Raw genomic sequence first — 57671 nt, 5'->3', positions numbered from 1 at the left:
GAAGGCCAGCCAGGAGCGTCCTCGCGCCTGGCGGTTTCCGGGTCGCGGAACTGCTTGCCCAGTCGTCGGTAATGCGCCCTTGCGATGAGTGCCTTTGGAAAAAAATGTGGGGCGCTCTCCAGAGCATCCCTTGGCACAGACCATAAAAACGCTACCAGCGCCGCTTCGAATGCCCAGTAGCCCAGGTGGTCACCCCGTGCCCGGGCATGGCGATCGTGCCAATAGCAGCCATGCGCCTTGGCATACCACTGTTCGAGATAGCGCAAGAGCGCTTCATGCTGCGCTTGGCCACGCAGGTCGAGGCTCTCCAGCAAGGCGGCGTAGGTCTCGGGGTGAAGCAGCGAGGTCCCCGGGTATGCCTTGCCCAGCCGCAGGAACAGGCGATGCAGCAGCAGGTCGGGGCTGCGCTCGTCGTCCTGGTTCAGCCAGCCCAGCACCTGGCCGACACGATCGGGGTAACCGCACAGCACGGCCAACGACAGCAGCCACAAAGCAACCCGGTATTCGTCCGCCACCCAGGGGCGCAGTTGCTCGCAGGTTGTCGGGTACGCCGTAAAATGCCGGGTGAACTGGGCGAACGCGTAATCAACATAGGCCTCCACCAGTTCCATCGGCTCGCCACCCGAGTAGCGCTGGATGGCCAGCTCCAGTGCCATGTGCGCCCAGTCGCGACTGAGGCCACGGTAATGATGCTTGCGCTCGGCGGACTCGGCCAGCAATGCCTGGGTATCAGGGTCGGCAAACTCCTGCTCTTTTTCACGGGTCGAGGCGTGGTAATGCTGCTCGACCATCCACGGGTCGCGCTTGATGCTGTCGAACGGGTCCATAGGCCCTCCCGCACGCTATAAGCCTTTCACCAAGCGCCAAACCACGGAGCGCCCATTTTCGCTCGGCATTTCTACGCCTTGCATGAATGTCTGAGGCCCTACAGCCCATTCATCACACACCCACACTCCCGTGCGCGGGCAAATTTCACCCGACTTGGCAAGTGCATCCGAATACGGCGCACTTTGCAGGTGTTCTGGGAAGCTTTTGATCACTTGAAGCTTGCGAGCATCGTCTACCAAATCCTTCGGGTAAAAAGGAAGGTCTCTGTAGGGTGCATCGTCGACGCCCCACAGCACAGTGACCAATCCTGCCTCAAATGCCCAGTAGCCAAAGAAACCCGCATCGCTTCGTGCTTTGTGCCGATCATGCCAATAACAGTTGCGCATGCCTCGATACCACTGCTTCAGGTAACTACGCATTGACTGTTGCTGCTCATCCTTCTCAGTATTTAAAGCATTGAGCAATTCATGATAAGGGCGCTCATGAATCAATGTGCTCCCAGGGATAGTCACCCCAACACGAGAAAACAGTTGTCGCAACAAGATGTCTTCACCGTCATCAGCGTCTTTACTTAAATAGCCTACAATTTGCGTGATGCGCCCGGGCATATTCAACAGCACTGCCAAAGACAAAAGCCAAAGAGCAAACTGGTATGCGTCGGGCTCCCATAGTTTCAGCGAGAAGCTCGGATAGGCCTGTTTATGACGCTGAAACTGAGAAAACACGTGCTCAGCATAGGGCCGGAGGGTCTCTAATGGCTCGCCTCCTGAATACAACTCAATCAATAGCTCAAGTGATTGATAGCACCACCCCCAACTTAACCCCTCCACATTAACATAATCTGGCCAAGACTTAGCCAAAAACTCTTCAGCGCTCCGCTCAAAATATTTCTCCTTCAGATAAGACACATCATCCACATAAAACTTCTCTTGCAGGAGCGGCTCTCTTTTAACCCGATCAAAATGCACCTGACACCTCCTATCGAACAGTATCAACAATGGCTCTAGCATTACCGTCGAGCTTAGTCACACTCGATACGACCCCGTTTTCGTTTACAACTATTAGCCACCGCTCGTACCCCGCCTCTCGAATCGCATCTCCCTCCTTACGCCCCAACGCGCTTTGTAATCTGGGGCCAATCCACGCATCACTCATCTGCCGGGCACTCGGATACCCCTCACTCCCCTTCGTAACCGGCAAACTACCCGGCGAAAACACGCCCCCCGTTCGATACTTGGTCTCGGTAATAATGAACGGCGGTGGCGGATGGGCATTACGATAGACGCCATCCAGCCCACGCCCGGTGGGTTTCATTTCCAGGCTGCGAGGCCCACGCGCGGCGGACAACAGGTTTTCATGGCCCTTGCCGAGCATGTACTGATCACTAACCACCTCCCCATAAATGCCCTTCTGCGCCCGCGTCGCCGTCGCGTGATCGAACACGTGCACATTGGCACCCTGCGCAGCGACTGTCGGCGACGTGGGCACGGGCGGGCCGAGCACACCTTCGGGGCGCTCAAGGTAACGCGGGCGCATGCCGATGCCAGAGGTCACCCGCCCACCACTCATGGCCATGGGCACCGGCTTTTGCGCATGCACCCCGGCTTGCGCAACCTGCGCGGGCAGGTCGCTGGCCTGCTCCAGAACCTTGGCCAGCCTGGCATCGAGCTGCATCAGCGCATGCGGGATTTCCCGCAAGGCATGCACCTGCACGGCGTAGAACTGCGCTTCCATGGCCTGCAACCGCACCAACAGGTGCGAGGCCGCCTGGTTGAACGGCCAGTTGCCAAGGTAGCTGCGAAGCTTTGCCGTTGCCGCGAGAACCTTGGTCAAAAACAGGTTCAGGTAGGCCAGCAAGTCCTTTTCATAGCTCGCGAACCTGACCTGGTGCAGCCAGAACTCCACGCTGCCGCGGGTGAACTTGCCGAGAAACGCAACCACTGTCTGCAGGATGACCTGACTTTCACGTATCAACAGCAAGCACAAACCACGCAAGAACGCTGCTGCTTCCTGCCCAACCAGTGCTCCTGCCACCGAGCCCACGGGCGTGCCCACAGCCCCCGCCACAGCACCGATGATCGGCGCGATCAAGGTCATCAGGCAGGCCACCAGCAACACCCACTCTTGCCATTCTGGCGGCTGCGGCGTTGCCTGGCTGCCGTCCGCCGCGTAGCGCTTGCCCAGGCGCAGGCACACCGCAGCCAGGTCGCGGGCACTGAGCACGATCACCACCCCCGGCACCAACGACAGCAGCATGTCGGCGATGACCACACTCAGTGGCCGCTCCTCGGCAAACTCGCCAAGCACCAGGTCACGCAGCCAGCCAAAGCCGTCGGCCACTTTTTCCACTGCTTCATCCAGCCAGTCAGCTGTCGAACTCATGGCTGGCCACCTGCCGAGGTGCAGCCGGCAAGCAATGCCTGCAAGGCAGTATCCAGCTCGGTAGCGGTCGTCAGCTGCAGCGGGCCAGGGCCAACTTCGTAGCGCACCTGGGCGCTGCAACCGGGGGTAACGCCAGCCAGGCGGGCATAGCCGTTCTGGTCGACCACGCCCTGGCGCTGGGTGCCATCGGACAACGTTGCCACGTAGGCCGTGCCCGCAATCGGCGTACCGTCGGCATGCACCAGGCGAAACTCGATTTCGTCCTGCTCGGGTGCAGGCGGCACTCCGTAACGTGCAGGCGCCTTGACCTGGGCGATGGCGTATAAAAGCAGTGGTTCGGGGCAACCGATTTCGATGCGGCCATCGCTCAGCTTGATAAAGGCCCCGCCGCAGCTCAGGGTCAGCGACGTTCGGCTGTCGATATGCACGTGGCCGTGATGACTGGTGATCGACACATCCTCATCGGCGTCGACCCGCAGTTGCCCGCCGACCTGCACGCGCTTGTCCAGCGCGACCTGCTCGGTGGCCTCAAGGCCGACCATTACACTTAGCCCCCCGCCAACGGCCAGCGACTTGCCCAGGCCAATGCTTTCGACTTTGCCAAGGGCGACCGTTTCGCGCTTGCTGGCGCCAACCGTGACGCTGCGGTTGCCACCTATGTCCACCACTTCGTCATGCTCGACGCGTTCGCTACGGTCATTGCCAATGAGCGTGGTTTCGTTGTGTTTCACAACATTGTTCTGGTCGCGCTCGGCATGAATGAACACTTCCTGCCGCCCCAGCTCGTCCTCGAAGCGCAACTCGTTGAAGCCATCGCCTTTATGGGTCTGGCTCTTGATGGTCATGCGGGTCTTGTGATCCGGAAGGTCGTACGGCGGCAGCTGGTCACCGCAATAGGTGCGCCCGGTGATCATCGGCTGGTCGGGGTCGCCATTGACGTACTGGACAATCACATCCTGGCCGATACGCGGGATGGCCATCGAACCCCAGCTGCCACCGGCCCAGCCTTGCGACACCCGTACCCAGCAGGAACTGAACTCGTTGTTCTTGCTCTCCCGGTCCCACGGGAAGCTGACCTTGACCCGCCCCCATTCGTCGCAATAGATCTCCTCACCAGGCGGGCCGACCACGGTGGCCATGTGTGGACCATCGATGCGTGGCTTGGCCATGGGGGCGGGCCGCCACTCGGCCATGCCCTGCACTAGCAGCGCATCGTTCACGTAGCGAGTGCCTTGTTCAGCGCCAGCAGCTTCTTCCTGCAGGCTGGTGAGCTGGGTACCTTCGTGACTCAGGCTGATCACGCGCCAGTGAACATTGAGGTCTTCCCGCGGGTGGCCGATTAGGGTGAAGCTCAGACCTGTCTGCAGGCGCACGTCGTCGCCCTGCACTTCGGCCAGGCATGCGTCGTGGCGCAGCGCCGTCAGCCGTGTTTCAGTGAAGGGCTTGCCCACCGCATCGCGCTTGTAGCGCCCCGGGTAATCAAAGCGCTCGTAGTCCAGTGCCTGGTGCGTGACGCCACTGGTCTGGGCCTTGTGCTCCTGCCGGTAGGCCGGGTTGGTGAAGGTGTAGTCGCGCTGCACTTGCCGCGCAGTACGTACCTGCTCGCAATAGCGCAAGCGCCGCAGGCAGGCGCGGGCCTGGTCGCCACCACTGCTGGCGTGGTACAGCACCTTGTCGGGGCCGACATCATCCTCATCCAGCCAAAGCGCCTCGTCTTCCCCTGCCTTGAGCGCGCCCCGGCTGAGCAGCCCAAACGACAGCAAGCGGTCGGTAACGATCAGCGTGTGCTGCCGGGCGCAGTGTTCGAAGCGGTAGACGAACCCCTCTTCAGCGGCAAGGCGATGGATGAAGTCGAGGTCGGTTTCACCCGCCTGGACACAAAACTCCCGCACCTGGTGCTGCGCGCTGCTTTTCAGCTCAAAGCGGGTGATGCCCTGACGCTTGAACATGAGTTCAAGAATCTGCGGCACGGTTTTGTGCTGAAAGATCCGCCAGTTCGAACGCAACCGCGCGCGGGCCAGCTGCGGCTCGACCACGGCGTGGTAGCGCGTGCGACAAAAGCCGGTTTCGCCCTGGCTGAAGGCACTGACCAAGCCATGCACATGACGCAGTGGCCGGTCTGCGCAATAAAGGGTGAATAACGCAGGCTTGTCGAGAACGTGGCCGAAGTCGATATCACTTTCGTAGCTGACAAGTTCCAGGTTCAGTACAAATGGCTGGTTGAGGGCTTCATCCAGCTTGAATGAAACCACTTCGAATTCCGTGCGCCCGGCGAGCGCCTGAAAACTGAAGCGAAAGTCAGACTGTTTCATGAGTTGCTCTACCCGCCATCATGTTTACCGGCGAAAAACAACCACACCCTGGCTTTCTTCAAGATGAGAATGTCGAACGAAATTGGCCTGCCACCAAGGTGCAAGCCCGCTAAATGCTTGGCATTGCGGGCTTCACCCCATGATGGCGATCAGGATGAGGCAGTGGATTGAGGAGCAACCTAAACCGTATCACCACGATAAGACAGGAACGGTGGGTTTAATATAAATAGAGATTCCGCAGGCAATTTCCTACAGCATGAACTTACAACTTTTTATCATGCGGTCCGTTTCCCTAACTGCCGACCCTGTAACTCAGATAATTACTCGAGCCAAACTTCTTGAACCGCTTGGATACTCGCCCCTGTGCAGGGCGTCGCACCGATATAGGACTGGGCACATCTGGACATGCACCCGCAGCCCCATTTGGCGGTACAAGCACGCACCAAAATAGTGCGCAACCGTCATGAATGGGGCATGCCGTTCGCCCCTCACTCTCTTCGCCAGCCATGCGTTCACATCCGCTTCCCATACGCCAACGTTTGCGTCTATTCCGCGGCATCTCAATGGTGACCAGTGGGTCACCTTTTTATCTATTTCTCTCCTACACTCAGGTTTCGGCCCGCCATTTGCTCAGTGGAAGAGTGACGAAAAAAGTCGAACTTTACGGAAAGCGGGCAGGTCAGGAACTAAGTAGGCCAAACGCAAAGGGACTTCCCAGCCACGGCCACCAACCCAACAGCCCAATCGCTTTCGGCCGGAACGCCGATCGCGCCGTGCGTGCGCGCACAACACTGGGGCATGGAACGCACTACACAGCATTCAGCAAGCAGAGAGAACCAGCACGAAACATCGCTACGGGTGCCAGCACCCGACCAAGCATAGGGACGGAGAGAAGTATGATCAGTGCCGCTGTCGAGCCTCACGTAGACGCTTTCAAACCGGATAACCGCGAGCCGCTCACCCCGGATTTCGCCACGACAGGCAAGGCACCCGGCGCCCAGCGCCAGCAAAACCCGAACATGCGCAAGATTCTGTTCGTGACCTCGGAAATCGCCGACCTGGTGAAAACCGGTGGCCTGGGTGACGTGTCCGCTGCCCTGCCCCGTGCCCTGGCGCACCTGCACGATGTGCGGGTCCTCATCCCCGGCTACCGCCAGGTGATGGAAAGCGACAACCCTATACATATCGTGGGTGAACTGGGCGGCCATGCGGCCCTGCCGCCCTGCAAGATCGGGCGCATGGACATGGCCGACGGCCTGGTCATCTATGTGTTGATCTGCCCCGAACTGTACCAGCGCGACGGCACACCCTATGGTGCCAACAATGGTCGCGACTGGCCTGACAACCACATTCGCTTCGCCCGCCTGGGCCTGGCTGCCGCCGAAATCGCTGCGGGCGAAGGCAAGATCCACTGGACGCCGGAAGTGGTGCACGCGCATGACTGGCCCGCCGGTCTGGCCCCGGCCTACATGCACTGGCGCGGCCTGAATACGCCCACACTGTTCACCATCCACAACCTGGCGTACCAAGGTGTGTACAGCCGCGGCTGCAGCCCGGAGCTGGCGATACCCGAACATGCCATGCAGCAAGAAGGCATGGAGTTCTACGGCAAGCTGTCGTTCCTCAAGGCCGGCCTGGCCTACTCCAGCCACATCACCACAGTCAGCGCCACCTATGCCCGGGAAATCACCACCCCGGAATTTGGCTGCGGCCTGGACGGTTTCCTCGCCAGCAAGGCCCAGCAAGGCCTGCTCGGTGGCATCCCCAACGGCATCGACGAAAGCTGGGACTCGGCTACCGACAAGCACCTGCAGCACAACTTCAGCATCAATGACTGGGAGGGCAAAGCGCGTAACACCCAGGAGGTGCGCGAGCTGTTCGGCCTGGACGATTCCGAAGGCCCGCTGTTCGCCGTGGTGTCGCGGCTGGTCTATCAAAAGGGCCTGGACCTGACCCTGGGCGTGGCCGACTACATCGTCGAGCAAGGCGGGCAGATCGCGATCATCGGCCGCGGCGAGCCGGAAGAGGAACAGGCCATGCGCGAGCTGGCGCTGCGCCACCCGGGCCGCATCGGTGTGCGTATCGGCTTCAATGAAACCGATGCCCGGCGCATGTTCGCCGGCAGCGATTTCCTGCTGATGCCATCCCGCTATGAGCCGTGCGGCCTCAGCCAGATGTACGCGCAACGCTTCGGCTCGCTGCCGGTAGCACGCAATACCGGTGGACTGGCCGACACCATCGAATGCGGCGTAACGGGCTTCCTGTTCAACGAGTCCACCGTCGAGAGCTACCGCGAGGCACTCAGCCGCGCCTTCTATGTTTACGGCAAGAAGGACCTGCTGAACGCCATGCGCTGCCTGTCGATGACCCAGCCGTTCAACTGGTGCCAGGCGGTTGAACCCTATGCCCGCCTGTACGAGGACCTGGTCAAGCAGACACAACTGAGCCATTACTGAGCGGGGGTCGGAAGATGCACAGACATGGCGCACACTTGCTGGACGCCACGTCGGCGCGCTTCGCCCTCTGGGCGCCGGATGCGCGCAGCGTGAGCGTGGAACTGGAGCGGCAGCCGGCCATCGAACTGCTGCCGGATGATGAGGGTTGGTACAGCGGCGTGGCGCCATGCCAGGCCGGTGACCGTTACCACTACCGTATCGACGGGGAGCTGCAGGTGGCCGACCCGGCCTCGCGCTACCAGCCCGACGGCGTACACGGGCCCAGCCAGGTAGTGGATGTGGCCGGTTACGCCTGGCAACACCCGTGGCAAGGCCGGCCTTGGCATGAGGCCGTGATCCAGGAGGTGCATGTCGGCCTGCTCGGGGGTTACGCCGGGGTTGCCCGGGAACTGCCGCGCCTGGCCGAACTGGGCATCAGCGCGATCGAGCTGATGCCGCTGGGGCAGTTCCCCGGCGAACGCAACTGGGGCTACGACGGCGTACTGCCATACGCCCCACAGAATACCTACGGCAGCCCCGAGCAGCTGTGCGCACTGGTCGACCAGGCCCACGGCCACGGGCTGATGGTGCTGGTCGATGTGGTGTACAACCACTTCGGCCCCGACGGCAATTACCTGCACCAGTACGCCAGCCCTTTCTTCCGTGAAGACCGGCAGACACCTTGGGGCGCGGCCATCGACTTTCGCCGCCCGCAGGTGCGCGAGTACTTTATCCAGAACGCCCTGATGTGGCTGTGCGACTACCGCTTCGACGGCCTGCGCCTGGATGCGGTGCATGCCATCGACCAGCCCGACTTCCTGATCGAGCTGGCCCAACGGGTGCGCGCCGCCGTAGAACCGGGCCGGCACGTGTGGCTGGTGCTGGAGAACGAGCACAACCAGGCGGGCCTGCTGGAACAGGGTTACGACGCCCAGTGGAACGATGACGGCCACAATGCCCTGCACGTGCTGCTGACCGGTGAAACCGAAGGGTACTATGCCGACTTCCAGCATCGCCCCATCGACCAACTGGCACGGTGCCTTGGCGAAGGTTTCGTGTTCCAGGGCCAGGCCAACCGGCATGGCAAACCACGCGGCGAACCCAGCGGGCATTTGCCGCCCAGCGCCTTCGTGTTGTTCCTGCAGAACCACGACCAGATCGGCAACCGCGCGCTGGGTGAGCGCCTGACCCGCCTATGCCCCGCGCCAGCCCTGCGTGCAGCCACCGGCCTGTTGCTGCTGGCCCCCATGATTCCGCTGCTGTTCATGGGCGACGAAGCCGGCAGTTGCCAGCCGTTCCTGTTTTTTACCGACTTCCATGACGCGCTGGCCGACGCGGTACGCGAAGGCCGTCGTGGCGAGTTCGCCCACTTCGCCGCGTTCGCCGACCCCGAGCAGCGTGAGCACATTCCCGACCCCAACGCCGAACAGACCTTCGCCTCTTCACGCCCGCAGAACAAGGCGGTGATCGCCGGCTGGCACGGCCTTTACCAGCAACTGCTCGACCTGCGCCGCCGCCACATCATCCCGCACTTGCCCGGTAGCCGTGCGCTGGGCGCCGAGGTGCACGCTGACAAAGCGCTGACCGCGCGCTGGCAGCTGGGCAACGGCAACACTCTGCGCATCGACCTGAACCTGGCCGACACCCCGCAGGCGGTCGAACTGCCCGCGCCATCCACACGGCTGTTTGACAGCAGCGACACCCGACACCCGGATACCCACCTGGCTGCCTACAGCTGTGTGGTCAGCCTGCTTCCCCCTGCCCAGGAGCACCCATGAGCGAAACCGCCCTGCACCGTCTGGCATCCAGCGTCGGGCTGAGCCGCGACTGGATCGACGCCAATGCCAGGCCCCAGCGTGTCAGCGACGACGTGCTGCGCAACATCCTCGAAGGCCTTGGCCACCCGGCCGGCGATGACGCGGCCGTTGCCGCCAGCCTGCGTGCGGTGGAAACCGCCGAAGACAGCGAACACCTGCCGCCCTTGCTGACCGCCGACGTAGGCCAGCCGCTAGCGCTATCGCGCTACTTCAGTGCCGCCAGCGTGGCCCACTGCACCCTGGAAGATCACACCTCTGTCACCCTCAGCCTCGATGACCAGGCGCGCCTGCCCGGCGAGCTGCCCATCGGCTATCACCAGGTGGAAATCGACAGCCGCCGCTTCACCGTGGCGGTGGCGCCAACACGCTGCCACAGCCTGGAAGACAAGGTGCAACAGCCGCCACCACGCTGCTGGGGCCTGGCAGTGCAGCTGTACAGCCTGCGCCGCCCCGGCGATGGGGGCTTCGGCGACTGCCTGGCGCTGGAGCAGTTGGCGCGCTCGGCCGCCGAGCGCGGCGCCGATGCCTTGGCTATCAGCCCGATTCACGCCCTGTCGGCCATCGACCAGGAACACTACAGCCCCTACTCACCTTCCAGTCGCCTGCTGCTCAACACCCTGTACACCAGCCCTGCGGCCCTGCTGGGTGAACGGGAGGTGCGCATGGCCATCGAAGCCTGCGGGCTGGAGCAACAACTCGAAGAGCTGGAGCAGCGCCCTCTGGTCGACTGGCCACGCGCCGCCAGCGCCCGGCTGCGTTTGCTTGAAGCGCTTTACCAAGGCTTCAGCCACGGCGACCACCCGCTACGCACAGATTTTGACAGCTTCCGCGAAGCCGGCGGCCAGACCCTGGAGCACCACTGCCGCTTCGAGGTGCTGCAGGCCCAGGCAGTGGAGCGCGGCCTCGGGGCCGACTGGCGCAACTGGCCCAAAGCCTGGCACGACCCCTACCACCCGGAAGTGGAGGCTTTAGCCAATGCCTACCCGGCCAAGGTCGAGTTCCACGCCTTCTGCCAGTGGTTGACCGAACGTGGCCTGCAACGCGCCCAGGAAGCGGCCCGCAGCAACGGCATGGCCGTGGGCCTGATCGCCGACCTGGCGGTGGGTGCCGACGGTGCCGGCAGCCAGGCCTGGAGCCGCCAGGACGAACTGCTGGCCGGTCTGAGCGTGGGTGCGCCGCCCGACATCCTCAACCACGTCGGGCAGGATTGGGGCATTTGCGCCTTCTCGCCCGAGGGCCTCAAGCGCAATGGCTATCGCGCCTTCATCGAGATGCTGCGGGCCAACCTCGCCCACGCTGGCGGCCTGCGCATCGACCATGTGATGGGCCTGCGCCGGCTATGGCTGATCCCGCAGGGGGCCAAACCCAGCGAAGGCGCCTACCTCGACTACCCGCTAGACGACCTGTTGCGCCTGCTGGCGCTGGAGTCGGTGCGTCACCAGGCGATCATCCTCGGCGAAGACCTGGGCACCGTGCCCGACAGCCTGCGCGAAAAGCTGGCCGAGAAAGCGGTGCTGGGCATGCGCGTGCTGCCGTTCGAGCAGACCCAGCCGGGCCAGTTCAAGCCCATTCTCGACTGGCCGGACAATGCCCTGGCCACCACCGGCACCCACGACCTGGCGCCACTGGCCGGCTGGCTGGCAAACCGCGACATCGACTGGAGACACCGCTTGCAACTGATTGATGCTGCTGCCGAATTGCACTGGCGACACGAGCGTCAGATAGAACGCGAAGGCCTGCGCCGCATCCTGGAGGCCAACTACGGCGAACTGAAGGACAACGACGCGCTGATCGATGCGGCCATCCGCTTCGTTGGCCATACCCGTGCGCCGCTGGTGCTGGTACCGCTGGAAGACCTGCTGGGCTGCGACGAGCAACCCAACCTGCCGGGCACCACCAATGGCCATCCCAACTGGCGGCGGCGCTTTGCCCGTCCGGTACGCGAACTGCTCGACGACGAAGATGCCGCACGGCGCCTGGAGCTGCTGGCCCAGGCCCGCGAGCAGGCGTGGGAGCGTGACCGATGAAGCCACTGACCGCGACCCTGCGCCTGCAATTCCACAGCGACTTCACCCTCGACCACGCTGTGCCGCTGGTGCCGTATTTCGCCCAGCTGGGCATCAGCCACCTGTATGCCTCGCCCATCCTCAAGGCCCGCGCTGGCTCGCGCCATGGCTACGACGTGGTCGATCCTACCTGCGTCAACCCGGAGCTGGGCGGCGAGGCCGCGCTGGAGCGCCTGGTTGCCGCCCTGCGCCAGCATGGCATGGGGCTGATCCTCGACACGGTGTCCAACCACATGGCCGTGGGCGGTGCCGACAACCCCTGGTGGCAAAGCCTGCTGGCCTGGGGACGGCGCAGCCCGTATGCAGAGTTCTTCGACATCCAGTGGCACTCCAGCGACCCACTGCTGGCCGGGCAACTGCTGTTGCCGTTCCTCGGCAGCGACTACGGCGTGGCGCTCAAGAATGGCGAGATACCGCTGCAGTTCGACAAACAGCAGGGGCTGCTGCAAGTGGCCCATTACGCGCATCGTTTCCCGATCTGCCCGGTCGATTACGGCTGGATTCTCGCGCTCAGCCCGGAACCTGCACTCAAGGTGCTGGCCGAGCGCTTCACGGCATTGGGCGACTCGTCCACCCCGCTGGCCGATAGCCTGCCGCTCCAAGCCGAACTGGCACGCCTGGTGCGCGAAGGTGCCGACCTCGAATCGGCCCTGGTGGCATTCGACAGCCGCAGCGAGGCCGGTTTCAAGCGCCTGCACCTGCTGCTGGAGCGCCAGACCTACCGCCTGGCCAGCTGGCGTACTGCTGCCGACGACATCAACTGGCGGCGCTTCTTCGACATCAACGAATTGGGCGGCCTGCGCGTGGAGCGCGCCGTGGTGTTCGAAGCCACCCATGCCAAGCTGTTCGAACTGATCGAACGCGGCCTGGTGGACGGCCTGCGCATCGACCATATCGACGGCCTTGCCGACCCGCGTGGCTACTGCCGCAAACTGCGCCGGCGGGTTGATAACCTGCTGGCGCGGCGGCCGCTGAATGCAGGGCTGGAGCACTTCCCCCTGTACGTGGAAAAGATCCTGGGTGCCGACGAGCACCTGCACCGCGACTGGCTTACCGACGGCACCACCGGCTACGAGTTCATGAACCAGGTGTCGCTGCTGCAGCATGATCCGGCCGGCGAAGCACCGCTGAGCGAACTGTGGAGCAACGTCAGCGAGCGCCCGGACTTCCCTGAAGAAGTGCGCCAGGCCCGTCACCTGGTGCTCAACGCCAGCCTGGCCGGTGACTGCGAGTCGGTGGCCCAGGCACTGTTGCAGGTGGCGCGCAACGACCTGATGACCCGTGACCTGACCCTGGGCGCGATTCGCCGGGCCTTGCAGGCGTTGGTGGCGCATTACCCGGTTTACCGAACCTACTTCAATGCCTGCGGGCGCCCGGCGCAGGACGAAACGTTCTTCCAGCAGGCCCTGACCAATGCCCGGCAAGACCTTGCCGAAGCTGACTGGCCGCTACTGGACCAACTTGAACGGTGGCTGGGCGGGCAAGCCTGGCGGCATCTGCCACCGGGGCGCGCCCGCAAGCAACTGCGCCACGCCTGCGTGCGCTTCCAGCAACTGACTGCGCCCAGCGCCGCCAAAGCCGTGGAAGACACCGCCTTCTACCGCAGCGCGCGGCTGCTGTCGCGTAACGACGTGGGTTTCGAGGCAGAGCGCTTCAGCGCACCCCCCATGCATTTCCACAACGAGGCCCAGCGGCGCCTGCGCGATTTCCCCGACAACCTGCTGACCACCGCAACCCACGACCACAAGCGCGGCGAAGACACGCGTGCACGCCTGGCCGTACTCAGCGAGCGCGGCACGTGGCTGGCCAGCCGGGTGGAGCACTGGCGTGAGCTGGCAGCCCCCCTGCGCGCGCAGTTGGACGACGGGCTGGCACCCAGCCCCGGCGACGAGTTGATGCTGCTACAAACCCTGCTCGGCAGTTGGCCCTTGGACCTCGACCTGAACGACGACAATGCCCTGCGTCAATACGCCGAGCGTGTTCGCCAGTGGCAGCAGAAGGCCCTGCGCGAGGCCAAGCTGCGCAGTAGCTGGAGCGCGCCGAACGAGGCCTACGAAGGCGCCTGCGCTCATTACCTCGACGGCCTGCTGCTGGACAGCGAGAACCAGCAACTGCGCAAGTCGCTGGCCGACGCGGCGCAGCTGCTGGCCTGCCCCGGCGCTCTCAATGGCCTGGTCCAGGCCTTGTTGCGCATGACCACACCCGGTGTGCCCGACCTGTACCAGGGTAACGAATACTGGGACTTCAGCCTGGTCGACCCGGACAACCGCCGCGCCGTGGACTACGCTTCGAGGCGTCGCACGCTGGACGACGCCACACCGGCCGCCGAGCTGCTGGCGCACTGGCGCGACGGCCGTGTCAAACAGGCCTTGATTGCCCGGGTGCTGGACTGCCGCCAGGCCCATGCCGAGCTGTTCCGCCGCGGTGCCTACCTGCCACTGACCGTACAGGGCCGGCACGCTGACAAGGTCATTGCCTTTGCTCGCCTGGGGGAAGGCGAGCACGCCATCGTCGTCGCCCCGCGCCTGGCCAGCAGCCTGCTCGGAGGTGCCGCTACACCGTTGATCCCGGCGCAGAACTGGGACGACACCCGGCTGGTATTGCCGTTTGCCTTGTCACCTGCCAACTCGACGGGACTTTTCGCCTGTGCGGCGGTCAGCTCTTCAAAGGAGTTGCCGTTGAGCGCCGTGCTGGCGGAATTTCCGGTCAACGTGTTGATACAACAATCTTGAGCATCAGGAGCGTCATGATGAGTGTCGATGAAAAGCGTATTCGCGAATTTGCCTACCAGATCTGGGAATCCGAAGGTAAGCCCGTAGGGGAAGAAGAACGCCACTGGGAAATGGCCCGCAAGCTGGCCGAGGCCGAAGCGCTGGCGCCCAAGGCAGCCCCGCGCAAGAAAGCAGCGGCCAAGCCGAAGGCACCTGCCGAACCCAAGGCGGCTGCCCTGCCGGGGGTTAAACCCGCTGTGGTGAAAAAGCCCCGGGCGGTGAAAAAGCCTACTGCCAGTTAAACCTGTCCTGGCCTCTTCGCGGGTAAACCCGCTCCTACAGGCACCTGTGATGAACCTGTAGGCGCGGGTTTACCCGCGAAGAGGCCCATGCAGGACAGCCCGATTCCCCTTCCATCACGGCCACTCGAGGATCGTCATGAGCCCCCGCACCCCAAAGAAAACCCGCTCGGTCGCACCATCGCGCATTCGCGAAGGCATGCCCTTCCCCCTCGGCGCCACCTGGGATGGCCTTGGGGTCAACTTCGCTCTCTTCTCGGCCAACGCCACCAAGGTCGAGCTGTGCCTGTTCGACTCCACCGGCGAGCAGGAACTCGAGCGCATAGAGCTGCCCGAATACACCGATGAGATCTACCATGGCTACCTCCCCGACGCTCACCCCGGCCTGGTCTATGGCTACCGGGTGTATGGCCCCTACGAGCCGGAAAACGGCCACCGCTTCAACCCCAACAAACTGCTGATCGACCCGTATGCCAAGCAACTGGTCGGCAGCCTGAAATGGTCCGAGGCACTGTTCGGCTACACCATCGGCCACCCCGATGGTGACCTTTCGTTCGACGAGCGCGACAGCGCGCCTTTCGTGCCCAAATGCAAGGTCATCGACCCGGCGTTCACCTGGGGCCGCGACCAGCGCGTGCAGATCCCATGGGAGCGCACGATCATCTATGAAGCGCATGCCCGCGGCATCAGCATGCGCCACCCGGCTGTGCCTGAAGAACTGCGCGGCACCTTCGCCGGCCTGGCCAACGACGAGTTGCTCAAACACATCAAGGACCTTGGCGTGTCGAGCATCGAGCTGCTGCCGATTCACGCCTTCGTCAACGACCAGCACCTGCTGGACAAGGGCCTGAACAACTACTGGGGCTACAACAGCATCGCCTTTTTCGCCCCGCACCCGCGCTACCTGGCCAGCGGCAAGATCGCCGAGTTCAAGGAGATGGTCGCGCACCTGCACGACGCCGGGCTTGAGGTGATCCTGGACGTGGTCTACAACCACACCGCCGAAGGCAACGAGCGCGGCCCGACCCTGTCGATGCGCGGCATCGACAACGCCTCGTACTACCGCCTGATGCCGGACGACAAGCGCTACTACATCAACGACTCCGGCACCGGCAACACCCTGGACCTGAGCCACCCCTGCGTGCTGCAGTTGGTCACCGACTCGCTTCGCTACTGGGCCGGCGAAATGCACGTGGACGGCTTTCGCTTCGACCTGGCGACCATCCTTGGCCGTTACCACGATGGCTACAGCGAGCGTCATGGCTTCCTGGTCGCCTGCCGCCAGGACCCGATGCTGAGCCAGGTCAAGCTGATTGCCGAACCGTGGGATTGCGGCCCCGGCGGCTACCAGGTGGGCAACTTCGCCCCGGGCTGGGCGGAATGGAACGACCGCTTCCGCGATACCGCACGCGCCTTCTGGAAAGGCGACGAAGGCCAGCTGGCCGATTTTGCCGCGCGCTTGACCGCCTCGGGCGACATGTTCAACAACCGCGGGCGCAGGCCCTATTCCTCGGTCAACTTCATCACCGCCCACGACGGTTTCACCCTGCGCGACCTGGTGTCCTACAACCACAAGCACAACGAAGACAACGACGAAAACAACCAGGACGGCACCGACAACAACCTGTCGTGGAACTGCGGCGTCGAAGGGCCGACCGACGACCCGGCGATCAATGCCCTGCGCATGCGCCAGATGCGCAACTACTTCGCCACCTTGCTGCTGGCCCAGGGCACGCCAATGATCGTTGCCGGCGACGAGTTCAGCCGCACCCAGCACGGCAACAACAACGCTTACTGCCAGGACAGCGAGATCGGCTGGGTGAACTGGGACCTGGACGAGGAAGGCCAAGAGCTGCTGGCCTTCGTCAAGCGCCTGACGCGCCTGCGCCTGGCCTACCCGGTGCTGCGCCGCTCGCGCTTTCTGGTGGGTGACTACAATGAGGCAATTGGGGTCAAGGACGTGACCTGGCTGGCACCCGATGGCAGCGAGATGAGCGTTGAGCAATGGGAAGACCCGCACGGGCGCTGCCTGGGCATGCTGATAGATGGCCGGGCCCAGGTCAGCGGTATCGCCCGGCCAGGTGCCGAGGCCACCGTGTTGCTGATCGTCAATGCCCACCATGACATCGTGCCATTCAAGCTACCGGCCGTGCCCGAAGGCGATTACTGGAGCTGCCTGGTCGATACCGACCGGCCGGAGTTGCGCAAGGGGCAGCACCTGCAGTTCGACAGTACGTTCGAGGTGAAGGGTCGGTCGATGCTGCTGATGGTGTTGCAGTACGACGAGGAGTGAACGGTGATAGCCCGGGCAGGTCCTACGTTGTGATCGCCACGCCAAACCCGGTGGGAACGGTGTACCGGCCCCCACAGGGTTTGGCGGCGACAGTGAGGCAGGGTTAACTTCAGGAGGAATCGTGAGCCTCGAAGCCGGCAGTAATGGTTTCGCCAGCGTCAGCCAGGCCCCGGCCGTGAAACGCCTGCGGGTACTGACGGTGAATACCCACAAGGGCTTCACCGCCTTCAACCGGCGCTTTATCTTGCCGGAGCTGCGCGAGGCGGTGCGCAGTACACAGGCCGACATTGTCTTCCTTCAGGAAGTGCTCGGCAGCCACGATCGCCACGCCGCGCGCTACCCCGGCTGGCCACAGACCTCGCAGTACGAATTCCTCGCCGACAGCATGTGGAGCGACTTTGCCTATGGCCGCAACGCGGTCTACCCTGACGGCCACCACGGCAATGCGTTGCTGTCCAAATACCCGATCATCGAGCACCGCAACCTGGACGTGTCGATCACCGGCCCCGAACGCCGCGGCCTGTTGCACTGTGTGCTGGAGGTGCCGGGGCAAGGCCAGGTGCATGCGGTCTGCGTGCACCTGTCGTTGCTGGAAAGCCACCGGCAAAAGCAGCTGCAGTTGCTGCGTAAACTGCTGGACGCCCTGCCTGCCAACGCCCCGGTGATCATCGCCGGCGACTTCAACGACTGGAAAAGCCACGGCAACCGCACCCTTGGCCTGCAACGCGACTTGCACGAAGCCTTCGAACGCCACCACGGCCACCTCGCGCGCACCTATCCTGCCCGCCTGCCGCTGCTACGCCTGGACCGCATATACCTGCGTAACGCCGAAAGCCATGGGCCGCGGATTCTGGGGCACAAACCTTGGTCGCACCTGTCAGATCACCTGCCGCTGGCCGTTGAAGTGCGACTTTAGCAATCATTCTTCATAGCCACGGCACGGCAAATAGCGATCCCCGCTATACCCTGCTGTTTTTACCGATAAAACAACAGGTTGAGCGTTACGACGCACCCTGAACACTTCCTTCACGCTTTCTTGACGCAAGCGGCGACCTCTCCTTAGCTGAACAGTACCAAGCTGTAAAAAACTTGCGCCGGGCCTCTAGCTCGCGCCTTCGTGCGCGCTTGCGATAACTGGCGTGCTGGTTTGGGTCGCCCACTGTTTTTGCCGTACAGCTCGTGACAACAGGCCAGGTTCTCGGGCTGCACCACAAAAACAAAGGAGATCCGCCATGAAAAGCACCTCGAACCCCTCGCGCTTCGACAGCATTTTCTACGCGGTTTCCACGTCGCTGCTTCTGGCAACCCCAGTGGAAACGATCGCGTACGAACTGCAGGGTGACCCCACTTCCCCCGGCTATCTGCAGCAACCCGTGGCGGCGCAACTGTCGCTCGACCCGCTCAGTGCCAGTGGGTTGAGTCTCGGCACCCTCAATGCGTTTTCGCAGCAGATGAGCGAACGCCACCAGCAGCCGGCACCGGACCTGATTGCCAGTCAGTGGGCGCAGTTCTTCCCCACCAGTGCGCGCGGCCGCGCGCTGCCCCCAGCACAGCTGGAGGCGCCCAGCCAGCAACTGATGATCGGCCCGGACCTGTTCGTGCGTGAAACTGCAGCGGGCGATGTGCACCGCGCAGGGATTTTCGTGGGGCACAACAACCTGCAAAGCAGCTTCAAAGGCGCGCGCCCTCTGCTGGGCGACAAGCAGCGCAAAGCGGTGAACTTGAGCGGTGAAAGCCTGGGGGTGTACTGGAGCATGACCCATGAACAGGGTTGGCATCTGGATGCCGTGGCCATGGGCTCGCGGATCGACGTGATGGGCCGTGGCGAAAACGGCCAGCGCCTGGACGACAGTGGCCACGCAATGACCTTCTCGGTAGAGGGCGGTTACCCGATCCGCCTGAGTGGCAACTGGGTCATCGAGCCCCAGGCACAGTTGATCAACCAGCAGTTCTTCCCTGGCAACCAGGTGCAGGAGGAGACCCTGCAAGCCTTCGACAGCCAGCCGAGCTGGAGCGGCCGGGTCGGTGCCAAGTTGTCCGGGCGCTACGAAGTGCGCGGCATGCCCATCGAACCCTATGTGCGGACCAACGTGTGGTATGACTTCAGCAATGCCGATGAGGTGAAGCTGGACCAGGTCGACAAGATCTCCAGCTCGCGCTATTCGACCACGGTGGAGTTGGGCTTGGGGCTGGTGGCGCGGGTGACGCCTTCGGTGGCGTTGTTCGTCAGCGCCGATTACAGCAGTGATGTGGATGACAATGACCTGAACGGGCTGATTGGCAGCCTTGGGGTGCGGATGCGGTGGTAGGCAGGGCCGGCCTCTTCGCGGGTAAACCCGCTCCTACACGGGCCACCGCCGGGTGCGGTAGCTGCGTAGGAGCGGGTTCACCCGCGGAAGGGCCGGGCCTGCCGGCCAATTTCCAAAGGCCATTCACGGTTGCCGCCGCTACCGGATTCGCGGGTAAACCCGCTCCTACAGGCGAAAAGGCCAGTGCGGTCAACCGATCAGGCGGGCTTCATGATCAACACCCCCAGCGGCGGCAGGTTCAGGGCCAGCGATAATGGCTGCCCGTGGCTGGCCACTTCGTCACTGGCCACCGCCCCGAGATTGCCGACATTCGACCCGGCATACAGCTCGGCATCACTGTTCAGCAGCTCCTGCCAACGCTCGCCGAACGGCACGCCAATGCGGTAGCCCTCTCGGGGTACCGGGGTGAAGTTGGCCACCACCAGCACCGGCTCGCCGCTGCTGCTCCAGCGCAGCCAGGCGTACACGCTGTTCTGCGCGTCGTCACCGATCAACCACTGGAAACCCTGCGGCTGGCAATCCTGCTCGTGCAACGCCGGCTCTTCGCGGTACAAGCGGTTGAGGTCGCCCACCAGGCGCTGCACACCCTGGTGCTCGGGATACTGCAGCAGGTACCAGTCCAGTTCGGCGTCGTGGTTCCACTCACGCCACTGGCCGAACTCGCAGCCCATGAACAGCAGCTTCTTGCCCGGGTGTGCCCACATGAAGGTGAGGTAGGCGCGCAGGTTGGCGAACTTCTGCCAGCGGTCGCCGGGCATCTTGTCGATCAGCGAGTGCTTGCCGTGTACCACTTCATCATGGGAAATGGGCAGGATGAAGTGCTCGGAATAGGCATAGATCAGCCCGAAGCTCATCTCGTTGTGGTGGTAGGTGCGGTGCACCGGGTCGTTCTGGATGTAGTGCAGGGTGTCGTGCATCCAGCCCATGTTCCACTTGTAGGCAAAACCCAGGCCGCCCTGTTGGGTAGGTTGGCTGACCCCGGGCCAGGCGGTGGACTCCTCGGCGATGATCAGCGCACCCGGGGCCTCGTGGGCAGCCACGCCGTTGAGGTGGCGGATGAAGTCGATGGCTTCCAGGTTCTCACGCCCGCCGTGGCGGTTGGGTACCCATTCGCCGGCCTTGCGCGAGTAGTCGCGGTACAGCATCGAGGCCACCGCATCGACGCGCAGGCCGTCGATGTGGAAGTGCTTCAACCAGTGCAGCGCCGAGGCCATCATGAAGCCGCGTACCTCGTTGCGGCCGAGGTTGTAGATCAGCGTGTTCCAGTCCTGGTGGTAGCCTTCCAGTGGGTTGTCGTATTCGTACAGGGCCGTGCCGTCGAAACGCGCCAGGCCATGTTCGTCAGTGGGGAAATGCGCAGGCACCCAGTCCAGCAGCACACCGATGCCCCCTTGGTGGCAGGCGTCGATGAACGCGGCGAAATCTTCGGCACTGCCGTAGCGCGAGGTGGGCGCGAACATCGACAGTGGTTGATAGCCCCAGGAGCCGCCGAACGGGTGCTCCATGATCGGCAGCAGTTCGATGTGGGTAAAGCCCAGTTCCTGCACATAGGGCACCAGCCGCTCGGCCAGTTCCCGCCAATTGTAGAAACGCCCGATTTCCCCCGCTTCGTCCAGCTCGCAGCGCCATGACCCTGGGTGCAGCTCGTAGATCGACAACGGCGCGTTGTAGGCATGGCGCTGGGCACGTTGTGCCATCCAGTCATGGTCCTGCCAGGCGTGACTGAGTTCACCGGCTACCTTGGATGCCGTGCTCGGCGGCAGCTCGGTGGCACGGGCCAGCGGGTCGGCCTTCAGCGGCAGTATGCCGTCCTTGCCGAGTACTTCGAACTTGTAGGTTTCGCCCACGCCCAGACGCGGAATGAACAGCTCCCACACCCCCGCGCCGTGCCGCAGGCGCATGGGGTGGCGGCGACCATCCCAGTTGTTGAAATCACCCACCACCGACACCCGCCGGGCATTCGGCGCCCAGACCGAGAAACACACGCCGTCGATGCCATCGACCTGAGTTGGCTGGGCACCGAAGCGCCCGGACAAATCGCGGTGATTGCCTTCCGCGAACAAGTGAAGGTCCATGTCTCCCAATTGCGGGCCGAAGCTGTAGGGGTCTTCGGTAACCTGCTCGCCGCCGGCCCAGACGATGTGAAGCTGATAGGGCTGTGCCTTATCGAGGTGCGCGCTGAACAAACCGGGCAGGCTGCCCTGCTCCATTTCGGCAAGCACCCGCCCGTCATCCCGGGCCTGAATGCGCACTTTCAGGGCATTGGGCAGAAAGGCGCGGACCACCTGCCCGCCTGCGCCGTCGCCGTGGGGGCCGAGTACCGCAAAAGGATCGGCGTGTTCGGCGCGGGCCAGGGCGTCGAGGTCCCGTTGCCGAAGGCCACCGTTTTCACGCGTTGTAACGTTCATTCTGACTCTCCCCAGGTACTGATCAGTCCATGCAGACCATGCAAAGGCACGGCCAGCCAGCTCGGACGGTTTTCGGCTTCGTATGTGATCTCGTAGGCGGCTTTTTCCAGGCAGAACAGCTCCAGCGCCGCGCGCTCGCCCTCGGCGTGCTGCCACGCGTGGGGCATGGCGGCAGTGGCCAGGCCATAGGCTTCGACAAAGGCATGCCGGGACTGGTGCAGGTACTGCCGGGCAACCCGCTGCCGGGCTTGCCGCGCCGGCTCGGAAAGGTCCACCGCAGACGCGCTGCGCAAGATCATCGCAGCAGCATAGTCGAAGGATCGCAGCACGCCGCTGACATCCTTGTAGGGGCTGTGTTTTGCCCGGCGCTCTTCAAGGGGCCGGGCGGGTTCGCCTTCAAAATCGATGAGGTAGGCATCCCCCTGCACCACCAGCACCTGGCCCAGATGCAGGTCGCCGTGCACACGCATCAGCAGGCCACCCTGAGCCTGCTCGGCGAGGTTGTCGATGTGCTGTGCCAGGCCGTCACGCTGTTGCTGCAGGTCGTCGACCAAGGCCTGGCTGTCGCCGTCCAGCGTGTCGCGATGCTGGGCCAGCAGGTCGAGGGCGTGGGTCAGTTCGGCGCTGATCTGTGCACGCCAGCGCTCGCTGTCCTGCGCATCGCTGGGGCGCGGCTGGAAGGCCGGGTCTTCGGTGGGTGCGGCCAGCAGAAGGTGCATCTCGCCCAGGCGCTGGCCAAGCAAGGCCGCAAAGCCGCTGAGTTCGGCCAATGCGTCAGTGTGCGCTTCGGTGTCGTTGCGGGTGGGCTCCATCTGGTCGCGGATGGCCCTTTCCAGCGTGTTCTGGGTCCAACCCCAGGCATCGCCCTGGTTACTCAGATAACCCTGGGCAATCATCAGCAGGTGCGGCGCGTGTTGCTCGTCCACCCGGCTGACCCAGGCCAGCAGCGGCGAGATATTGGCAAAGCCGGCGGCGGTCAGGTAGGCACTCATTTCCAGCTCTGGATGGATACCCGGGTTGACCCGGCGGATCAGCTTGAGCACCACGCGGTCGCCGATGACCACCGAGCTGTTGGACTGCTCGGCGCTGAGGTAGCGCACTTCGCTCTCCTCGTCGAGCGCCAGGCCGGCCAGCTGCTCTGTGCATTCGAAGCGCAATTCACCCTCAGCGTCGCCACACGGCAGACGCAGGCCATCCTGGCAGGCTTGTATCACGGCGTGAATGAACGGCTCGAGGACGAAGGCGTCTGTGATCAAGCCAACCTGGTGGGCACGGCGCACCCGCGACAACGCCAGCTGCTGCGGCAGCGCGGTATGGATCTGCTCCTCACGCAGCAGGCCGAACGGCAGCTGGTAGCGGGTGGCCGTGCCGTCGCTGAGTACCTCGATTTCGCTGAGCAACACCGGCGTGGTGGCGGTGCCGAAACGCACGCCGTAGCACAGGCGCACGGCATCGATCGGCCCTTCCTTGCCGGCGAACCAGCGGCGCTTGGGCAGGTACTGCGGCAGGATGGTGCTTTGCAGCGTATCGCTTGCGGGGGCTTGCAGCAGTTCTTCCATGCGCTTGCGCAGTACCAATGTGGTCAATTCGGGTAACCCCTCGGTGGGCTGGATGTGCCAGCTGGGCATGCGATCGCGGCTGGCCAGCAGGAACCAGTAGAACGCATAAGGTGGCAAGGTCAGCAGAAACGGCAGTTGGCCGATTGGCGGGAACGCGCTGCCGCCAAGCATCTCCACCGGTACTTTGTCGGCGTATTGTGACAATTCGAGTTCGGCAGCCTGGGCGGCGCGGGACACGTTGGCCACGCAGAGGATGACCTCGGTATTGCCGTCGGCGTCGGTGTACTCGCGGATATAGGCAAGGATGCGCCGGTTGCTGGGCGTGAGGGTGCGCAGGCTGCCGCGACCAAAGGCCTTCTGCTGCTTGCGCACCGCCAGCATGCGCCGGGTCCAGTTCAGCAGCGAATGCGGGTCGTGGCTTTGCGCCTCGACGTTGACGGTCTGGTAACCGTAGAGCGGGTCCATGATCGGCGGCAGCACCAGGCGCTGCGGGTCGGCGCGGGAAAAACCGCCGTTGCGGTCTGGCGACCACTGCATGGGTGTGCGAACGCCATCGCGGTCACCCAGATAGATATTGTCGCCCATGCCCAGTTCGTCGCCGTAATACAGGGTTGGCGTGCCCGGCATCGACAATAGCAGGCTGGTCAGCAGCTCTATGCGCCGACGGTCACGCTGCAGCAGGGGCGCCAGGCGCCGGCGAATGCCCAGGTTGATGCGCGCGCGGCGATCTTCGGCGTAATAGTTCCACAGGTAATCGCGCTCGCGGTCGGTGACCATTTCCAGGGTCAGTTCATCATGGTTGCGCAAAAAGATCGCCCACTGGCAGTTGGCCGGGATTTCCGGGGTCTGGCGCAGGATATCGGTGATCGGGAAGCGGTCTTCCATGGCCAGGGCCATGTACATGCGCGGCATCAACGGAAAGTGGAAGGCCATATGGCACTCGTCGCCGTCGCCTTCGCCGAAGTACGGACGCGTGTCTTCAGGCCACTGGTTGGCTTCGGCCAGCAGCATGCGATCGGGGTAATTGGCGTCGATCTCGGCGCGGATCGCCTTGAGCACGTCGTGGGTTTCGACGAGGTTTTCGTTGTTGGTGCCGTCGCGCTCGATCAGGTAAGGGATCGCGTCCAGCCGCAGGCCATCTACACCCAGGTCCAGCCAGAAGCGCATGACGCCGATCACCGCCTTGAGCACCTGCGGGTTGTCGAAGTTGAGGTCCGGCTGGTGGGAGTAGAACCGGTGCCAGAAGTACTGGCCGGCGACCGGGTCCCAGGTCCAGTTGGACTTTTCGGTGTCGAGGAAGATGATGCGCGTGCCGTCGTACTTCTGGTCGTCGTCCGACCACACGTAGAACTCGCGCGCCTTGCTGCCGCGCTTGGCGTGGCGGGCGCGCTGGAACCACGGGTGCTGGTCGCTGGTGTGGTTGATGACCAGCTCGGTGATCACCCGCAGGCCGCGCTTGTGGGCCTCGGCGATGAAACGGCGGGCGTCGGCCATGCTGCCGTAGTCGGGGTGCACGGCCTTGTATTCGGCGATGTCGTAGCCGTCGTCACGGCGTGGCGAGGGATAGAACGGCAGCAGCCACAGGGTGTTGACGCCCAGCTCAGCGATATAATCGAGCTTGCTGATCAGCCCGGCGAAGTCGCCGATGCCGTCATTGTTCGAGTCGAAGAACGACTTGATGTGCAGCTGGTAGATGACGGCGTCCTTGTACCACAGCGGGTCGTCGATGAAGGCTGCCGGGCGGGAACGCTTGGCCATGTGCGACTCCTTTCAATTGCATGTTTGCCCCTTCTTGCACCATCGCTGTGGGAGCGGGCGGGCCCGCGAATCAGCCACCGCGGTGCTTGGCACCGGCTCTGCCGGTGTTCGCGGGCATGCCCGCTCCCACAGGGGAAAAGGCTACAGACCGGTTTTACCCGGCTTTTTCGATGCGCCAGATGCCGAACGGCAGGTGCCAGGGCTCTATGCGCATCCATTGGGTCTTGCCGTACCACGACCAGCGGTGGCCGTTCATCAGGTCTTCACCCTGGGTTTCGGCGTTGTCGTCCAGCCCCAACTCCCACAGGGGCAACTCGAAGTGCGCCTCCTGGGCGTTGTGCGGGTCGAGGCTGACGGCCACCAGGATGTAGTTGTCCCGCTCGGGCGTACGCTTTGCGAAGTACAGGATGTTGTCGTTCCAGCAATTGAAGAAGGCCACGCCCAGGTGGGTTTGCAAGGCGCGGTTCTGCCGGCGAATTCGGTTGAGCTGGGCGATCTCGGCGATGATGTTGCCGGGCTGGGTGAAATCGCGTGGGCGGATTTCGTACTTCTCCGAATCCAGGTACTCCTCCTTGCCCGGCAACGGCGTGCCCTCGCACAGCTCGAAGCCCGAATACATGCCCCACAAGCCTGAGCCCATGGTCGCCAGCGCGGCACGGATCAGGAAACCTGCACGACCTGAGGTGTGCAGGAAAAACGGGTTGATATCCGGGGTATTGACGAAGAAGTTGGGCCGGTAGCACTGGCTCCACGGCGGCTGATTGAGCTGCTCGAAATATTCGCGCAGCTCCTGCTTGTGGTTGCGCCAGGTGAAATAGGTATAGCTCTGTGCGTAGCCGACCTTGCCCAGGCGCGCCATCATCGCCGGCTTGGTAAAGGCTTCGGCGAGGAAGATGACGTCGGGGTGCTGGCTGCGCACATTGGCGATCAGCCATTGCCAGAACGGCAACGGCTTGGTGTGCGGGTTGTCGACACGGAAGGTCTTGACGCCCTCCTCGACCCAGCCGACCACCACATCGCGCAGGGCGAGCCACAGCGAAGGCACGGCCTCTGGGGCGTAGAAATCGACGTTGACGATGTCCTGGTACTTTTTCGGCGGGTTTTCGGCGTAGCGGATGGTGCCGTCCGGGCGCCAGCTGAACCAGCCCGGGTGCTCCTTGAGCCAGGGGTGGTCCTGAGAGCACTGGATGGCGAAATCGAGGGCGATTTCCAGGCCGTGTTCCGCCGCCGCCGCCACCAGTCGACGGAAGTCATCGCGGCTGCCCAGTTGCGGGTGAATCGCCTCGTGGCCGCCCTCCGGGCTGCCAATGGCATAAGGGCTGCCCGGGTCGCCCGGCTCGGCCTTGAGGGCGTTGTTGCGGCCCTTGCGATGCTGCATGCCGATGGGGTGGATGGGCGGGAAGTACAGGACGTCGAAGCCCATGTCGCGGATCATCGGCAGCCGTTCGTGCACGTCGTTGAAGGTGCCGTGACGCTGCGGGTCTTCGGTAATCGAGCGCGGGAACAGCTCGTACCAGCTGGCGAACAATGCGGCCGGGCGGTCGACATCAAGGGGGAAATCAGGGCTGCGGGTCAGGTAGCTGCGGTGTTCGGCTTCGCCCATCAGGCGGGCGGTGGTCGGGTCGAGAAACACGGCCACCTGATCATCGGTACTGAGCGTGGCCAGGCGACTCTGCACAGCCTCGAGCTCCTCGCGCAGGGCGCCGCTGCACAGCTCGATGCCTTTGCCCAGCATCAAGCGGCCTTCTTCCAGTTCCAGTTTTACCTCGACGCCGGCGTGGTACTTCTTCTCCAGATCGTGGCAATAGGTGGCAAACGGGTCGATCCAGGCCTCGATACTGAACCGGTGCGGGCCCAGCTCGGTGGGGGTGAATTCGGCCTGCCACAGGTCGTTGCCCGCCGACTGCATCGGTACGCAATGCCAGCGCCGGCTGTGGGCCTGGCGCCAGTTGAGCATCACCGCCAGGCGGTCGTGGCCGTCGCTGTAGGCCTTGGTGCTGACGGCCACAGGCTGGCCGCTGACGGCCTTGGCGGCGAAGCTGCCGGCGTCGAGCACGGGTTGGGTGTCTTCGATCACGATGCGTGGCGCCAACAGCGCCTGGGCCAGGCTAATGGCCTGGTCCGGGTGATCGTTCGCCATGGGCACGCTTTCAAAGGGCTCGTTTCGTGACATCGACCTTGCTCCCTCAGGCTGGTGGCGGTAAGGGTTCAGAGCCGGGCACAGGCGGGGGGTTCAAAATAATTGAGCGAACGGCAGCTGCCAGCGGTCAGAGCCTACAGCACCTCTTCACCCACCCACGCGAGGTCAGGCCATGAACATTCCCATTCCACCGGAGACACCCGATCCCAATATCGACGACCCGAGCTTGCCGCCACCCGTACCGGAAGAAGACCCGGACGAGCTGCCGATCAAGCCGACCGTGCCGCCGACAGTGGGCGACCCGCCGAGCCAGGAGCCACCGGTGAAGGCTTAAGGGTAGACCACGGCACCAGCGTGAACAGCTGATCTCCGCTGCTTCATTGAAAGGTTGAGGATGACCGGGTGCTTGGCAAGGTGAAGATCTTGCATTGATCGGGCCGGCCTCTTCGCGGGTAAACCCGCTCCTACCAGGGACCGTGCCGGCCTTGAATGCGGCGCTGCCCCTGTGTAGGAGCGGGTTTACCCGCGAAGAGGCCGGCCGCGCCCGCACATCAACCCGCAGATGCAGCCGCAATCTCCGCCACACTGATCTCGCGCATGCGGAACTTCTGCACCTTGCCGGTCACGGTCATCGGGTACTCGTCGACAAAACGGATATACCGCGGCACCTTGAAGTGGGCAATGCGTGCCTTGCACCAGCCCTGCAGCTCCTCGACCGTGGCGCTGTGCCCCGGGTGCAGCTTGATCCAGGCGACGATCTCTTCGCCATAGCGGCTGCACGGAATGCCGATCACCTGCGCATCGGCCACCGCCGGGTGGGTGTAGAAAAACTCTTCCAGCTCACGCGGGTAAATGTTCTCGCCGCCGCGAATGATCATGTCCTTGTTGCGCCCGACGATGCGCACATAGCCCTGCTCGTCCATCACCGCCAGGTCACCCGAATGCATCCAGCCGGCCGGGTCGATGGCATCCGCCGTGGCCTGGGGGTTGTCCCAGTAGCCAAGCATCACGCTGTAGCCGCGGGTGCACAGTTCGCCAATCTCGCCGCGGGCGACGATGCAGCCGTCAGCGTCCACCAGTTTGTTTTCCAGCTGCGGCTGGGTGCGGCCGACGGTGGTCACGCGCAACTCCAGATCGTCGTCCGGGCCGGTCTGCAGCGACACGGGGCTGGTTTCGGTCATGCCGTAGGCGATCTGCACTTCTGCCATGTGCATCTGGTCGATGACCCGGCGCATCACCTCGATCGGGCAGGTAGCGCCGGCCATGATGCCGCTACGCAGGGTCGACAGGTCCATGTGGGCACGGGACGGGTGGTCGAGCATGGCGATGAACATGGTCGGTACGCCATAGAGGATGGTGGCGCGCTCCTCGGCCACGGCGCGCAAGGTAAGTTCGGCGTCAAAAGCATCGTTGGGGTAGATCATGGTGCTGCCGTGGGTGACGCAGCCGAGGTTGGCCATGACCATGCCGAAGCAATGGTACAGCGGCACCGGGATCACCATACGGTCGCGGGCCGTCAGGCCAAGGCTTTCACCCACCATGAAACCGTTGTTGAGGATGTTGTAGTGACTGAGCGTGGCACCTTTGGGCGCACCGGTGGTGCCGGAGGTGTACTGGATGTTTACTGGCTGGTCGAATTGCAGGCTTTGCTGACGGGCTGTGCAGGCCTCAACAGACGTCTGCCCTGCCCGCTCGGCCAATGCGTGCCAGGGCAGGAAGCCGGCAGGCGGGTTGGCGGCCAGGCTGATGACGCCACGCAACTCGGGCAGGCATTCACTGGCCAGCTCACCAGGCCGGGCGCTGGTAAGCTCAGGCACCAGCGCCTGCACCATGGCGTGGTAATCAGACGTCTTGAAGGCTTCAGCGCAGACCAGCCAGCGGCAGCCGGACTGGCGCAACACGTATTCCAGCTCACCCACACGGTAGGCCGGGTTGATGTTGACCAGGATGGCGCCGACCTTGGCACTGGCCAGCTGCAAGATGCACCACTGGGCGCAGTTGGGCGACCAGATGCCAACACGGTCGCCGGTGTTCACGCCCAGTGCGATCAGGGCGCGGGCGTATATTTCGACCTGTTCAGCCAACTGCCGCCAGCTGTAACGCAGGCCCTGGTGGCGGGACACCAGGGCCTCGCTGTCGCAACAGCGGGCCACGGTGGCATCGAAGGCCTGGCCGATGGTCTGGGTCAGCAAGGGTCGGTCCTGGCGACCGCGGGTATAGCTCGGTTGACTCATGGGTGTCCCTTCTTGTGGTTGTTTTGGGCACGGCTGAAGCAAGCGGGAATACTCTGGCGCAGATTTACGTTTACGTAAAGGTGACGAGTGGATTGACAGTGCCTTCCCGCAGGTTTACGTTAACGTAAAGGTGATGAACGATACCGGAACCTCCGGCATGACGCCGACCCTTGCAGGAGCGGGCTTGCCCGCGAATGCGATCACCCAGGCAATGACGGTGGTCCTGCTGACGCATTCGCGGGCAAGCCCGCTCCTACAGGGGTCAGCGGTTAGCCTTTGAGCTACGGTGTTACCCAATTTCCAAGAACAAGAAGGTGCCCCAGCATGCATTACCCCTCCCTGAACTTCGCCCTGGGCGAGACCATCGACATGCTCCGCGACCAGGTGCGCACCTTCGTCGCCGCCGAACTGGCCCCGCGTGCCGCGCAGATCGACCACGACAACCTGTTCCCCGCCGACATGTGGCGCAAGTTCGGTGACATGGGCCTGCTGGGCATCACCGTACCGGAAGAGTACGGTGGCGCTGGCCTGGGCTACCTGGCCCATGTGGTGTCGATGGAAGAAATCAGCCGTGGCTCCGCCTCGGTGGCGCTGTCCTACGGCGCCCATTCCAACCTGTGCGTCAACCAGATCAACCGCAACGGCACCCACGAGCAGAAGCTCAAGTACCTGCCCAAGCTGATCAGCGGCGAGCACATCGGCGCCTTGGCCATGAGCGAGCCCAATGCCGGCTCCGACGTGGTGTCGATGAAGCTGCGCGCAGAAAAACGCGGCGATCACTACGTACTCAACGGCAGCAAGACCTGGATCACCAACGGTCCCGACGCCAACACCTACGTGATTTACGCCAAGACCGACCTGGACAAGGGTGCGCACGGCATCACCGCGTTCATCGTCGAGCGTGACTGGAAAGGCTTCAGCCGCAGCAACAAGTTCGACAAGCTGGGCATGCGCGGGTCCAACACCTGCGAGCTGTTCTTCGATGGCGTGGAAGTGCCGGCAGAGAACATTCTGGGCCAGCTCAACGGCGGCGTGCGCGTCCTCATGAGCGGCCTGGACTACGAACGCGTGGTGCTGTCCGGCGGCCCGACCGGCATCATGCAAAGCTGCATGGACCTGGTGGTGCCGTATATCCACGACCGCAAGCAATTCGGCCAGAGCATCGGCGAGTTCCAGCTGATCCAGGGCAAGATTGCCGACATGTACACCCAGCTGAACGCCAGCCGCGCCTACCTGTATGCCGTGGCTCAGGCGTGCGACCGTGGCGAAACCACCCGCAAGGACGCTGCCGGCGTGATCCTGTACACCGCCGAGCGTGCCACGCAAATGGCCCTGGAGGCGATCCAGATTCTTGGCGGCAACGGCTATATCAACGAATTCCCGGCTGGCCGCCTGTTGCGCGACGCCAAGCTGTACGAAATCGGTGCCGGCACCAGTGAAATCCGCCGGATGCTGATCGGCCGCGAACTGTTCAACGAAACCCGCTGAACATAAGGGACGGGCGCACATGGCTACCTTGCACACCCAGATCAACCCGCGTTCGGCAGAATTTGCCGTCAACAGCGCGGCCATGCTCGAACAGGTCCAGGCCCTGCGCGGCTTGCTCGCCCAGGTTGCCCAGGGCGGCGGGCCCAAGGCCCAGGAACGGCATACCTCGCGTGGCAAACTGCTGCCGCGCGAGCGTATCGACCGCCTGCTGGACCCGGGCTCGCCGTTCCTCGAAATCGGCCAGTTGGCCGCCCATGAGGTGTACGGCGAAGACGTGCCAGCGGCGGGCGTGATTGCCGGCATCGGCCGCGTGGAAGGCGTGGAATGCATGATCGTGGCCAACGACGCCACGGTAAAAGGCGGTTCGTACTACCCGCTGACGGTGAAGAAGCACCTGCGTGCACAAACCATCGCCCTGCAGAACCGCCTGCCGTGCATCTATCTGGTGGACTCCGGCGGCGCCAACTTGCCACGCCAGGACGAAGTGTTCCCCGACCGCGAGCATTTCGGGCGCATCTTCTTCAACCAGGCCAACATGAGCGCACAAGGCATCCCGCAGATCGCCGTGGTGATGGGCTCGTGCACCGCTGGCGGCGCCTACGTGCCGGCCATGGCCGACGAAGCGATCATGGTGCGCCAGCAGGCGACCATCTTCCTCGCCGGCCCGCCGCTGGTGAAAGCCGCCACCGGCGAAGTGGTGAGCGCCGAAGACCTCGGCGGCGCCGATGTGCATTGCCGCACCAGCGGCGTCGCCGACCATTATGCCGACAACGACGAACACGCCCTGGCCATCGCGCGACGCAGTGTAGCCAACCTCAACTGGCACAAGCTCGGCAAGCTGCAGCGATTGGCCCCAGTGGCGCCGCTGTATGCCGCCGACGAGCTGTACGGCGTGGTACCGGCGGATGCCAAGCAACCGTTCGACGTGCGCGAAGTGATCGCCCGCATGGTCGATGGCTCGGTGTTCGATGAATTCAAGGCGCTGTTCGGCACCACCCTGGTGTGCGGCTTCGCCCACCTGCACGGCTACCCGGTGGCGATCCTGGCCAACAACGGCATCCTGTTCGCCGAAGCCGCGCAAAAAGGCGCGCACTTCATCGAACTGGCCTGCCAGCGCGGCATCCCTTTGCTGTTCCTGCAGAACATCACCGGTTTCATGGTCGGCAAGAAATACGAAGAAGGCGGCATCGCCAAGCACGGCGCCAAACTGGTCACCGCCGTGGCCTGCGCCCAGGTGCCGAAGTTCACAGTGATCATCGGCGGCAGCTTTGGCGCCGGCAACTACGGCATGTGCGGCCGCGCCTACGACCCGCGCTTCCTGTGGATGTGGCCCAACGCGCGGATTGGCGTGATGGGCGCCGAACAGGCCGCCGGGGTGCTGGCCCAGGTCAAGCGCGAGCAGAGCGAACGCAGCGGCCAGCCATTCAGCGCCGAGGATGAGGCCAGGCTCAAGCAGCCGATCCTCGACCAGTACGAACGTCAGGGCCACCCCTATTATTCCAGTGCCCGCCTGTGGGACGACGGCGTCATCGACCCGGCACAGACCCGAGACGTCCTCGGCCTGGCGTTGTCTGCCGCGCTGAACGCGCCGATCGAACCGAGCCGCTTCGGCATTTTCCGGATGTGACCCATGAGCGATTTCAGCACCCTCGAAGTGATCCGCGACCCACGCGGCTTCGCCACCCTGTGGTTAAGCCGCGAGGACAAGAACAACGCCTTCAACGCGCAGATGATCCGCGAGCTGATCGTGGCCATCGACCAGTTGGCCGAAGACGCCAGCCTGCGCTTTGTGCTGCTGCGCGGCCGTGGCCGGCACTTCAGCGCCGGTGCCGACCTGGCCTGGATGCAGCAGTCGGCACAACTGGACTTCAACACCAACCTGGATGACGCCCACGAACTGGGTGAGCTGATGTACGCCCTGCACCGCCTCAAGGCCCCGACCCTGGCCGTGGTGCAAGGCGCAGCCTTCGGCGGCGCGCTGGGTCTGATCAGCTGTTGCGACATGGCCATCGGCGCCGAAGACGCCCAGCTGTGCCTGTCGGAAGTACGCATCGGCCTGGCCCCGGCGGTGATCAGCCCGTTCGTGGTCAAGGCCATTGGCGAACGCGCCGCGCGCCGCTACGCCCTCACCGCCGAGCGTTTCACTGGCGTGCGCGCCCGCGAGCTGGGCCTGTTGGCCGAGGTATACCCGGCCAGCGAACTGGACGACCACGTCGAAGCCTGGGTAAGCAACCTGCTGCAGAACAGCCCACAAGCATTGCGCGCCACCAAGGACTTGCTGCGCGAAGTGGACGACGGCGAACTCAGCCCGGCCCTGCGCCGGTACTGCGAAAACACCATCGCCCGCATCCGCGTCAGCGCCGAAGGCCAGGAGGGCCTGCGCGCTTTCCTGGAAAAACGCCGCCCTGCCTGGCAAACCGTTGACAAGAAGGAGCCGCGCCGATGAGCCGCCCCGCTTTGACCACCCTGCTGGTCGCCAACCGCGGCGAAATCGCCTGCCGGGTGATGCGCACCGCCAAGGCCATGGGCCTGACCACTGTTGCCGTGCACAGCGCCACCGACCGTGACGCCCGGCATAGCCGCGAAGCTGATATCCGCGTGGATCTCGGTGGCACCAAGGCCGCCGAAAGCTACCTGCTGGTCGACAAGCTGCTGGCAGCAGCCAAGGCCAGCGGCGCCCAGGCTATCCACCCAGGTTATGGCTTTCTGTCCGAGAACGCAGGTTTCGCCCGCGCCATCGAGCAGGCCGGGCTGATATTCCTCGGCCCACCGGCCAGCGCCATCGACGCCATGGGCAGCAAATCGGCAGCCAAGGCACTGATGGAAGCGGCCGGCGTGCCGTTGGTGCCGGGCTACCACGGCGAGGCCCAGGACCTGGACACTTTCCTAGCCGCCGCCGAACGCATCGGCTACCCGGTGCTGCTCAAGGCCAGCGCTGGTGGCGGTGGCAAGGGCATGAAAGTGGTCGAGGAAGAAAGCCAACTGGCCGACGCCCTGGCCTCGGCCCAGCGTGAGGCACAGTCGTCGTTCGGCGATGCGCGCATGCTGGTGGAAAAGTACGTGCTCAAGCCACGCCACGTGGAGATTCAGGTGTTCGCCGACCAGCACGGCAACTGCCTGTACCTCAACGAGCGCGACTGTTCCATTCAGCGCCGCCACCAGAAGGTGGTGGAAGAGGCCCCGGCCCCCGGCCTGTCGCCCGAACTGCGCCGGGCCATGGGCGAAGCGGCGGTGCGTGCCGCTCAGGCTATCGGTTACGTGGGTGCCGGCACCGTGGAGTTTCTGCTTGATGCACGTGGCGAATTCTTCTTCATGGAGATGAACACTCGCCTGCAGGTGGAACACCCGGTCACCGAGGCCATAACCGGCCTGGACCTTGTTGCCTGGCAAATTCGCGTGGCCTGCGGCGAAGCCCTGCCGATCACACAGGAACAGGTGCCGCTGATCGGCCATGCCATCGAAGTACGCCTGTATGCCGAAGACCCGGCCAACGATTTCTTACCCGCGACCGGCAAATTGGCGCTGTACCGTGAATCGGCGCCTGGCGAAGGCCGGCGGGTGGACAGCGGGGTCAGCGAAGGCGATGTGGTGTCGCCGTTCTACGACCCGATGCTGGGCAAGCTGATTGCCTGGGGCGAAGACCGCGAGCAGGCGCGCTTGCGCTTGCTGGCCATGCTCGACGAGTTCGCCATTGGCGGGCTGAAAACCAACATTGCCTTCCTGCGGCGCATTCTCGCCCACCCGGCATTTGCTGCGGCGGAGCTGGATACCGGCTTCATTCCGCGTCATCAGGCGGTTCTGCTGCCTGCGCCGCAAGCACTGCCGGCAGCCTTCTGGGAAGCGGCGGCAGAGGCGTGGCTGCAGGGCCAGGGGGTCCATCAGCGCGAAGACGACCGCCATTCACCTTGGGGCGGGCGTAACGGCCTGCGCTTGGGCCTACCGGCACGCAGCAGCTTGCATCTGGTGAGCGCTGGGCAAGATCAGGCAGTGGCCCTGGAACGCAGCGCTGCTTCTACCTGGCAGCTGCAAGGTGAGCAGTTGGTGCATGACCAGAACGGCGTGCGTCGCCAGCATCTGGCAATCCGTCGGGGTGGCACGCTGTACCTGCACTGGGATGGTGAAATGCATGCCATCGAAGCTTTCGACCCGATTGCCGAGGCTGAAGCCAGCCACAGCCATCAGGGTGGGATGGGTGCGCCCATGAACGGCAGTATCGTGCGGGTGCTGGTCGAACCTGGCCAGGTGGTGGAAGCCGGTACTGCGCTGGTGGTACTGGAGGCCATGAAGATGGAGCACAGCATTCGTGCGCCGCATGCCGGCACGGTGAAGGCGCTGTTCTGCCTGGAGGGGGATATGGTCAGCGAAGGGACTGTGCTGGTCGAACTGGTGGAATAACGGTGCCGGAGGGCCGCTTTGCGGCCCTAACGCAACACAAGGCCGCCCCTGCAACAGCCCGTAGGAGCGGGTTCACCCGCGAAAGGGCCGGGCCTGCTGGCCAATCTCCACCCGCTGTTCACCGTTGCCGCCGCTACCGTATTCGCGGGTAAAACCGCTCCTACGCCCGATCGGGGGTGGACACACATCGGTGATTGGGCGCAGGCCGCGTGTAGGAGCGGGTTCACCCGCGAAAGGGCCGGCCCTGCTGGCCAACTTCCACCCGCCGTTCACCGTAGCCGCCACTCCTCAAACCCTTTCAAAAGGCCCCATGCACCCGCACGACCACCCCAAGAAATTCGCAACCCTCTTCGCACAACAGCGCCGGGTAGTTACTGTTCAATGCCTTCAGATAACGCTGCCCACCTTCCTCGGCCAGCTCGCGGAAAATCGCCGGCTTGCCCGGCTGACGAGCGATAACCAAACGCCCCGCCTCAGCCTCTACACCTGGGTCCACCAGCATCCGCATGCCCTGCGGCACACTGCGGCCACTGACAGCGCTCATGGCATCGTTTTCCACGGTTAGCCAGAACGCCTTGCCCTGTGCCAGGTAGTCAGTCTGCTCGAAAACAGCAGGCTCTACAGCCGTCGCAGCCTCTAACTCACTCCAACCCAGCACCGGGTAACGGAAGCAAACGATGTACCGCATGAGGTCGAGTTCATCATCGTCTGCTATCTCGTAAACACTACGCTCCTCGCCAACCTGCCCCTGGATACGCAGCTGCAGGCTGACGTTGTAATGAGGCATTCCAAGCTCGACGAACGTGCGGTTCATCGATTCGATTTTCGGCTGACGCCGCTTGTTCACCCAATGACCGACACTGCCTTGAGACACACCAACGCGCTCGGCAAGCTGCTCTTGAGTGAGCCCTAGCTCCTCCATCCGGTCACGGACGAGGGCAATCCATTTATCCATATTCATCGCTGGCACGATACGGACTGCCTTCAAGCGCTCAATAAACATTCAGTATTATTTATCGGGAAGAATAAAAATACTGTAGGTATTACCATCGACCTGACCCCTTCCCTACTGGCTCCGGCAGGTATCAGGATGAAACTACCGAAAAACGACGAAACAGATCTCGACAGCGAAGCAGCCCGCCGCGCGCTCGACTATTATCTCAACCCCAACCCACCGCGGCCCACCCTGGACAACAGGATCTGGACCCTGCACGAAGGCGTAACCGGCGAACAGGCCAAGGAACACGCCATCGCCCTGCTGCGCTGCGCTGCGGCCACCGCCCAGGAAACCGCCACCCACCAGCACGGCAGCCAGCGCGAACTGACGTTCGCGTTGATGCACATGATGGACATGGCTCGCGCCCTGCTGGAGCACAAACACACCGAGTGACCGGGTTTATAGACAAGAAAGGAGGGAGAGAACGTGATGGCCGCGTAACGGCAAAAGCCCCGATTGCCGGGACAAGGAAGCGCGCCGGTAAAACTTTTTTACCGGATTAGCGAAAATTCATTTGACTGCCAAATGATAACGATTATTATTGCACTCAGCTGATCGCGAGATCCGCTGGATAACCTGAAAGCTTAGGTCGCTCTCAGATTATCTCCTCATCAGGCTAATCACGGTTTTTGACCCGGCTTTTTTGCCGGGTCTTTTTTTTGGCTCTTCAGGCTAATGAAGATCGTGATGGCGCGCATGATAGCAAAGGTGTTTCAGGGCGTGAACGCTCGTTACAAAACTTTGCGGAATCAGCACTTGAGAATCAATCTCGTTTCCACTAAGCTGTTTCCGCATCAAGGAAGATGCCCCCTCCTCCCCTTTATAGAGCAAGGAGCTGTCCATGACCCGTCTGCTGCTGCCCCTTGAGCACCCCACTCCTGCTACCGAGCATGATGCCGACGATGCCCTGCTGCATGCACTGAAGCGGCTACCACGGCGCGTACAGCAAGTATTCCTGCTTAACCGCCTCGATCAGCTGGACTTCGCCAGCATTGCTGTGCGCCTTGACCTGCCACTGGCGAGTATCGAGCGCAACATGGGCCAGGCGCTGCAAGCCGGCCGCTCGCGCCGGGATGTGCTGGCGAGCGTGGCCGGGCAATGGTATGTGCGCTTGCAGAGCCCGCAGGTGACGGCGTGCGAGCGTATCGACTTCCGCCGCTGGCTGGATGCCGATACGGCGAACTTGCAGGCGTTTCACGATACGGAACTGCGGTGGCGCAGCCTGCTGGCGCCGGCACGGCAATTGGGCCATGACGGCTGGTATCGGCAAGGCCGGGCGGCGCTGTCGCTGGGTGGCTGCTCGGTTGCGGTCGGGCTGGGTGTGGCGGCGTTGGTGCTGGTTGGGTTCTGGGCTTGATCAGCGCTTCAACATGCCTGTAAGTCCTGCCCGAGCGCATGCCCCACTTCAGTTTCTCGATAGCCTGGGTACAGTAATGCCGCGCCTGGACTCGCGCTTCGTTTTGCACCATCTCCTGCTTACATGACAGGCACATCCGCCTGTTCGGCCAACGCCACCCTGGCTGGCTGTTGCAACAACCCTCGGGGCAACCGAAAACCTTTGAACGGTTGTTGAGTAATTGGGTTGAAGGCTTTTTCCGCGTTCAGCCGGTAGCGCATCACACCATCACCCGTCCTGAAGCTCAGGTCCACGCTGGTTGCCGTACGTCCATTGAGCGAACCGCGGCTCAGCAGGCGGAACATCGACCAAGGCCCTCGATACTCCAGGCTGCTGCTATTGCCGTTCTGTCTGAGCAGGGTCAGGTTGCTGCGCACGTGTTGCCCCAAGGTATTGGGCCAGACAATGCCGGTGATCTGGCTTGGGCCGTGGGTGTAGGAAATCAGCTGGCCATCCAGATCCAGCAGGCTGGTGCGTTGATTTGCACTGAGCCCCAATGGCTCGATGCTGAACTGCACGCTGAGGTTACCGCGCTGATCAAAGAACGTTTCGCGGATGCGATCAGCCAGTTTCAGCTGCTCGATCACATCAGTACGGATCAGGGAACGCCCCTGCAGACCAGCCTGCAAGGCCTCCAGATTGTCCTTGAGAAAGAGCTTCAGGTATTGATCCTGGAACTGCTGCAGTCGCCCATTCGGTCCAAAGAACGCTTCAAAGTCTTCCAGCGAAGCGTCGGGTGCCCTGACGACGAATGGGTAGCGCTCGGCCAGGCGCTGCTGGAAGAAGCTGTAGACTTCAGCATCCCACCGTCGCTCCAGCTCGCGCAGCGCTTCAACGTTCAGCACTTGCGCCGTTTGCTCTGCCACCTTTCTGACGTGATGATTGATTGGCTCCGGCAAGCCAGTGGCGACGCGTTGCAAGGTGCCGATGGGGTCGTGCCCGGTCATTGAAAAGCGCTGATGCACCGCGTGCAGCGCGGCCTTGCCCCGGTCTGGGCTACCCTGTACCGCCTTGGCATAGTCGTGGACGGCGGCTATGGCTGCGTGGGTTTCATCGTAGTAGCTCGGCTTTTCGCCTGCAGCGTGCAACATGGCGTTCAAGCCTGCAAACGCCCGCTGGATGGCCAGCGCCTGTTGTTGCTCGGGCTTGCCGTTGACCAAAACAAGCGAGGGGGCCTCATCCGCCACGCCAACATTCATTGGTGATAACAGCGAACTGTTGTCGCGAACCGTCTCCAGCAATCGGTGCAACGGCGCCGCTGGCCCGGCCAACTGTTCAAGGATCGTGACGCCATGATCCAGGTCTCGAAAATCCGCCACGGAGAATGCGTTCAAGGCGCGGCGCCAGCTGTCGATGTAGTCGGCGCTGTACAGGTTGCGCAGGCGCTCGTTCAGCGCAGCCTGGTCGGCATCGGAGTAGTCCAGTTGAGCACGTTCCCCCAGTGCCCACTGGTCGATCATTGCCATTTCCGTAAAGCGCTGACTACGCGGTTCAAAATACTCCTTGAAGCCTTTGGCGGTGAGCATGGGCGCCAGCAAAACACCATTGTCGCCCTGGCTCGAGCCGGAAGACAGCTGGTAAACGACATCGAACGCAGGCCCCACCTGATGACGCAGGTCCAGACCGGTATGCAACTGCTCCTGGGCCTGCTGCTTCAGGCCTGCATACACGCGTTGTGGCAACGGCACCTTGCGCAAGGTCTGCTGCACGTCGCTGACACGCTGGCGATACTGCGGCAGGTCGGTATCCGCGTAGGCCAGGGCATACTTCAGGTGCCGCATGAGATCACGTTGCAGCTGCCCCTGGCCGGGGAAGGCCTGTTGCCACTGTCGCGCCATCCAGTCTTCGACCCATGCCGCTCGGCGGTTCCGGCGATCCTCGATCATCCGGTAAACCCGGAGCGCGGCCATTTGCTGCTCGCTGCCGGGGGGCGCCGCATCCATGGCATCGATCACGCCGCTGGCCAACGCAGGCAAGAAACGCCTGGACAACAAACTGAGGTACGCCTCATCCACGGTCGGCCCGATGGCACGGCCCTGGTACAGCCCCAGATCCGCAACACCCGGCCACGCAGCGCGGTAGTCGCCAAACACTGCTACCGCATCGCGGATCTGGTCCAGCGGCTCCAGCAAGTTGCGCCCGGTCGGGTCCAGACGCTGATCCACTTCGTGATGGCTGTACTCCCGGCTCTTGGCCAGCACGCTGGCGGCCTTGATGCCATTGATGTCGAAGTAACGATGCCAGCTGGCAATAGCGATACAGAAGGCCAGAACGCCTACAGAAGCACCCACCCACAGCAATTGGCGCTTGCGCCGTGCCACCCTGACGTTGTCGCCGGCAAGGCCGGCCTCCTTGTAGATGACCCGCCCAAAGGCCTGTTGAATGAAGTAGGCCAACGCCTTGCCCTGCGCCTTGCCCTCCAGCAAGGGGAGGCTGGTCTTGTAAGGCTGCGCCGCCTCACGGACAAAGGCGTTGCGCACGTCACCGTGCTGTACGACTGACGACCAATACACACCGCGCACCAGCGCCGGGGTGGTGAAACGGTCACTTGCCAAGGTCTCGCGCAGAAAGCTCAACAGTATTGGACGCAACCCGAGCAACTGCCTATGCAGTGAGTAGAGACGTGAGCGCAACGCAGGGCTACCCTGCACGTCCAGACGATCGATCACCTGCTCGAACAGCTGCTCCAGCAACCGATCGTAGTGTTCGCCATACTCGCCCAGCCAAGCGTCGAAGGTGTCGACAGCATCCAGCTTGAACGTGAATCCAAACAGGCTATTGCGCTTGGCGGCCGAAAGCTTGCTGTAGAATTGGTCGAAGCCGTCCAGCAGATCGAACTTGCTCAACACGACATACAGCGGCAAGCGCGAGCCCAACTGGCTGCTCGCCTCGTAAAGACGTGTGCGCAGCAGGTGGGCAAGTGCCGTGCGTTGCTCGACGGTACCGTGCAGCAGCGCGGGCAGGTCGACAACCAGCACCAGGCCGTTTAGGGCTCTCTGGCTTCGATTGCGCTGCAGCCAATCCAACAGATGCTGCCACAGTTTGGCTTGGGTTCCAGACGGTACCGAAGACTCAACGTCAGTGGAGTCACTGCCCAGCGAATCTGCGGGGCCGTTCTGGCTGATAAAGGCACCGGGCGGGTCGATGATCACCGCGTCATTGCTGATCCACCACCCCACGGGGTAGGCGAGCGCCTGCGCTGGCCGTCCCCGTGCCTGCGCCTTGTCGATGCGGGTCAACGAGAAACTTTGATCGGTGCAGTCAATAAAGCTGCTCTTGCCGGCCTGCCTGGCGCCCAGCACGAGGTACCACGGCAATCGGTACAGCGCGCGACGCCCACCGGCATTGTCCAGGTAGCGTGCGAGCCCTTGGCTCAACGCCTTCTCTTGTGCATGAACGAACGGTTGCGCCGGATCCACGTCGGCAGCCATCGCCTGCTGACGTTCTGCTTGCAAGCGGCGAAAGCGCGTTCTCAACACGATCAGCCAGCACAACAGCGCCACCAACACGAACACCAGGCTGGCCATACTACGATGCGCCACACTGGCCAACGGCTGCTGATCGCGCCACGTCCATTGCGGGCCGAGCCACCAGATGGCGACCAGCATCAGCACAGCGCCAAGCCCAAGTAGCAGCGGCATTGCCAGACCGATACGGGTCATCAGCGGCCAGCCCCAACGTTTGAGGTACTTCCAGAGTTGATTCATCGAGGCTCCTGCTCCTTGTTCCGATCGGCCAGCACGTGGGAGGACGCGTATTGTTGAAGCCGCTGAAATACCTCGGGCTCCCAGTCGCTGGCGGTGGTTTGCTGCATCGTGCGCGCTACCCCGGCGCACAGGTCCTGGGCTAACCAGGACACGCCTCGTGCGGCCAACAGGTCCGCTGCGATGAGGGTGGTATGGCAGCGCTCGCGAGGGGCTCGAAAATCTGCCTGCATCCCCTGCAGCCTTAGCAACACCGGTTCTACGCCGCCGCTTTCCAGCTGGCTGACCAGTTCTTCGCGAAGGCTGGTGAACTCTTGGGAAGCTCCGGCTTGCTCGGATTGCCCGTCTGCCCCTTTGAGCCAGGCCAGGCATTGGTCGTCGACAAACACCCGACCGTCGCTGAAGCACAGCTGCTGCAGCGCTGGCATGCGCAGCACGAAACGAGCGGTCGCCGCACGGATGGCCTCAGCCACTTCGCCTATCGCCAGCCGCGACGCGGCGGTTGCGGCAAGGAAGCTGCCGCGAATCCAGAAGGGCGAAGCCGACACACTTTTTTCAACCCGCTGGAGCAACGCCGCGTCGATTACGGTACCGGCGATGGCCTCCTCGTAGTCGCTGGCAATATCCCGCGGCACTGCCATCAACTCTGTACGGTTGCCCTGCCGGGTTTGCGGTGCGGCCTGGATGTGGGCCCACAGACCGAAGCGACGCAGTTGGTAGCCGGTCGGGTCGTAAGGGTCCTGCTGGTTGATCAGCTCGGCCATGCTCAGGATGGCTCGGCGCGTCTCGCGCTCGTTACCGATCGACATGCAGGGTTTCGGCGTGGCGATGACATCCACCAGCGGCGCAGGTTGGGGGCTCTCCACCGAGGCCTTGGGCGCATCGCACTCGCCAATACCGTTGGCAAGCGCCGTGTGTTTACGCAACAGGCGCTCCAGCTCACCCAGAACAGCCGGGTCAAGCTGGGCGGCTTCCTGCTGACGTAGCAAACGGGCCAATGCACCCTTCGCCGCTGCGGCGTGAGCCGGGGTGTAGGTGAAACGATCAAGGCGCGGCAGCGCATCGATCAAGCGATTGAGCACCAGGCCAACGACCTTGCGCTTGGTCAGGAAGCCCTTCGGGCCAGGCGCTGGATGAGCGGTTTCCCAATAGCCTTCGATCATTCCGCCCAGCAACGCCAAGGTGAACCCCCAGCGCTCCCAACAACCACTGCGCAGCCACGCAACGCTCAAGTGCGCGACGATCCGCAGATGCTTGCACTGTCGCTCCAGGTACTGACCGGAGGCCTCCTCGATGTAGTCCCAGTCGATAGACGCTTCCTGCAGCCCACCCAGCTTGACCATCTCCTGGTCAATGGCCTGGTAGGTTTCGTCTTCCCCATCGAACAGCCCCGCCGGCACCTGGGCATCGATGGGTGCGAGCAACCGTGTGATTTCTTGCGCCTCGACATCAGCTACCAGCGACATGTCTTGCGAGCCTCGTCGATAAGCGGGTCCAGCCCCTGAGCGTCAAAAACGAGTCCATCAACGGCAGGGTTGTCGCTCTCTACGTGAATGCGATGGGCCCCGATCAATTGCTTGATCTGCTCGATACCCGGCAAGCCTCTGCCGGCGTCGAGCACTTGGCCGTTTTCCATCACTTGCCACGGTGTGGGTACAGTAGCGCCCCGCTCCCCTCTCAACCGCACCTGCACTCGGCTGGCATCGACGGGTTGGGCGGTGACCAGTTGCAACCTCGAGATGTTCTGCACGCAGCTGATGATCAGGTAGGGGTGCGGTGCAACTGAAGCAATCGCAGGTGCAGAGATCAGGAGCCCGCCTTCTTCAGACCTGAGGCGAAACATCAAGTCCTCGGGCGCCCGCCCCGTCTCATGGATCAATACGCGACGCAACGTGGGCGTTTCCAGTTCCTGCGCTGACCACTGTCGGTGCGGCGTGAATCCCGGCGTACCCGCCGCCTGATCGAAACACGCCAGGCGTTCGATATTGGACACGATCCGTGGGCAGTCCTGCGATGCACGGGTCAAGGCAGGCATTAACAAGAACAGGAATGAAAGTCCGACGCCACCTGCATAACGAATAATCATCTCACCTTAACTCTCCCACTCAATCGTACACATGCCCGTGAATTAACCCAGCCATCCCAACAGCGGAAAAGAGGCTAGTACATAAACTCAATTCTATTCAAGAATTTATTTTGTTACATATTTGAACTCGACGCTCGACGATTATCCAGCGCATGGTTTTTAGGCAACGAACAACTCAAATCCCAGAAATCATGTTTATTAAACGTTTAACGCGCAAGCTTACTTGTAGGAAGCGTCCTACATATAAAACCCACACTAAAAAAGATATATAACCATGACTAAACCCTCCGGCTCCGTTGCACCCAAAGAACGCATCAACATCAAATATGTGCCCGCCACCGGTGACGAGCAGGCCGAGGTAGAGCTGCCGCACAAGATGATGGTGCTGGGTGACTTCGGCCTCGACGACAGCCGCTCCCTCGAAGACCGTCAGGTCATGCGCATCGATAAACACACCTTCAACAACGTGTTGAACGACGCCAATGTGAGCCTGGCCATGTCGGTGCCCTCCGCGCTTGGCGCTACTCCGGATGCAGAGCTGGCAGTCAACCTGCAATTCAAGTCCATCCAGGACTTCGGCCCAGACCGCATCGCACGCCAGGTGCCCGAGCTGAACAAGCTGCTGCAGCTGCGTGAAGCGCTGGTCGCCCTGAAAGGCCCGCTGGGCAACGTGCCCACCTTCCGCAAACAGTTGCAGCTTCTTTTGAACGACGCGCATGCCCGCAAGCAACTCGCGCAAGAACTGGACCTGGTGCTTGAAGCGCCAAAAGCCGACTGAGACAACGGAGCGCCCCCATGCCAAAGCCAAGCACAACTGTCACTGTTGAAACACAGGCCGAAACACTGAGCAATGCCACCTTGCTCGACCAGATCATGGCAGAGACCAAGTTGGTTCCCACGCAAGAGGGTTACCAAGTGGCCAGGCAGGGTGTATCCGCCTTCATTGCCGAAATTCTGAAAAGTCATGACCCAGATCAATTGATCAACAAACACCGCGTCGACCAGATGATTGCCGAGCTGGATCGGGTCCTCAGCAAGCAGATGGATGCCATTCTGCATGAACCCGCGTTCCAGCAACTTGAATCCGCGTGGCGAAGCCTCAAACTTCTGGTCGACCGTACGGACTTTCGCGAGAACATCAAGCTCGAAGTCTTGCACGTCAGCAAGGAAGACTTGCTCGATGACTTCGAGAACGCCGCCGACATTACCTGCAGTGGTATTTATAAACACGTCTATACCGCCGGCTACGGCCAGTTCGGTGGCGAGCCGGTCGCGGCAATGGTTGGCAACTACAACTTCGGCCCCTCTTCGCCTGATATCAAACTGTTGAGCTACATGGCGTCCGTCGGTGCCATGTCGCATGCGCCCTTCATTGCGGCACCCTCCCCGGAGTTCTTCAACCTGAGCAGCTTCGAAGCGCTACCCAATCTGAAAGAAATCAAAGACATCTTCGCCGGCCCACGGCATGCCAAGTGGCGCGCGTTCCGCGAGAGCGAAGATGCCCGCCACATCGCGCTGACCGGGCCGCGCTTCATGCTGCGCTCCGCCTACCATCACCAGGACCAGCCGATCAGCAGCTTCAATTACGATGAGAACATCAACGGCCGGCACGACAATTACCTGTGGGGCAGCTCAGCCTTTCTGTTGGCCAGCTGCATCAACGACAGCTTTGCCCGCTACCGCTGGTGCCCCAACATCATCGGCCCGCAATCGGGTGGTGCCGTCGAAGGCCTGCCGGTACATCTGTACGAATCGCTGGGCCAACTGCAGGCCAAGATTCCTACCGAGGTACTGATTTCCGACCGCAAGGAATTCGAGCTGGCCGAAGAGGGCTTTATCGCCCTGACCATGCGCAAGGACAGCGACAACGCCGCGTTCTTCTCAGCCAACTCGGTGCAAAAGCCGAAAAACTTCCCCAAGACACCCGAAGGCCTGCAGGCACAGACCAACTACAAGCTCGGCACCCAACTGCCCTACCTGTTCATCGTCAATCGCCTGGCCCACTACATCAAGGTGTTGCAGCGCGAGCAGATCGGCAGCTGGAAGGAGCGACGGGACCTTGAGTCCGAACTCAACAAATGGATCAAGCAATACGTCGCCGACCAGGAAAACCCTTCGGCCGATGTGCGCAGCCGTCGGCCGTTGCGTGCTGCCAGGGTCGAGGTCTCGGACGTGGCGGGTGATCCGGGCTGGTACCAGGTCTCGCTCGCCGTGCGCCCGCACTTCAAGTACATGGGCGCGAACTTCGAAATTTCCCTGGTAGGCCGGCTCGACACGCAATGAGTGGTTTCTTCGATCGCTTGATGGCGGACCCGTCCGCCATCCGGGAGCCGTCTCGCCAGGAAAGCGCTTCGCACAAGTTCGCGGCCATCAAGCGCCACCTCGAAACGTTGCTGAACGCTCGCCAAGGCTGCTCCCAGAGCAGCCCCGAGCTTGGCCTGCGCGACTTCAACGGGCATGACGTCAGCAGTGGCGACCTGCTGCAGCAAGTGAGCGCCGATATCCGCCGTACCCTCCAGCGCTTTGAACCGCGCATCCAAGTGCGCGCGCTCAAAGCGGTACCGGATTGTCACGCCCCGTTGGAACTGCATTTCAGGCTCGACTGCCAGGTGCAGGTCAACAACCAGGCAGAGCAGTTGCAGCTGGAGCTGCTGGTAAACGGACACAACCGCTACACCCGAGTGAGGTGACCCATGTCACTGAAGGACAGATTCAGCGAAGAACTGCGTTACCTGCACGAGTTGGGAAACGACTTCGCCAAGGACAACCCTCAGCTTGCCCGGCTGCTAGGCAAGGCGGGCAGCGACCCCGATGTCGAGCGGTTGATGGAAGCCTTTGCGTTTCTAACGGCCAAGCTTCGGCTGAAGCTGGAAGATGACCTGCCAGAACTCACCCACCCCATGCTGCAGATACTGTGGCCCAACTACCTGCGGCCACTGCCCAGCGCGACGATCATCCAGTTCTCGCCACGCAAACAATCGCTCAGCCAGTCACAGCACATTCTCAAAGGTGCAAGATTGTTCTCGAAACCCGTGGACGGCGTGCCCTGCGAGTTTCGTACCTGCACGGGAGTGAGCCTTCATCCGGTCGAAATCAGCGCCGTCAGCGCAACCCAGACACTCGACAGCTCTGTGGTTCGCATCGGCCTGCAAACCTTGGTCGAACGGCCACTGAATACGTTGGGCTGCGCCCGTCTGGATTTCCACCTGAGCGGCGACAACCGCACCGCTCTGACGCTTTATCTATGGATTGCTCAATACCTCAAACACGTCAGCGTGATCATGGACGGCGAGGTGCGCCGGCTACCGGCCAACAGCATCGCGTTCCCGGGTTTCAGCCCTGAGGAGGCCTTGCTGCCCTACCCGCGGAACGTGTTCGATGGCTACCGGATCCTGCAGGAATACTTCGTGTTCCCGAAGCGCTTCCACTTCTTCAGCATTACCGGCCTGGAAAAGCTGTGGCCGGCGCAAGCCTGCCAGCAGGTGGGCATCGAGTTCCACTTCACGCGTCAACTGCCAGAACCCCTTCGCGTTGGCACAGAAGATTTCAGCCTGTTCTGCACCCCGGCTGTCAACCTGTTCAAGCACAGTGCCGAGCCCATCGACCTGGCCAGCGAGGCTGCCCAGGTCGAGCTCAAGCCCAGAAGCGAGGAGCAGTCCGCTTACGAAATCTTCAGTGTCGATGAAGTCATCAGCACCCGAACGACCACTGACGGAAGCACCGGCGAGCACCTGCGGACTTTTCGCCCTTTCGAGTCGTTCGCCCACGAAATCGAGCATGTCCAAGGCCGCACGGCGCTGTACTACCGCTACCAACTCGAAGAGTCCCTGCGCGGCGATGGCGTGACCCACCGCATCGCCTTCGTGCGCGCCGATGCCAACAGCTATATAGGCGAGCTTGAAACTGCATCCATCGACCTGACCTGCACCAACAGGGACTTGCCGCTGGCGCTGGGCGTGGATGACATCAACGTCCTCACCGAAGTCACGCCGCCCCTGGCGACCTATACCAACATCTGCGCCCCCACCCGCCCCTACCGGCCCGTGCTGGATGGCCAGTTGCAGTGGGCGTTGATCTCCAACATGTCGCTCAACTACCTGTCGCTGCTGTCGGTCGAGCCGCTCAAGGCGGTGATTCGCACCTACGACTTCGCGGCGTTGCACGACATCCAGCAAGCGCGCACCACCGGCAAACGTCTCGACGGTATCCGCGAACTCCACACGCAGCCCATGGACTGGCTGATCAAGGGGCAACCCATACGAGGCCTGCACACCCAACTGAAGCTGGACCAGGCGGCCTTCCTCTGCGAAGGCGACCTCTACCTGTTCGGCTGCGTGCTCGCGCACTTCTTCGCCCTGTACGCCAGCATCAATTCCTTCCATCAACTGGAAGTGATCAACACCACCAACAACGAGCACTACACATGGCCCATCCAGACCGGCAAGCAACCGCTGATCTAGCCGACAAGCTGCTCGCCAATGCGCACCAGTACAACTTCTTCCAGTTGCTGGAGCGGTTGCATGGCCTGCACGGGGACGACCTGGAACCGCGTTGGGCGGATGAGGCCACCCGGCTGCGCGTGCGGCTGGCCAGCGACCCGCGCCTGACCTTTCCCGTCTCTGATGTGTACAAGGCCGAGCGGATGCCCGGGGAGGATGAGCGCTATCGCGTGTGCACCACGTTCATGGGGCTGCACGGTACCGACTCGCCCTTGCCCACCTATTACCTGGAACAGGTGGCCTATGAACATGCCCAGGGTGTAGGCGTGCGGCCGGCCTTCTTCGACTTCTTCAACCATTACCTGCTCAGCCTGCTGCACCGGATCTGGCGCAAGTACCGCTATTACATCCGTTTTCAACCCGGTGCGCGGGACGGGTTCTCCCAGTACATGTTCGCCCTGCTCGGGCTGAACGACAAACAGCTGCGCGGCGACACGACACTGCCCTGGAGCCGCCTGCTCAGCTTTGCCGGGGTTATCGCCAGCCGCAGCCGCGCACCGGGGACCGTCGCCGGCATCATCGCCCACTGCTTCGATCTGACGCACGTGCAGATCCGCGAATTCGAGACGCGCACGGTCACCACCAACAGCAAACAGCTTGTAAGCCTCGGGCGCAGCAACGGCGAGCTTGGCAGCACGTTCATGGTCGGCAGCCGCACCCGCACCCGCAGCAGCAAATTCACCATCCTCATCAGCGAACTCGACCAGGCGCAGCTGCATGACTTGCTGCCCAGCGGCATCAACTTCGGTCGCTTGCGCGCCTTGATTGATTTTCTGCTGCGCGATGGCCTGGCGTATGACCTGGAGCTGCGCCTGAAAAAGAACGCACTGTCGCCGTTCTGCCTGCACCGCAGCAAAGGCGCTTACCTGGGCTGGACCAGCTTCGTCGATGACCACGATGGCCAGATCAGTCCCGTTGTCCGCTTTCGGGGGCGCTCATGAGCACATTGACCTTGCGCATCATCAATCTCGACCAGGTGCAGCATACCGTCACCCTGCGTCATCGGTTTGATCGCACGGGCGGCACCATCGGCAGCGACGGGGCCGATTGGGTGATCAAAGACCCCATGGCGGCGTTCAAGGCGCTGGCTGAGGCGGCGCCATCAACCACGGCCCCGCTGCAACAGCTGACGGCGGGAGAGCGCCCATGAGCCGCCTGGCTTTCTTGATGGCGTCTCTGCTGATCGTGCTGGTCGGGCTGCCAGGTTGCACGTCCTTGAGCACAGCCACCAAGGTGGTGCTGGATCACTCGTTACCGATCGGGCCGCCCAAGGACGACCCCACCCAAGTCGCGTTCAGCATCAACGTCAGCCCAACGCTCAACAGCAACCCGAACAGTGTCGACGTGGCGGCCATCCCTGAGAGCATCCTGGAACCCAGCCCCTATGCAGTCACCTTGAGCGCCGGCGATCCGCACGCACTGACCGACAAAGTCGGGACCTTGCTCGCATACCTGCAAGCGCAATTCCCCGCGATGTCCCGCGTGGAAACCGGCGAAGAGGACCAAAGCGAATGGGCTCGCTCCCCGATGGAAGAAAGCTCGCCCGGCAGCTATGACGACCCCACGGTGGTGCTCACACTGCCGGGCAGCAAGGCCGAAGCCAGCGGGCCTGTCGCCACACCGATTGCCATCAAGATCCTGCAACTGCGCGATGACTCGCTGCTGCGCAACAGCGTGTACCAACTGCTGGACGATGACCCCGCCAAGGCACTGCGCAGTACCTACATCCGCGATGACGATTACCTGCTGAACCCAGGCCAGTTCAAGTTCATACCGTTTCAGCCCATCGAGCCCGAGACCCGCTTCGTCGCGGTGATCGGCGACTACAGAAACCAGGAGAACGCGACCTGGCAGCAAGTGTTGCGGATTCCGCCACGCGGCCACCAGATCATTCTCTCAGTGCTGGTCAATGACGCGCAGATCCTGCTCAAGGAGGAGGAATGACAGCGCCTCTGCACCCTATCCCCCTTACTCACGCTGACACGGAGCGCTCATGAGTTCACGTAACCCCGTTCTGTGGCCCGAAGGCCTGTTCGTCAAACCGCAACATTTCCAACAAGCTGCGCGGGCCAGTGAAGCGGCCTTGCATCAACGCCTTGGCAGCCTAAACGCGGCCTTCTACGGCTTCAGCGAACTGCAGCTGAGCACCGAATACCTGAGCCTGGGCAAGGTCGCCATCACCAAGGCGCGCGGCATCATGCCCGATGGCACGGTGTTCGATATTCCCGCCGATCTGCCTCCGCCGCCCCCCCTGGAAATCGAGGACGACGGTTCGAAAGACAGCGAGATTTTCCTGTGCTTGCCGCTGCGGACCGAGGGCGGCCGTGAAGTGAGCTGGCCCGACAATGCCGCCAACTTCCGCTATACCGCCCAGGCACAGGAAATCAAGGATACCCACAGCGCCGACGGTGACCTGGTGCAGGTCGACCTGGCCGTGCCCAACCTGCAGCTCAAACGTAAAGCCGATGACAGCAGTGCCTACACCCGCCTGGCCGTGGCTCGTATCCTGGAACGGCGCCCCGACGGTAGCCTGCAGTTGGATGAAACGTTCTACCCCACCAGCGTTTCGGTGCGGGCAGTGCCGGCCCTTCAGCGTTTCCTTGAAGAAATCACCAACACCCTGCGCGAGCGTGCGCGCAATCTTGCCGCCCGCATTGGCGCTTCGGGCCAGTCGGGTATCGCCGACATCCGTGACTTCAACCTGCTGCAGGCCATGAACCGCTGGTGGCCGTGCTTCAACCACCTGGCCAGGCAAGGACAAACACACCCCGAGCAGTTGTACCTGTCCATGAGCCAGGCGTGTGGTGAATTCGTCACCTTCACCGACGAGAACCGGCTGCCGCAGGAATACCCGGCCTACCACCACACCGCACTGCGTACCTCGTTCAAGCCCCTGGAGGACACGCTCCGTCGAGCCCTGAGCACGGTCCTGCAACCCCGCGCCGTGTCACTGCCGCTGGAGACCCTGGACTTTGGCGTGATGACAACCACGCTTGAAGACCGACGCCTGATCGACGAAGCCGATTTCATCGTCGCCGTGCGCGCCAACCTGCCGCCGCAGACGTTGCGCCAGATGTTCATACAGAAAGCCAAGGTCACCTCACTCGAATCCTTGAATGACCTGGTGCCGTTGCAACTGCCGGGCATCCCGCTGCTGCCCCTGCCGGTTGCACCACGCGACCTGCCCTTCCATGCGGGCTTCAGCTACTTCGAACTGGACCGCCGTGACCCCGCCTGGGCCTGCATGAAGACGGCCAACGGCTTCGGCTTCCACGTTGCAGGTGAGTTCCCAGGGCTTGAACTGCAGTTCTGGGCGATCAGGGGTGAATGATATGGAAAACAGTAACCCTACCCTCAACGACGCGAAGCACGTTGCGGATACGGATTTGCACTCGATGCTTGAGAAGTCGCTGCCCAACGACGCACCCGCACCCGCACCTGCAGCTTCCACTGCATCTGCACAGGAGCAGAAGCCGGAACCTGCATATCAGGGCTACCCCGCGGATCCGGAGTTTCAGCTCAGGGGTGGCTGCGCCAATCTCATGCTGGATGCCGCAGCGCCCTTGTTCGGGCTGGTCATGCGCCTGCGCACGCTTGATGAACTGCCCAACATCAAAGATGTGCATCAGCAAGTACGTATTCAGATCGACAGCATCCGGGAAGAAATACGCCAGCACGGCTATGAGCCCGCTCAGTTGCTGGCGTACTCCTACGGCCTGTGCCTGTACATCGATGAAGCGGTGATGGATCGGCCCTGGGGCAAAAGCAGTTGCTGGAGCCACGAGCCGCTGCTCAGCATCTTCCACGACGAGACCTGGGGCGGGGAAAAATTCTTCACCGTGCTTTCCCGCCTGATGCAGGAGCCCAAGCGCTATCAGGACGTGCTGGAGTTCATGTACTTCGCCCTGTGCCTGGGCTTGAAGGGCAAGTACGCCATCGCCCCCAAGGGCGAAGAGTCACTTAACGCCCTGATCCACCAGCTCCACGGGATCATCCGTGAGCTGCGCGGCCCTACGCCAGAAGAGGTCTGCGACCCCTACACCAACGTCGCCCCAAAGAACTTCCGCATGAGCCGGATATGGCCGTGGTGGAGCCCGTTGGTCATCTCCGCCATCGCCATGGCGGTGGCCTACGGGATCTACAGCTACCGCCTGCACCTGATCACAACCGAGGTGCTGGAGTCGCTGAACGGCATTTTGCAGCAATAGCCAACCGTGACACAGCACCACTGAGTTCAACGAATTCGCGAGGTTTTTGCCTCGCTGACAAGCCCATCGTTTCCGATGGCCACGCCACCTGTGGTGCGCGTGCTTTACCCACATGGACGCAGGAGTAACTGCCATGCCAACACCCGCTTACATCAAGATCATAGGCCAGACCCAAGGCAACATAACCGCTGGCGCCTTCACCGCTGACTCCGTCGGCAACGTGTTCCAACAAGGCCATGAAGATCAGATTCTGGTTCAGGAAATCAAGCATGAGGTGACTACGCCCACTGACCCCCAGAGCGGTCAACCGAGTGGCCAGCGCGTGCATAAGCCTTTCATATTCACCAGTTCACTGAACAAAGCTACCCCCCTGATGTATCAGGCACTTGCCACCGGCGAAATGCTGCCAACGGTCGAGGTCAGCTGGTATCGCACCTCGTCGGAAGGCAAACAAGAGCATTTTTTCACCACCACGCTCGAAGACGCCACCATCGTCAGCATCAATACCGTGCTTCCCCACGCACTCGACAAAGACAATGAAAACTACACCCAACTGGTTGAAGTATCGCTGGCTTATCGAAAGATCACGTGGGCTCACGATGTAGCCAATACCGAAGGCTCTGACGACTGGCGCGCACCTGCCGCCTGACCTGTGCAAATGCCCCGGGCAGGCCATGCCCGCACGGGCTTTGTGTTGATTCAGACGGCGGACAAGGATCTTTTATGCCTAGCCAATCTGATTTGCGCTACAGCTTTGAGGCACTCGTTGGCAAAGCTGAATTCGAGGTGGTGTCGTTCGAACTCCGCGAGGGCATCAGCGCACCCTTTGAACTGGAGCTGAAACTGATCAGCTTCGAAAACGACATCGACTTCGGCCATTTGCTCGACAAGCCCGTGCTCTTCACCATCCTGGAGGGAGAACGCCCGGTACGGTACGTGCACGGCCTTGTCAGCCGTTTCAGCCAGGCTGAAAGCGGCTTCTACCGCACCTACTATCACGCGCTGGTCGAGCCCCAACTGGCACGGGCCAACCTGCGCTCGAACTGGCGCATCTTCCAGCACAAGACCGTTCCGCAAATTCTCGAGCTGATGCTCAAGCGCCAGGGCATTGACCAGTACGAACTGCGCGCCAGCATGGACCATCAGGTGCGCGAATTCTGCGTTCAGGCCGGTGAGACGGACTTGGCGTTCATCGCCCGTCTTGCCGCTGAAGAAGGCTTCGTCTACCGCTTCGCGCACAGTGAAAAGCTGCACAAGCTGATCATCACCGATCGGCTGCAGTCCCTCGGCCTGATCAGCCATGGCGCCGTCAAGGCCGCCGATGAAGACGAGGGCTTATTCGATGACGATGAGCCTATAGACCCTGACAGCGTGCTGTACCAAGCCAACAGCGGTGGCGATCAAGCCATGCCCTGCCTTCGCCGCTTGCGCTACAGCGAGCAGGTGCGCACCGCTCGACAGGTTCAGCGCGACCACACCTTCACCAACCCGGCCTACCGCCAGGAGCACAGAGCCGCCGGGCCCTTCCTGGAGCACCAGAGCAAAGAGTACGAATACTTCGATTACCCCGGCCGCTATAAACGCGATGCCGTGGGCAAGCCCTTCACTGAAAACCGTATCACAGCGCTGCGCCATGATGTGCGTATTGCCGAGGTCCAGGGCGATGACGTGCGCCTGCAACCGGGGCTCAGTTTCACCCTGACCGGTCACCCACGTGACGACCTCAATGTGCATTGGCGGGTGAACACGGTTACCCATAAAGGCCACCAGTTCACCAGCCTGCAGGAAGAAGCCGCCGACGTCGATGTAAGCACGCGCTACGAGCAGACCGCAGTGCTGGTCCCCGGTCGGACCGAATGGCGCCCTGCGCCATTGAAAAAACCGCGAATCGACGGGCCGCACATGGCCACCGTCGTCGGCCCGCCTGGCGAGGAAATCTACTGCGATGAATGGGGCCGGGTAAAAGTCAGTTTCCCCTGGGACCGCGAAAGCCAGAACAACGAGTTCAGTTCGTGCTGGCTGCGGGTGTCTCAAGGCTGGGCGGGGGGCAGCTGGGGCTCGATGGCCATCCCTCGGATCGGCCAGGACGTGATCATCCATTACGTCAACGGCGACCCCGACCAGCCGATGATCACCGGGCGCACTTACTGCGGTGACCAACTGCCGCCTTACGACCTGCCCGATCACAAAACACGCATGACCATCAAGAGCCAGACCCACAAGGGGGAAGGTTTCAACGAGCTGCGTTTCGAGGATGAGCTGGGCAAGGAGGAAGTGTTCATCCATGCCCAGAGAGATCAGAACACTTTGGTCAATCACAACCAGTCCCTCTCTGTGGGCGTCGATCGCACCCAACAGGTTGGCCAGGACGAATCGGTCGCCATTGGCCGCAATCGTCTGCGCGTGGTCAAGGCCAACGACACCGTGAAAGTGGGGGGTGGCAAAAACGACCTCATCGCAGGCGACTACGAGGTCGAAGCGGGCAACACGCTACGCCTCAAGTGCGGCAAGACCCTTATCGAAATGCATGCCAATGGCACGCTGAACATCACCTGCGAGACCTTCAACTTCACCGCACAGCAGACCGGGCAGATCAACACCCTGGCGGCAAAGCTCGACCTCAACCCAACGGGTAGTTCGGCGGGTGCGGGCGCGAACGGGCGCGACAGTGACTCACTCAAGGCTGACGTGGATGGGCATTTCGAATAGCGCTCGCCCAGCCACCCTGCACTGAACTCAAAAAGGACTTACCCAAGATGACCCGATACCTGACGCACGATGTAATCCTCAATCTGGGTGATGAAGCCCACGAGGACTCGACGCTGAACATGCTGCGCTTTCCCGACAGGCAAACCACGTTGGTGATCGCTCGCAGCCCTGTTGCAAACACCAAGACCCTGGATGAGGCCTTGGACGACCAACTGAACCTATTACGGAAGAAGTCAAAGGCGCTGACCATTACGCCCGCGAAAGTGACCCGCCTTGGAAGCAATGAGCATCCGGTCGACAGTCGGGAAATGGCAATCCAGTTCATGGTCGGCGACAAGCCCCACTACCAGCTTCAGGCGGCCTGCCTGATACCGGGGCAGCAACGGATGCTGGTGCTCAACTACAGCAAGCCAGGGCCTTTGAGTGACGACGATATCAGCCACTGGCGCGCCCTCAAAGACGAGCTCCGATTTGCCTGAGCCTCTCCACGCACCAGGACAAGGACTTTCGGATTGCTAGGAGCTTACCGCCAATGGCGCAGACCGTTCACGCCGCCCGAATGGGCGACGCAATTCTTCATCCATCGCTTGCCGCTGAAATGATCAGCGCAGTTGCCGAAGCCGTTATCTATGCAGCGGCCACCGCAGCCGTCGCAGCAGCCATCAGCTTGGCCGTTGTTGGCACCGTAGCCACTGGCGGTGCGGCTGGAGTCGCCATCGCCGCAGTCGCGGGTGTGGCAGTCGGCGCAATGAGCACCCTTTCCGTCGGCGAAGACCAGACTGTCGGCGATGCAATCTCCAGCTTTTGCGACAGCCTTGGCAACAGCGTGGACTCGCCCGATCCCTACGGAAAAATCGCGAGCGGGTCAGCCAATGTGCTCATTAACAGTGAGCCCGCTGCTCGCGCGGCCGGCATCACTGGCCCACCTGGAGGCGGCGCAGCCGATACTGAACAAGAGGAACCGTCCATCCTGGAGAACGTCGGCTCCATGGCCATGGCTGCGGTGCCTTATCTCGTCCCGTTCGTGGGGCTGGGGATGGCCATACGTGACATCTTCAACCCGCCCGTGACCACACCGGCCGACCCAGGCTCGGAGCCCGCTGAAGGAGACAAGATCAGCTGTTCGCGCCACCCGCCCCTGCCCGACACCTTCATTGCGCAAGGCTCGGACAAGGTATTCATCAATGGCCAACCCGCAGCGCGTTCAGGTGACAAGACCACCTGCGATGCCACGATTGATGTGAATGAAAACGTATCGCCCAATGTGCGCATTGGTGGCGGTACGGCGACGGTCCGGGACATTCGCAACGGCAAGAGCAAGATTGCGATGTTTACCGGGATTATTGCGGGGATGCTTATCTCCCGAAGGTTTGGCCGCATCAAAGGGTGCACATTAGGCAACCCGGTTGCCGTTGCCACCGGGAGCAAGCTGCAGGAGGGTCCGGAGGACATCGATTTCAATCTCCCAGGCTTGCTGGGCATCCAATGGGCACGGCGCTACGACAGCAGGGACATGCGTAGCGACGGTCTACTGGGGATGGGTTGGAGCGTCCCCTATGAAGTGGAGCTGGCCCGCGTCCCACATCCTCAAGGCGGTACGCTGTGGATCTACATCGACAACGACGGTAACCGACTGGAACTGGGCCGGCTCAGTGCCGGTGATGCCTTCGTCAGTGCCGTGGACGGCTTGGCCTTCTTCCAGCTGGGGGACGGCCAGACCGTTGTCGAAGATATCAATGAAGGGCTTTATCGGGTTTTCGATACCGACCCGTTGAATTCGAAACGCTCACGGCTGATCAGGCTCGGCGACCGCAATCTCAATTGCCTCGACCTGCTGTACGACGAACAAGGGCGCCTGAAAGCCCTCTATGACAAGCACGGCCAAACGGTCGTGCAGCTTCACTATGCCGCCAGGCATCCCCAGCGTGTCAGTGAGATATCACGGGTGTTCCTGAAAAACGGTGGAACACCGACGGTAGAACGCAGCGAACTGCTGGTCAGCTATCGCTACACCGGCAACGGGCAACTGCATGAGGTATTGGATGCGACGGGTCAACGAGTCCGCCGCTTCACTTACACCCCCGAGGGCTATCTCAATAGCCATCAACTGGCTAGCGGTGCTGTCCGCGAATACGAATGGGCGCGCTTCGCCATTCCTGAAAAGCGCCCTGCCCCCAAGCGCCTGGACGGCACGCCCTACCGCTTGCCTCCACTGCTGGAGCCCCAACCCGATCACGAGTGGCGGGTGATTCGCCACTGGGGCAGCGATGGTGAAGAGTACCGGTTCGAGTACAACCTGGAAGCCGGTGAAACCCTCGTCACGGACAACCTCGGCCGCCGTGATCACTACTACTGGGGGCCACTGTACGAGGTCTATAAGCACATCGACCCTCAGGGCAACTGCTGGCTGGCGGAAGTTATCGCCGGACAGCTGATCAAGCGCATCGACCCGCAAGGGGGTGAATGGCGCTACAGCTACGATGATATCGGCCGCCTGATCGAAACCTGCGATCCCCTCGGCCGCCGCGAACACATCAAATACCTACGACATTGGGCGCTACCCATCCAGGTCACCGATACAGCCGGACGGACTCGGCAATACGGCTACGACAGCCACGGCAATCTGCTCTGGCAGCAA

The 57671-nt window shown here is 62.4% G+C and carries 40 protein-coding genes (1 of these 40 running past the window's edge); 28 read left to right on the top strand and 12 right to left on the bottom strand.

Annotated elements, in window-relative coordinates:
- The 4 genes in view from V7787_RS01695 to V7787_RS01680 are tightly spaced (at most 15 nt apart) and all read right to left on the bottom strand, a layout consistent with a single transcriptional unit that may run on beyond the window.
- Positions 1 to 827, bottom strand: the 5' portion of a protein-coding gene (locus V7787_RS01695; RefSeq protein ID WP_336085144.1) for a PoNi-like cognate immunity protein. Its footprint begins 136 nt before the window's first position; 827 of the gene's 963 nt are visible here — the first part of the coding sequence; the start codon lies at positions 825 to 827; its stop codon lies beyond the left edge, outside the window.
- A gap of 15 nt (positions 828 to 842) precedes the next feature.
- Positions 843 to 1796 (bottom strand): PoNi-like cognate immunity protein, encoded by a 954-nt coding sequence (locus V7787_RS01690; protein WP_336085142.1) that lies wholly within the window; start codon positions 1794 to 1796, stop codon positions 843 to 845.
- A 10-nt stretch (positions 1797 to 1806) separates the two neighbouring features.
- The gene (locus V7787_RS01685) at positions 1807 to 3210 is read right to left on the bottom strand and encodes a hypothetical protein (RefSeq protein ID WP_129931995.1); all 1404 of its coding nucleotides are present in this window, start codon (positions 3208 to 3210) and stop codon (positions 1807 to 1809) included.
- Entirely contained in the window at positions 3207 to 5522 is a 2316-nt protein-coding gene (locus V7787_RS01680) for a type VI secretion system Vgr family protein (RefSeq protein WP_336085139.1), read from the bottom strand. Before V7787_RS01680 ends, V7787_RS01685 begins: the two co-directional genes overlap by 4 nt.
- 896 nt (positions 5523 to 6418) lie before the next feature.
- On the opposite strand from V7787_RS01680, the gene glgA reads away from it, so the two are divergent.
- From glgA to V7787_RS01640, 8 genes are all read left to right on the top strand, one after another.
- Entirely contained in the window at positions 6419 to 7978 is a 1560-nt protein-coding gene (gene glgA, locus V7787_RS01675) for a glycogen synthase GlgA (RefSeq protein WP_012051800.1), read from the top strand.
- A gap of 14 nt (positions 7979 to 7992) precedes the next feature.
- A complete protein-coding gene (gene treZ, locus V7787_RS01670; RefSeq protein WP_064491944.1) occupies positions 7993 to 9735 on the top strand; it encodes a malto-oligosyltrehalose trehalohydrolase in 1743 nt (580 codons plus the stop codon).
- Positions 9732 to 11801, top strand: a complete 2070-nt coding sequence (gene malQ / locus V7787_RS01665) for a 4-alpha-glucanotransferase (protein WP_336085134.1) — start codon at positions 9732 to 9734, stop codon at positions 11799 to 11801. Before treZ ends, malQ begins: the two co-directional genes overlap by 4 nt.
- On the top strand, positions 11798 to 14572 hold the full coding sequence (locus V7787_RS01660) for a malto-oligosyltrehalose synthase (RefSeq protein WP_129931998.1): 2775 nt from the start codon (positions 11798 to 11800) through the stop codon (positions 14570 to 14572). Before malQ ends, V7787_RS01660 begins: the two co-directional genes overlap by 4 nt.
- A 14-nt stretch (positions 14573 to 14586) precedes the next feature.
- Positions 14587 to 14853, top strand: a complete 267-nt coding sequence (locus tag V7787_RS01655) for a DUF2934 domain-containing protein (RefSeq protein WP_064491947.1) — start codon at positions 14587 to 14589, stop codon at positions 14851 to 14853.
- 136 nt (positions 14854 to 14989) lie between these two features.
- Entirely contained in the window at positions 14990 to 17143 is a 2154-nt protein-coding gene (gene glgX / locus V7787_RS01650; RefSeq protein WP_010954850.1) for a glycogen debranching protein GlgX, read from the top strand.
- Between the two features lie 121 nt (positions 17144 to 17264).
- Complete coding sequence (locus V7787_RS01645; protein WP_003251297.1) at positions 17265 to 18059, top strand: endonuclease/exonuclease/phosphatase family protein; 795 nt, start codon at positions 17265 to 17267, stop codon at positions 18057 to 18059.
- Positions 18060 to 18375: 316 nt separating this feature from the next.
- Positions 18376 to 19452, top strand: a complete 1077-nt coding sequence (locus V7787_RS01640; RefSeq protein WP_064491948.1) for an autotransporter domain-containing protein — start codon at positions 18376 to 18378, stop codon at positions 19450 to 19452.
- 197 nt (positions 19453 to 19649) lie between these two features.
- Here V7787_RS01640 and glgB read toward each other — a convergent pair whose 3' ends face one another.
- The 3 genes from glgB to V7787_RS01625 form a co-directional block, all read right to left on the bottom strand.
- Positions 19650 to 21860, bottom strand: coding sequence for a 1,4-alpha-glucan branching protein GlgB (gene glgB, locus V7787_RS01635; protein WP_010954852.1), 2211 nt, complete (start codon positions 21858 to 21860; stop codon positions 19650 to 19652).
- Positions 21857 to 25177, bottom strand: coding sequence for a maltose alpha-D-glucosyltransferase (gene treS, locus V7787_RS01630; protein WP_064491950.1), 3321 nt, complete (start codon positions 25175 to 25177; stop codon positions 21857 to 21859). Before treS ends, glgB begins: the two co-directional genes overlap by 4 nt.
- 154 nt (positions 25178 to 25331) lie before the next feature.
- On the bottom strand, positions 25332 to 27350 hold the full coding sequence (locus tag V7787_RS01625) for an alpha-1,4-glucan--maltose-1-phosphate maltosyltransferase (RefSeq protein WP_064491951.1): 2019 nt from the start codon (positions 27348 to 27350) through the stop codon (positions 25332 to 25334).
- A 139-nt stretch (positions 27351 to 27489) separates the two neighbouring features.
- Between V7787_RS01625 and V7787_RS01620 the strand changes: the two genes are divergently transcribed.
- Positions 27490 to 27651 carry a hypothetical protein gene (locus V7787_RS01620; RefSeq protein ID WP_003251307.1) on the top strand — a complete coding sequence of 54 codons (162 nt, stop codon included), beginning with the start codon at positions 27490 to 27492 and terminating at the stop codon, positions 27649 to 27651.
- A 217-nt stretch (positions 27652 to 27868) separates the two neighbouring features.
- On the opposite strand, the gene V7787_RS01615 is transcribed toward V7787_RS01620, so the two are convergent.
- Positions 27869 to 29551 (bottom strand): AMP-binding protein, encoded by a 1683-nt coding sequence (locus V7787_RS01615; protein WP_064491952.1) that lies wholly within the window; start codon positions 29549 to 29551, stop codon positions 27869 to 27871.
- A gap of 324 nt (positions 29552 to 29875) precedes the next feature.
- On the opposite strand from V7787_RS01615, the gene V7787_RS01610 reads away from it, so the two are divergent.
- From V7787_RS01610 to V7787_RS01595, 4 genes are read left to right on the top strand one after another with little or no spacing between them, the layout of a single operon-like run.
- The gene (locus V7787_RS01610; protein ID WP_003251317.1) at positions 29876 to 31039 is read left to right on the top strand and encodes an isovaleryl-CoA dehydrogenase; all 1164 of its coding nucleotides are present in this window, start codon (positions 29876 to 29878) and stop codon (positions 31037 to 31039) included.
- A gap of 19 nt (positions 31040 to 31058) precedes the next feature.
- Positions 31059 to 32666, top strand: a complete 1608-nt coding sequence (locus V7787_RS01605) for a carboxyl transferase domain-containing protein (RefSeq protein WP_064491953.1) — start codon at positions 31059 to 31061, stop codon at positions 32664 to 32666.
- Positions 32667 to 32669: 3 nt separating this feature from the next.
- Positions 32670 to 33485 (top strand): gamma-carboxygeranoyl-CoA hydratase, encoded by an 816-nt coding sequence (locus V7787_RS01600; RefSeq protein ID WP_064491954.1) that lies wholly within the window; start codon positions 32670 to 32672, stop codon positions 33483 to 33485.
- The gene (locus V7787_RS01595; protein ID WP_064491955.1) at positions 33482 to 35434 is read left to right on the top strand and encodes an acetyl/propionyl/methylcrotonyl-CoA carboxylase subunit alpha; all 1953 of its coding nucleotides are present in this window, start codon (positions 33482 to 33484) and stop codon (positions 35432 to 35434) included. Before V7787_RS01600 ends, V7787_RS01595 begins: the two co-directional genes overlap by 4 nt.
- Before the next feature lie 298 nt (positions 35435 to 35732).
- Here the strand turns inward: V7787_RS01595 and V7787_RS01590 are convergent, their stop codons facing one another.
- Positions 35733 to 36437: a LexA family transcriptional regulator gene (locus tag V7787_RS01590; RefSeq protein WP_010954860.1), complete on the bottom strand. Its 705-nt coding sequence runs from the start codon at positions 36435 to 36437 to the stop codon at positions 35733 to 35735.
- Positions 36438 to 36524: 87 nt separating this feature from the next.
- Here V7787_RS01590 and V7787_RS01585 point away from each other — a divergent pair, with 87 nt between their 5' ends.
- Together V7787_RS01585 and V7787_RS01580 are read left to right on the top strand one after the other, a co-directional pair.
- Positions 36525 to 36824, top strand: coding sequence for a DUF6124 family protein (locus tag V7787_RS01585; RefSeq protein ID WP_010954861.1), 300 nt, complete (start codon positions 36525 to 36527; stop codon positions 36822 to 36824).
- A 448-nt stretch (positions 36825 to 37272) separates the two neighbouring features.
- Positions 37273 to 37788: a DUF4880 domain-containing protein gene (locus V7787_RS01580; protein ID WP_064491956.1), complete on the top strand. Its 516-nt coding sequence runs from the start codon at positions 37273 to 37275 to the stop codon at positions 37786 to 37788.
- A 119-nt stretch (positions 37789 to 37907) separates the two neighbouring features.
- Here V7787_RS01580 and tssM read toward each other — a convergent pair whose 3' ends face one another.
- From tssM to vasI, 3 genes are read right to left on the bottom strand one after another with little or no spacing between them, the layout of a single operon-like run.
- Positions 37908 to 41534: a type VI secretion system membrane subunit TssM gene (gene tssM / locus V7787_RS01575; RefSeq protein ID WP_064491957.1), complete on the bottom strand. Its 3627-nt coding sequence runs from the start codon at positions 41532 to 41534 to the stop codon at positions 37908 to 37910.
- Complete coding sequence (tssA, locus tag V7787_RS01570; protein ID WP_064491958.1) at positions 41531 to 42997, bottom strand: type VI secretion system protein TssA; 1467 nt, start codon at positions 42995 to 42997, stop codon at positions 41531 to 41533. Before tssA ends, tssM begins: the two co-directional genes overlap by 4 nt.
- Entirely contained in the window at positions 42985 to 43617 is a 633-nt protein-coding gene (gene vasI, locus V7787_RS01565; protein ID WP_336085106.1) for a type VI secretion system-associated protein VasI, read from the bottom strand. Before vasI ends, tssA begins: the two co-directional genes overlap by 13 nt.
- Positions 43618 to 43891: 274 nt before the next feature.
- Here vasI and tssB point away from each other — a divergent pair, with 274 nt between their 5' ends.
- The 13 genes from tssB to V7787_RS01500 all read left to right on the top strand — a co-directional run.
- Positions 43892 to 44395, top strand: a complete 504-nt coding sequence (gene tssB, locus V7787_RS01560; protein WP_336085104.1) for a type VI secretion system contractile sheath small subunit — start codon at positions 43892 to 43894, stop codon at positions 44393 to 44395.
- 17 nt (positions 44396 to 44412) lie between these two features.
- Positions 44413 to 45900 carry a type VI secretion system contractile sheath large subunit gene (gene tssC, locus V7787_RS01555; protein WP_104886372.1) on the top strand — a complete coding sequence of 496 codons (1488 nt, stop codon included), beginning with the start codon at positions 44413 to 44415 and terminating at the stop codon, positions 45898 to 45900.
- Positions 45897 to 46307 (top strand): type VI secretion system baseplate subunit TssE, encoded by a 411-nt coding sequence (gene tssE, locus V7787_RS01550; RefSeq protein ID WP_104886373.1) that lies wholly within the window; start codon positions 45897 to 45899, stop codon positions 46305 to 46307. Before tssC ends, tssE begins: the two co-directional genes overlap by 4 nt.
- A 3-nt stretch (positions 46308 to 46310) precedes the next feature.
- Positions 46311 to 48077: a type VI secretion system baseplate subunit TssF gene (gene tssF / locus V7787_RS01545; protein ID WP_129933773.1), complete on the top strand. Its 1767-nt coding sequence runs from the start codon at positions 46311 to 46313 to the stop codon at positions 48075 to 48077.
- Positions 48041 to 49057 (top strand): type VI secretion system baseplate subunit TssG, encoded by a 1017-nt coding sequence (tssG, locus tag V7787_RS01540; protein WP_129933772.1) that lies wholly within the window; start codon positions 48041 to 48043, stop codon positions 49055 to 49057. Before tssF ends, tssG begins: the two co-directional genes overlap by 37 nt.
- Positions 49054 to 49266 carry a hypothetical protein gene (locus V7787_RS01535; RefSeq protein WP_129933771.1) on the top strand — a complete coding sequence of 71 codons (213 nt, stop codon included), beginning with the start codon at positions 49054 to 49056 and terminating at the stop codon, positions 49264 to 49266. Before tssG ends, V7787_RS01535 begins: the two co-directional genes overlap by 4 nt.
- On the top strand, positions 49263 to 50060 hold the full coding sequence (tssJ, locus tag V7787_RS01530) for a type VI secretion system lipoprotein TssJ (protein WP_336085096.1): 798 nt from the start codon (positions 49263 to 49265) through the stop codon (positions 50058 to 50060). Before V7787_RS01535 ends, tssJ begins: the two co-directional genes overlap by 4 nt.
- Positions 50061 to 50109: 49 nt before the next feature.
- On the top strand, positions 50110 to 51447 hold the full coding sequence (gene tssK, locus V7787_RS01525; RefSeq protein ID WP_336085094.1) for a type VI secretion system baseplate subunit TssK: 1338 nt from the start codon (positions 50110 to 50112) through the stop codon (positions 51445 to 51447).
- 1 nt (position 51448) lies between these two features.
- On the top strand, positions 51449 to 52324 hold the full coding sequence (gene icmH, locus V7787_RS01520) for a type IVB secretion system protein IcmH/DotU (protein WP_104886379.1): 876 nt from the start codon (positions 51449 to 51451) through the stop codon (positions 52322 to 52324).
- Positions 52325 to 52457: 133 nt separating this feature from the next.
- On the top strand, positions 52458 to 52973 hold the full coding sequence (locus V7787_RS01515; RefSeq protein WP_003251355.1) for an Hcp family type VI secretion system effector: 516 nt from the start codon (positions 52458 to 52460) through the stop codon (positions 52971 to 52973).
- Between the two features lie 74 nt (positions 52974 to 53047).
- Entirely contained in the window at positions 53048 to 55033 is a 1986-nt protein-coding gene (locus V7787_RS01510) for a type VI secretion system Vgr family protein (protein WP_336085088.1), read from the top strand.
- 47 nt (positions 55034 to 55080) lie between these two features.
- Complete coding sequence (locus V7787_RS01505) at positions 55081 to 55512, top strand: DcrB-related protein (protein ID WP_129934019.1); 432 nt, start codon at positions 55081 to 55083, stop codon at positions 55510 to 55512.
- Between the two features lie 53 nt (positions 55513 to 55565).
- On the top strand, positions 55566 to 57671 hold a 2106-nt coding region (locus tag V7787_RS01500; protein ID WP_336085087.1), incomplete at its 3' end, for a PAAR domain-containing protein.

This window comes from Pseudomonas sp. CGJS7, from assembly GCF_036961695.1.
This window is presented reverse-complemented; position numbering and strand designations above follow the sequence as displayed.

Bases quoted from the DNA above. Each gene is read 5' to 3' on its own strand.
- V7787_RS01685 (WP_129931995.1), bottom strand. From the start codon at position 3,210: ATGAGTTCGACAGCTGACTGGCTGGATGAAGCAGTGGAAAAAGTGGCC.
- V7787_RS01680 (WP_336085139.1), bottom strand. From the start codon at position 5,522: ATGAAACAGTCTGACTTTCGCTTCAGTTTTCAGGCGCTCGCCGGGCGC.
- glgA (WP_012051800.1), top strand. From the start codon at position 6,419: ATGATCAGTGCCGCTGTCGAGCCTCACGTAGACGCTTTCAAACCGGAT.
- treZ (WP_064491944.1), top strand. From the start codon at position 7,993: ATGCACAGACATGGCGCACACTTGCTGGACGCCACGTCGGCGCGCTTC.
- malQ (WP_336085134.1), top strand. From the start codon at position 9,732: ATGAGCGAAACCGCCCTGCACCGTCTGGCATCCAGCGTCGGGCTGAGC.
- V7787_RS01660 (WP_129931998.1), top strand. From the start codon at position 11,798: ATGAAGCCACTGACCGCGACCCTGCGCCTGCAATTCCACAGCGACTTC.
- V7787_RS01655 (WP_064491947.1), top strand. From the start codon at position 14,587: ATGATGAGTGTCGATGAAAAGCGTATTCGCGAATTTGCCTACCAGATC.
- glgX (WP_010954850.1), top strand. From the start codon at position 14,990: ATGAGCCCCCGCACCCCAAAGAAAACCCGCTCGGTCGCACCATCGCGC.
- V7787_RS01640 (WP_064491948.1), top strand. From the start codon at position 18,376: ATGAAAAGCACCTCGAACCCCTCGCGCTTCGACAGCATTTTCTACGCG.
- glgB (WP_010954852.1), bottom strand. From the start codon at position 21,860: ATGAACGTTACAACGCGTGAAAACGGTGGCCTTCGGCAACGGGACCTC.
- treS (WP_064491950.1), bottom strand. From the start codon at position 25,177: ATGGCCAAGCGTTCCCGCCCGGCAGCCTTCATCGACGACCCGCTGTGG.
- V7787_RS01625 (WP_064491951.1), bottom strand. From the start codon at position 27,350: ATGTCACGAAACGAGCCCTTTGAAAGCGTGCCCATGGCGAACGATCAC.
- V7787_RS01620 (WP_003251307.1), top strand. From the start codon at position 27,490: ATGAACATTCCCATTCCACCGGAGACACCCGATCCCAATATCGACGAC.
- V7787_RS01615 (WP_064491952.1), bottom strand. From the start codon at position 29,551: ATGAGTCAACCGAGCTATACCCGCGGTCGCCAGGACCGACCCTTGCTG.
- V7787_RS01610 (WP_003251317.1), top strand. From the start codon at position 29,876: ATGCATTACCCCTCCCTGAACTTCGCCCTGGGCGAGACCATCGACATG.
- V7787_RS01605 (WP_064491953.1), top strand. From the start codon at position 31,059: ATGGCTACCTTGCACACCCAGATCAACCCGCGTTCGGCAGAATTTGCC.
- V7787_RS01600 (WP_064491954.1), top strand. From the start codon at position 32,670: ATGAGCGATTTCAGCACCCTCGAAGTGATCCGCGACCCACGCGGCTTC.
- V7787_RS01595 (WP_064491955.1), top strand. From the start codon at position 33,482: ATGAGCCGCCCCGCTTTGACCACCCTGCTGGTCGCCAACCGCGGCGAA.
- V7787_RS01590 (WP_010954860.1), bottom strand. From the start codon at position 36,437: ATGTTTATTGAGCGCTTGAAGGCAGTCCGTATCGTGCCAGCGATGAAT.
- V7787_RS01585 (WP_010954861.1), top strand. From the start codon at position 36,525: ATGAAACTACCGAAAAACGACGAAACAGATCTCGACAGCGAAGCAGCC.
- V7787_RS01580 (WP_064491956.1), top strand. From the start codon at position 37,273: ATGACCCGTCTGCTGCTGCCCCTTGAGCACCCCACTCCTGCTACCGAG.
- tssM (WP_064491957.1), bottom strand. From the start codon at position 41,534: ATGAATCAACTCTGGAAGTACCTCAAACGTTGGGGCTGGCCGCTGATG.
- tssA (WP_064491958.1), bottom strand. From the start codon at position 42,997: ATGTCGCTGGTAGCTGATGTCGAGGCGCAAGAAATCACACGGTTGCTC.
- vasI (WP_336085106.1), bottom strand. From the start codon at position 43,617: ATGATTATTCGTTATGCAGGTGGCGTCGGACTTTCATTCCTGTTCTTG.
- tssB (WP_336085104.1), top strand. From the start codon at position 43,892: ATGACTAAACCCTCCGGCTCCGTTGCACCCAAAGAACGCATCAACATC.
- tssC (WP_104886372.1), top strand. From the start codon at position 44,413: ATGCCAAAGCCAAGCACAACTGTCACTGTTGAAACACAGGCCGAAACA.
- tssE (WP_104886373.1), top strand. From the start codon at position 45,897: ATGAGTGGTTTCTTCGATCGCTTGATGGCGGACCCGTCCGCCATCCGG.
- tssF (WP_129933773.1), top strand. From the start codon at position 46,311: ATGTCACTGAAGGACAGATTCAGCGAAGAACTGCGTTACCTGCACGAG.
- tssG (WP_129933772.1), top strand. From the start codon at position 48,041: ATGGCCCATCCAGACCGGCAAGCAACCGCTGATCTAGCCGACAAGCTG.
- V7787_RS01535 (WP_129933771.1), top strand. From the start codon at position 49,054: ATGAGCACATTGACCTTGCGCATCATCAATCTCGACCAGGTGCAGCAT.
- tssJ (WP_336085096.1), top strand. From the start codon at position 49,263: ATGAGCCGCCTGGCTTTCTTGATGGCGTCTCTGCTGATCGTGCTGGTC.
- tssK (WP_336085094.1), top strand. From the start codon at position 50,110: ATGAGTTCACGTAACCCCGTTCTGTGGCCCGAAGGCCTGTTCGTCAAA.
- icmH (WP_104886379.1), top strand. From the start codon at position 51,449: ATGGAAAACAGTAACCCTACCCTCAACGACGCGAAGCACGTTGCGGAT.
- V7787_RS01515 (WP_003251355.1), top strand. From the start codon at position 52,458: ATGCCAACACCCGCTTACATCAAGATCATAGGCCAGACCCAAGGCAAC.
- V7787_RS01510 (WP_336085088.1), top strand. From the start codon at position 53,048: ATGCCTAGCCAATCTGATTTGCGCTACAGCTTTGAGGCACTCGTTGGC.
- V7787_RS01505 (WP_129934019.1), top strand. From the start codon at position 55,081: ATGACCCGATACCTGACGCACGATGTAATCCTCAATCTGGGTGATGAA.